General features: G+C 36.8%; 34 protein-coding genes. 18 read left to right on the forward strand and 16 right to left on the reverse strand.

The annotated features are described in order from the left end of the window. Positions 1-7: 7 nt before the first annotated feature. From NHE85_RS12325 to NHE85_RS12355, 7 genes are all read right to left on the reverse strand, one after another. Positions 8-772: a family 16 glycosylhydrolase gene (locus tag NHE85_RS12325; protein ID WP_252812339.1), complete on the reverse strand. Its 765-nt coding sequence runs from the start codon at positions 770-772 to the stop codon at positions 8-10. Between the two features lie 7 nt (positions 773-779). Next, entirely contained in the window at positions 780-3,077 is a 2,298-nt protein-coding gene (bglX, locus tag NHE85_RS12330) for a beta-glucosidase BglX (protein WP_252812340.1), read from the reverse strand. Between the two features lie 96 nt (positions 3,078-3,173). Beyond that, positions 3,174-4,814, reverse strand: coding sequence for a family 16 glycosylhydrolase (locus NHE85_RS12335; protein WP_252812341.1), 1,641 nt, complete (start codon positions 4,812-4,814; stop codon positions 3,174-3,176). A 2-nt stretch (positions 4,815-4,816) separates the two neighbouring features. Beyond that, positions 4,817-6,373: a hypothetical protein gene (locus tag NHE85_RS12340; RefSeq protein ID WP_252812342.1), complete on the reverse strand. Its 1,557-nt coding sequence runs from the start codon at positions 6,371-6,373 to the stop codon at positions 4,817-4,819. Positions 6,374-6,385: 12 nt separating this feature from the next. Then, positions 6,386-7,885 carry a RagB/SusD family nutrient uptake outer membrane protein gene (locus tag NHE85_RS12345; protein ID WP_252812343.1) on the reverse strand — a complete coding sequence of 500 codons (1,500 nt, stop codon included), beginning with the start codon at positions 7,883-7,885 and terminating at the stop codon, positions 6,386-6,388. Between the two features lie 4 nt (positions 7,886-7,889). Further along, positions 7,890-10,955, reverse strand: a complete 3,066-nt coding sequence (locus NHE85_RS12350) for a TonB-dependent receptor (RefSeq protein ID WP_252812344.1) — start codon at positions 10,953-10,955, stop codon at positions 7,890-7,892. A gap of 242 nt (positions 10,956-11,197) precedes the next feature. Next, positions 11,198-14,002, reverse strand: a complete 2,805-nt coding sequence (locus NHE85_RS12355) for a triple tyrosine motif-containing protein (RefSeq protein ID WP_308219358.1) — start codon at positions 14,000-14,002, stop codon at positions 11,198-11,200. Positions 14,003-14,364: 362 nt separating this feature from the next. Between NHE85_RS12355 and NHE85_RS12360 the strand changes: the two genes are divergently transcribed. Beyond that, positions 14,365-14,901, forward strand: coding sequence for a hypothetical protein (locus tag NHE85_RS12360; protein WP_252812345.1), 537 nt, complete (start codon positions 14,365-14,367; stop codon positions 14,899-14,901). Positions 14,902-14,955: 54 nt separating this feature from the next. Here the strand turns inward: NHE85_RS12360 and NHE85_RS12365 are convergent, their stop codons facing one another. From NHE85_RS12365 to NHE85_RS12375, 3 genes are all read right to left on the reverse strand, one after another. Then, positions 14,956-15,231 (reverse strand): ATP-dependent Clp protease adaptor ClpS, encoded by a 276-nt coding sequence (locus NHE85_RS12365; RefSeq protein WP_252812346.1) that lies wholly within the window; start codon positions 15,229-15,231, stop codon positions 14,956-14,958. A gap of 23 nt (positions 15,232-15,254) precedes the next feature. Continuing rightward, the gene (gene prmA / locus NHE85_RS12370) at positions 15,255-16,088 is read right to left on the reverse strand and encodes a 50S ribosomal protein L11 methyltransferase (protein WP_252812348.1); all 834 of its coding nucleotides are present in this window, start codon (positions 16,086-16,088) and stop codon (positions 15,255-15,257) included. An 81-nt stretch (positions 16,089-16,169) separates the two neighbouring features. Next, positions 16,170-17,393: a porin gene (locus NHE85_RS12375; RefSeq protein ID WP_252812349.1), complete on the reverse strand. Its 1,224-nt coding sequence runs from the start codon at positions 17,391-17,393 to the stop codon at positions 16,170-16,172. Between the two features lie 459 nt (positions 17,394-17,852). Here NHE85_RS12375 and NHE85_RS12380 point away from each other — a divergent pair, with 459 nt between their 5' ends. The 3 genes from NHE85_RS12380 to NHE85_RS12390 all read left to right on the forward strand — a co-directional run bounded on the left by NHE85_RS12380 (position 17,853) and on the right by NHE85_RS12390 (position 20,774). Next, complete coding sequence (locus NHE85_RS12380; protein WP_252812351.1) at positions 17,853-18,575, forward strand: hypothetical protein; 723 nt, start codon at positions 17,853-17,855, stop codon at positions 18,573-18,575. 33 nt (positions 18,576-18,608) lie between these two features. Further along, complete coding sequence (locus NHE85_RS12385) at positions 18,609-19,079, forward strand: hypothetical protein (protein WP_252812352.1); 471 nt, start codon at positions 18,609-18,611, stop codon at positions 19,077-19,079. 198 nt (positions 19,080-19,277) lie between these two features. After that, positions 19,278-20,774, forward strand: coding sequence for an aminotransferase class V-fold PLP-dependent enzyme (locus tag NHE85_RS12390; protein ID WP_252812354.1), 1,497 nt, complete (start codon positions 19,278-19,280; stop codon positions 20,772-20,774). Here NHE85_RS12390 and NHE85_RS12395 read toward each other — a convergent pair. Then, the gene (locus NHE85_RS12395; protein WP_252812355.1) at positions 20,764-21,654 is read right to left on the reverse strand and encodes a lysophospholipid acyltransferase family protein; all 891 of its coding nucleotides are present in this window, start codon (positions 21,652-21,654) and stop codon (positions 20,764-20,766) included. The two genes, NHE85_RS12390 and NHE85_RS12395, sit on opposite strands and share 11 nt — an antisense overlap. 96 nt (positions 21,655-21,750) lie before the next feature. Here NHE85_RS12395 and NHE85_RS12400 point away from each other — a divergent pair, with 96 nt between their 5' ends. The 5 genes from NHE85_RS12400 to NHE85_RS12420 all read left to right on the forward strand — a co-directional run bounded on the left by NHE85_RS12400 (position 21,751) and on the right by NHE85_RS12420 (position 25,723). Beyond that, a complete protein-coding gene (locus tag NHE85_RS12400) occupies positions 21,751-22,374 on the forward strand; it encodes a rhomboid family intramembrane serine protease (RefSeq protein ID WP_252813309.1) in 624 nt (207 codons plus the stop codon). Positions 22,375-22,431: 57 nt separating this feature from the next. Beyond that, positions 22,432-23,127, forward strand: a complete 696-nt coding sequence (locus tag NHE85_RS12405; RefSeq protein WP_252812356.1) for an SIMPL domain-containing protein — start codon at positions 22,432-22,434, stop codon at positions 23,125-23,127. Positions 23,128-23,243: 116 nt separating this feature from the next. Then, a complete protein-coding gene (locus tag NHE85_RS12410; protein ID WP_252812357.1) occupies positions 23,244-23,585 on the forward strand; it encodes a helix-turn-helix domain-containing protein in 342 nt (113 codons plus the stop codon). A gap of 91 nt (positions 23,586-23,676) precedes the next feature. Beyond that, on the forward strand, positions 23,677-24,693 hold the full coding sequence (locus NHE85_RS12415; protein WP_252812358.1) for an LLM class flavin-dependent oxidoreductase: 1,017 nt from the start codon (positions 23,677-23,679) through the stop codon (positions 24,691-24,693). A 7-nt stretch (positions 24,694-24,700) separates the two neighbouring features. Further along, positions 24,701-25,723 (forward strand): LLM class flavin-dependent oxidoreductase, encoded by a 1,023-nt coding sequence (locus tag NHE85_RS12420; RefSeq protein WP_252812359.1) that lies wholly within the window; start codon positions 24,701-24,703, stop codon positions 25,721-25,723. A 1,583-nt stretch (positions 25,724-27,306) separates the two neighbouring features. Here the strand turns inward: NHE85_RS12420 and NHE85_RS12425 are convergent. Continuing rightward, complete coding sequence (locus tag NHE85_RS12425; RefSeq protein WP_252812360.1) at positions 27,307-28,887, reverse strand: phage tail sheath C-terminal domain-containing protein; 1,581 nt, start codon at positions 28,885-28,887, stop codon at positions 27,307-27,309. A gap of 489 nt (positions 28,888-29,376) precedes the next feature. Here NHE85_RS12425 and NHE85_RS12430 point away from each other — a divergent pair, with 489 nt between their 5' ends. Next, a complete protein-coding gene (locus NHE85_RS12430; RefSeq protein WP_252812361.1) occupies positions 29,377-29,718 on the forward strand; it encodes a hypothetical protein in 342 nt (113 codons plus the stop codon). A 141-nt stretch (positions 29,719-29,859) separates the two neighbouring features. Here the strand turns inward: NHE85_RS12430 and NHE85_RS12435 are convergent, their stop codons facing one another. Further along, on the reverse strand, positions 29,860-30,981 hold the full coding sequence (locus tag NHE85_RS12435) for an AI-2E family transporter (RefSeq protein ID WP_252812362.1): 1,122 nt from the start codon (positions 30,979-30,981) through the stop codon (positions 29,860-29,862). Between the two features lie 511 nt (positions 30,982-31,492). Between NHE85_RS12435 and NHE85_RS12440 the strand changes: the two genes are divergently transcribed. From NHE85_RS12440 to NHE85_RS12450, 3 genes are all read left to right on the forward strand, one after another. Continuing rightward, the gene (locus NHE85_RS12440) at positions 31,493-31,900 is read left to right on the forward strand and encodes a hypothetical protein (RefSeq protein ID WP_252812363.1); all 408 of its coding nucleotides are present in this window, start codon (positions 31,493-31,495) and stop codon (positions 31,898-31,900) included. Between the two features lie 151 nt (positions 31,901-32,051). Further along, positions 32,052-32,498 (forward strand): response regulator, encoded by a 447-nt coding sequence (locus tag NHE85_RS12445; RefSeq protein WP_252812365.1) that lies wholly within the window; start codon positions 32,052-32,054, stop codon positions 32,496-32,498. Between the two features lie 54 nt (positions 32,499-32,552). Then, positions 32,553-34,004: a PAS domain-containing sensor histidine kinase gene (locus NHE85_RS12450; RefSeq protein ID WP_252812366.1), complete on the forward strand. Its 1,452-nt coding sequence runs from the start codon at positions 32,553-32,555 to the stop codon at positions 34,002-34,004. Positions 34,005-34,389: 385 nt separating this feature from the next. Here the strand turns inward: NHE85_RS12450 and NHE85_RS12455 are convergent, their stop codons facing one another. Beyond that, on the reverse strand, positions 34,390-34,686 hold the full coding sequence (locus tag NHE85_RS12455) for a hypothetical protein (RefSeq protein ID WP_252812368.1): 297 nt from the start codon (positions 34,684-34,686) through the stop codon (positions 34,390-34,392). 337 nt (positions 34,687-35,023) lie between these two features. Beyond that, on the reverse strand, positions 35,024-36,295 hold the full coding sequence (locus tag NHE85_RS12460; RefSeq protein ID WP_252812370.1) for a mechanosensitive ion channel family protein: 1,272 nt from the start codon (positions 36,293-36,295) through the stop codon (positions 35,024-35,026). A 232-nt stretch (positions 36,296-36,527) separates the two neighbouring features. Between NHE85_RS12460 and NHE85_RS12465 the strand changes: the two genes are divergently transcribed. The 5 genes from NHE85_RS12465 (at position 36,528) to NHE85_RS12485 (ending at position 40,648) form a co-directional block, all read left to right on the forward strand. Beyond that, positions 36,528-36,875, forward strand: coding sequence for a hypothetical protein (locus NHE85_RS12465; protein ID WP_252812371.1), 348 nt, complete (start codon positions 36,528-36,530; stop codon positions 36,873-36,875). Between the two features lie 80 nt (positions 36,876-36,955). After that, a complete protein-coding gene (locus NHE85_RS12470; RefSeq protein WP_252812373.1) occupies positions 36,956-37,411 on the forward strand; it encodes a hypothetical protein in 456 nt (151 codons plus the stop codon). 234 nt (positions 37,412-37,645) lie between these two features. Beyond that, positions 37,646-38,236: a hypothetical protein gene (locus NHE85_RS12475; RefSeq protein WP_252812374.1), complete on the forward strand. Its 591-nt coding sequence runs from the start codon at positions 37,646-37,648 to the stop codon at positions 38,234-38,236. Positions 38,237-38,239: 3 nt separating this feature from the next. Next, positions 38,240-40,360 (forward strand): cation:proton antiporter, encoded by a 2,121-nt coding sequence (locus NHE85_RS12480; protein ID WP_252812376.1) that lies wholly within the window; start codon positions 38,240-38,242, stop codon positions 40,358-40,360. A gap of 123 nt (positions 40,361-40,483) precedes the next feature. Then, on the forward strand, positions 40,484-40,648 hold the full coding sequence (locus NHE85_RS12485; protein WP_252812378.1) for a twin-arginine translocase TatA/TatE family subunit: 165 nt from the start codon (positions 40,484-40,486) through the stop codon (positions 40,646-40,648). A 202-nt stretch (positions 40,649-40,850) separates the two neighbouring features. Here the strand turns inward: NHE85_RS12485 and NHE85_RS12490 are convergent. Further along, the coding region (locus tag NHE85_RS12490; protein WP_252812379.1) for a peptidase domain-containing ABC transporter at positions 40,851-42,508 on the reverse strand (1,658 nt) is incomplete at its 5' end.

Genomic DNA, 42,508 nt, shown 5'->3' on the forward strand with positions numbered 1-42,508 from the left:
AGCAATTCTAATTAGAATATACTTTAACATAATCAACAATAAATTCCTGAGGGAATATACTGTCATCTACTTTTGGTCCACCAAAATTGCCTCCTACAGCTGTATTTATTATAAAGTAAAACGGCTGGTTAAAAGGCCATATTTCTTCTGTTTTATTTTCAGGCATAAATTTGTAAACTGATTTGCCATCTACATAAAATTCAATAAAATCAGCGGTCCAGTTAGCACCATAAGTATGATAGCCTTCTTCTATATCAGTGAATTCAGTTTTCTTAGAACTCGCATGATCGCCATGATTAGCTTTGGTATGCAGCGTTGTATAAACCATATCAGGTTCTTTACCAACATATTCCAGTATGTCTATTTCACCTGCTAAAGGCCAGCCAGCCTGTATGATATTTGAACCCAGCATCCAGAAAGCAGGCCATATTCCATAACCTACAGGCAGTTTTGCTCTGGCTTCCATGTAACCATATTTAAACTCTTTTTTTCCTGCCGTAGTAATACGGGTAGATGTATATTTATCATCCTCTTTTTTTATGGTAATTATTAGCTTACCATCTTCCAGCCTGTGATTTTTAGTGGTATATATCTGACGTTCATTATTACCCCAGCCACAAACATTGGGGCAGCCATCGCCCAATTCATAATTCCAAACAGATTCGTTGAGGGTTTTACTGTCAAAGTTTTCCTCCCATAATAATTTTCCCTTTTTTACTTGTGCTGAACAAACTGTAGCGGCAAGCAATAGTACTACATATATTTTTTTCATTGTATTTTTATTTTGTATAGCTAAAAGGGGCTTCAAGTTTTGTAATAGAACTTCCGCCTACAAATACTTTAAAATCACCAGCTTCTGTTTCCCATTTTTTATTGGCGGTATAAAATTCAATAGTTTTTTCATCAATAGTAAAAGTTACAGTTTTAACCTCTCCGGCTTTTATTTCTGTAAGCTCAAAACCTTTAAGTTCTTTTACCGGCCTGGTTACAGAACCTATAAGGTCTCTTATATATAGCTGTACCACTTCTTTACCATCAATTTTACTTGTATTTTTTACATCTACGCTAACTCTTATTTGACCATTCTGTGCAAATGTATTGGTGCTAAGTTTTAGGTTTGAATATTCAAACGTCGAGTAGCTCAATCCATATCCAAAAGGATAAACAGGATTATTGTCAATATCTGTATAATGTGACCAAAACACACTTTCGGTGGGTGATTCTCCACCCGGCCTTCCGGTACTTTTATGGTTATAATATAAGGGAAGCTGGCCAATCGCTTTTGGAAAACACATTGGTAATTTACCACTTGGGTTATAATCGCCATATAAAACCTGCGCAATAGCGTTTCCGCTTTCTGTGCCTAAATGCCATGCTTCTACAATTGCCGGTATATTTTGCGCTGCCCATGGTATAATAAGCGGCCTTCCGTTGGTAAGAACAAGTACAATATTAGGATTAGCCTTATAAACTGTTTCAAGTAATTCCTGCTGAACTCCAGGTAAACCTAATTCAGCACGGCTACGGCCTTCGCCGGTTTGTAAACCATGCTCCCCTAAAACCATAATTACCACATCAGCATTTTTTGCTGTGTTTACGGCTTCTGTAAAACCGCTTTTATCGGTCATGTTTATTTTGGTTTCAACAGTAAATGTTGGTTCGCCAATAACTACATCAGCACCTTTGGCATAAGTTATCTGGTTTCCTTTGTACGCATTAAGCCCTTCTAAAACAGATACGGCTGTATTATCATCAGCACCAATTCTCCAGCTTCCTAACGGACTTGTTTTGTCGTTCGCCAAAGCACCAATTACAGCTATTCTTTGGCCTTCTTTTTTTAATGGAAGAAGATTGTTATTGTTTTTAAGTAGTACGATTGACTTTTTTGCAACATCAAGTACTCCCTCATGAAATTCTTTTTTTCCAACTGTAGCAGCTTCTCTTGCCTCGTCACAGTATTTATAAGGATTGTCAAATAATCCTAATTCAAATTTGACTCTTAAAATACGGCGAACAGCATCGTTTATTTTATCTTCAGACACTTTCCCCTCGCGCACCAAAGCTGCAAGATGCTCCACATATCCCGACGATTCCATATCCATGTCACTGCCTGCATTAGCAGCCTGCTCTGCGGCCTGCTTTAAATCTTTTGAATAGCCATGAGCTACCATTTCACCCATTGATCCCCAGTCGGAAACTACAAAACCCTGAAAATTCCAGTCTTTTTTAAGTATATCCCTTTGAAGATAGGCATTACCGGTTGCAGGAATACCGTCAAGCTCATTAAAGGAGTTCATAAAGGTTAATGCTCCTGCCTCTGCTGCTGCTTTAAACGGAGGAAGAATAATGTTATGTAATGTATTGTGGCTTACATCAACAGTATTATAGTCTTTACCTGCTTCGGCAAAAGAATAACCTGCAAAATGCTTAACACAGGCTGCAAGGTTAAATTCGCCTAAATTGCCCTGAAAACCTTTTACTCTTGCTGCAGCAATTACGCTGTTAAGATAAGGGTCTTCTCCGGCACCTTCCATAACACGGCCCCATCGTGCATCTCTTGATACATCTACCATGGGTGCAAAAGTCCAGTTTAGTCCGGATGCTGCCGATTCTGCTGCTGCAATTTCTGCTGATTTTTTTATAGCTTCCAAATCCCAGCTTGCGGCTTCCGCAAGGGGTATAGGGCTGATAGTTTTATAACCGTGAATAACATCATAGCCAAAAATTACCGGAATACCTAGTCTTGTTTCCTCCACTGCAATTTTTTGCAGTGCTTTTACATCTTTTACACCTTTTACATTAAGCATGGAGCCTACCCATCCTTTTTTAAGATGTTCATATTTTTTTGCGGCTGAACCATCTTTTGGTACAGGGCCGGTTACATTCCAGAAACCGTTGTACTGATTCATCTGACCCACTTTTTCTTCAAGGGTCATGAGGCTTAATAATGAATCTACTTTACAATCTATGGACGAAATGTTTTTTGTTGATGATGTTATATCCTGTTTAGCAGTACTACAGCTAATTGCAAGCACAATTAGTGCAGGCAGGATATATTTTGGTAAATTATATTTCATTATAATTTTTTGAAGATCTAATAGGAGAGAGCCCTGCTATTGCAGGACTCTGATCCATTAGAGAATAGTGAATTTATATAGAATAGATGTAAAATATTATTGGTAAACCTTTACATAATCTACTTCCATTGTAGAAGATACAAAGCCGGGAGCAATTGTTCCTCCAAGATTGCCACCCATGGCAACGTTTAATATTAGGAAGAAGTTAGCATTAAAAGGTGTAGAAGCTGTGTTATCGAATGTATGGAATTTTGTACCATCTACATAGAAATTAATCTTTGTATCACTCCATATTACACTATAAACATGGAAATCTTCTGATGCACCTTCAACTGTAGTTGAGCCGCTTATACCATTTCCGCCAAAGTTTCCCGGAAGGTGCAATGTTCCCATTACATGGTCCTGATTATTTCCAATATGCTCCATAATATCTATTTCACCACATGCTGGCCACGGATTAGTTGAATAATTAGCTCCCAACATCCAAAGTGCAGGCCATGTACCACTGCCGGTTGGCAGTTTGGCTCTTATTTCTACTTTTCCATATTTAAAGTCATATAAACCTTCAGTTTTTAAGCGTGCAGAAGTATATTCTTTACCACCAAAAGTTTCTGCTTTTGCAGTAATTTTAAGCGAACCGCCTTCTACAACTGCATTTTCTGCTCTGTAATATTGTTGTTCATTATTACCCCAGCCATTATCTCCAATACCTAAGTCATAAGTCCATTTAGAGGCATCCGGAGCTCCGTTAACATTAAAGTCATCAGACCATACAAGATTAGTAAAATCAGGATCGGAAGGAGCAGAGGCGTTAGGGTCTGTAGTTGTAAAGATGTGATACCATGCTAAAGCAGGGTTACCACCCATTACAGCTCTTACCTGCATTTCAGTATCTGTAATTTTTAATATTTCGTAGGTTGAAGTACCTATATAATAACCCATAAAACCGCCATCACTAAAATTCATTTCTGTACCTCTTTTTTTGTCGGCAGGTACAACTGAACCTGATGGCCCAAGTGTTACGGTTTTTATTCCTGAAGTATCATAAGGCAGACATTGATCATCAGGGGCAGTACTTCCGCCCACACTATTGAATGAAGCATTAAAGAAAACACTTCCGTCTGTATCAAGTTTATACCTTATAGCTTCACCATCTAATGTGAAAACAAGTTTTTCTTTATAAAAACAACTTGCAGCACCACTAGATTTTTCAAAAGGTGCAGCAGCATAGTATTGTGGCACATAACCATTATCTGAAGCATCATTAGGACCTACTCCAAGGTGGCCTTGTTTAGCCGCTGCCCAATACCATGTTTTTGTAGAACCTCCTGTTAAAAACTGTACTGCTTCCGGATCAGAAAAATCACTAAATACAGTTACTTCAATGGAAGCTGTTGTAGAATTTCCGCCTGTACCATATGCAACAGCAGTTACAGTATAGGTATTAATGCCGTTTTTTGTGAACTGTTTGGTATATTCACCACTAGGTGCATTTGCTTCTGTTTCATCACTAAAGAAAAACTTATAACTTGTCGCATTATCTGCTGTAGCTTTAAGTATAACTTTTCCTGAACCGTCGCCATCCGGATGCTCGGCATCAACACCTACAATTGTATAAGAAATGTCAAGATTTGTAGGAGTAACTAAGCCACCAAATGTTTTATCATCTTCCTGGCAGCTGCTTACAAGTATAAGCAGCATCAGGAATTTTGCTATATTTTTTAAATTCTTTTTCATAATTAATCAGCTTGTGTTATATCGTCAAAGTAATAAGTTGTACCAGTACCTGAAACGTTAAAGTCGCAGAATAAAACTACATTTTGATAGTTAATTGTAGTACTAATGTCACTAAAATCAAACGTAAGTTCTTCCCAGGCGTTAGCTACTGTTGTGAGCGCACTCTTTTCTATTGAAGTTCCATCTACATTAGGAATACTCTCAAATTTTAAAAGAATTGTTTTTCCAACAGCAGGAGACCATACTTTAATTTTTATTTTCTTTTGTACGGTAAAGTCTATTACGTCATCAAGAGGCATAGCTACGCCTGCATAAATACCTGCTCCATTAGTTTTGATAAATTCAACTACATTTCCACTGGTATTAATTCCTTCCGGGTGCGGATTGGCTATCTTCTGAACTGCTGAGCCTTCAAAAGTATTAAATGTGTAATCTAAAGAAGATGTCTCAAAAGTCAGGGGAAGTACAATTGCATTTTCACCTGCTGATTGAGAAATATCATCAAAATAATAAGTATCTCCGGTACCCGGGCTACCTGCATTAAAGAAAAATACAAGTTTAGAATATTCCTGATCCATATTAGCTCCTGAAAAATCATATACTAATTCTTCCCACTGGTTGCTTACAGATGTTACTCTGTCAACCTCATAACTCTGATTACCATCGTTCAGATTTTCAACTTTCAGTTTAACAATAATTCCGGCTTGTGGCGACCATACTTTTACTTTTATATTAGTTAAAGAAGAAAGATCAAGCGGGCTATCAAGTGTTAAAAGACCTCCTGTCCATGTACCTCCGGCAGCAGGAGTCATAAAAGCAACTTTATCGCTTGTATTTATGCCAGATGCATCAGGATTATCAATTACACCTGCGGTTGCCCCATTAAAGTTTGTGAATTCATAATTTAATGTTGGGTTTTCAAAATTTATTGGAAGCAATAGCGGATTTGTTATTGTAACATTCTGAGTGTATTCAGTTGTTGCAGCTCCGCCACTGTAAGCTACCACTTTTACTTCATAAGTACCTATTGCTGCATAAGTATGCATAATAGTTTCACCTTCATTAAACTGTACAGGTTCTTCATCTTCGCTTTCTCCAAACCATACTTCAAAAAAGGCTTCAAGATCTGCCTTGGCACTTACGTTTATAGATAAAGGATCACCTACTACAGGAGCTATAGTTACCTGAAGATTTTCCGGTGCTACAAATGATACTGCTAAATCGTGAATATATTCTGCGGTTTTACCATTGACAGATTTACCAACAATTTTCACAGAGTAATTACCTTCAGCATAAGTATGGCTTATGGTTTTACCTGCAAGAACAATTCCTGGTTCTTCGGTAGTATCGCCATAATATACCTCATAACTGCCTACGCCTTCGCCTCGTGGGGCAATAGTTACTAACCCTGTATTATCCTGAGTTATGGTAAATAATGCAGAAATATTAGAAGGAGCAGGGCCATTAGCCACATCATCAAGGCTGTCATTTTCATCTACAGTACAACTAAACATTACTGTAGCAAGAACAAACGTGATTAATATTTTAAAATTTCTCATATTTTTAATTAATTAATAGTTAGGATTTTGTTCCCAGTTTCCGTTTGAAAATTTAATTTCTTCAATAGGAATAGGGAAAAGGTTATTTTTGCCTTCAACATATCCCGGAATTTTACCTTCTGCCTGTTTTGTTCTCACAAGATCAAAGAATCGGTGACCTTCACCCAGTAACTCTCTTCTTCTTTCATCCAGAATATCCTGCGTTAACTGAGGACCTGTAGAAGTAATATCGTGGTTTTCATCTCCAAAAGCCCTTCTTCTTACCTCATTTACATATTCCTGTGCTTTAGTAGGGTTGTTAGTATGGCTAAATGCTTCCGCAGCCATTAGCAACACATCTGCATATCGTATAGCACGATAGTTATTAGGATTGGTAAGATTAAGGTCACCTGCTGCCTGAGCGCTTCTTTTTCTAGGGATATATTTTCTGTTAAAAAGTTTAGTATCCTTATAGCCAGGTGTATATGTGGCTCCTGTTTGCGCACCCCATTCGGTCATATTAAGAATGGTAATATCTTTACGTATATCACCATCTTCATAAATTGTAAGTGACTCCTGAGTAGGAACATTAAAACTAAAACCTGAAGTAAACAAAGGTCCGTCATAACTTCTTGGTCCGCTAAAACCTACAGCTACATTTCCTTCACTACATTGAAGGCAGCCAAATCCAGCTCCTTCAACATCAGTATATTGAACTTCAAATACAGATTCAATGCCATTTTCGCCAATTTCTTCAAAAAGATTACTGTACTGATCTTTTGATTCTGTATTAGAATCTTTAGTCAAACGATACATACCACTATTAATCACATTGTCAAGCATAGGGCCTGCAAGATCAAATTTTTCCTGATACAGGTAAACTTTTCCTAACAATGCCTGTGCGGCACCTTTTGTTACTCTTCCTATCTGCGGTGCAGTAGGAGAAAGGTCTTCAATAGCCAGTTTTAAATCATTTTCTATAGCAGCATATACATCCTCTTTTTTAGATCTTGGTATTGTAAGTTCATCACCTAATTCAAATCTGGCATCACCTTTCATTGGTATTCCACCAAACCATTTTACTAACTCAAATTGATAATAAGCACGAAGAAAACGTGCTTCTGCAATAATTTGTGCTTTACCTTCAAATTCTGTTTTATCTTTAAATTCAAGAATATAACTGGCTCTGTTTACACCGGCAAACATCCATCCCCAAACATCATTAAGATTTGAGTTTACAGGGGTATGTATCATTTCATCAATTTGCTGCCAGCCGATAACGTCATTAGCATCTCCGCCACCGGATAAAGTATTATCAGAAGCAATCTCACCAAGTATAACATTTACGTAGGTAGATTGTAAAATGTCATAAGCAGCTACAAGAGCTTTATAATATTCTTCTTCAGAATTAAAATAATTGTCTGACCCTATAGCATATACAACATCTCTTTCTACAAAATCATCACTACACGATACAGATATTGTTGCTATTATACTGAAAGCCATTATGGCTGTTATTATTTTTCTTTTCATTTTTTTAGAAATTAAGATTTAAACCTAACATATATGTTCTTGGAACCGGATAGAAACCAAAATCGATTCCGGAAGATAGGGGAGCATTGTTAGTTGCACCCGGGTCAAATCCTCTGTATTTGGTAAAAGTGTACAGGTTATTAACTCCTGCATATAATCTTACTTTTGTTATGCCTACTTTTTTAAGAAGATCTTCATTCAATGAATATCCTAACTGTACATTTTGTATTCTTAAATAAGAAGCATCTTCTACAAAGTAATCAGAGAAAATATTATTAGCTGTAGCTCCTGTAGTTACTCTTGGAACAGTATTGCTTGTACCTTCACCATGCCATCTGTCTAATGTATAATTAGATCTGTTAGCGTCAGTTACAGTTCTTTCATAATTTCTTACCATATCATTCCCTATAGATGCAAATGTGTAAGCTGCAAAATCCCAGCCTTTATAATTTAACTGTAAATTAAAGCCCATTGTTGCATCAGGTATAGCATCACCTATATTGGTTCTGTCGGCAGCAGTTATCTGTCCATCGCCATTAACATCTTTATATCTTATGTCACCCGGTTGTGCAACAGCTCCTAAAGCCTGTTGTGAAGGATGGGCATCAACTTCAGCCTGATTCTGAAATATACCATCTGTTTTATAACCATAAAAATATCCAAGCGGCTGACCTTCTTCCATTCTGGTTATAGCCGGTTGCCCAACTCCAAAACTTCCACCTTCGTAATATCCTGTACCATTATTAACCTCTGTTACTTCATTTTTAAGGAATGTAACATTGTAACTTGCACTAATACTAAAGTTTTCGGTAATTCTGTCTTTATAAGTAAGCGCAAGTTCAAGTCCTGAATTACGTACTGTACCGGCATTAATAGTAGGGTTTTGCCCTCCTGGGCCATAAGTACCGATAATTCTAGAGATAGGAATACCCGGTATTAAAAGATTTGCTCTTGTATCAATAAAATAATCTGCGTTAAGTTCAAGTTTGTCATTAATAAATCTTAAATCTGTACCAACGTCAAATTTTCTCGCTTCTTCCCATTTAACATTAGGGTTTGCAAGTGTTCCAGTAGCAGACCCTATAACTATTTGGTTATCGAAAACATACGTACCTTCACCATTCATTAAGCCTACATATTGATTTGAACTAATATTATCACTTCCTAAAACACCATAACTGGCTCTAAGTTTAGCAAATGTTACTGCTTTAGACTGTCCATAAAAAGGCTCGTCTGATATTAACCATCCACCTGTTACTGATGGAAAGTAAGCTACACGGTTAGCAGGCCCAAATTTTGTAGAAGAATCTCTTCTTATCATTCCTGAAAGCAAATATCTTCCTTTATAATCGTATTGCAGACGTGCAAAATAAGAAAGCCTTCTTTCATCATAACCATATGAGCCTACAGATTTGGATGCTGAAAGCCCATTTGCAAGGTTAATATCGGCAAATTCCCAAGAATTGTTTGGTACATCAAATCCGGTTGCATATAGCCCTTCACCCCATGTTTTAAAGCTGGTCATACCAACAGTAAATGTAAAGTTATGAGCTTCATTAAGTGACTTTTTGTAAGTAGCATACATGTCATATGTATAGCTGTTATCCTGAAAAGAGTTCTGGTTTACACTGCTTCTTACATTATCAAACACTTTACCGCCATAAGAAATTTGTTTATTAAAAATTCTTTCTCTGGCATTTTGTGTACTAAAACCAATGCGGCTAGTTACAACAAGATCTTTAATTAGTTCATAGTCAAGTCCAAAAGTACCATTGAGCTTTTTGAAATTGTACTCGTTAAAAGTATTAGAGATTTGAGCAAGCGGATTAATTATTTCATTACCAAGGTTACTTCCCGGGTTAGCGTTACCTATAGGTAAAACCGTATAATCTCCGTTAGCATCACGTGGTGTATAAATTGCAGGTGTATTAATCGCATTAAATAGTACTGAACCTAAAACATTCTCATTAAAAGATCTTCTGTTGAAAGTTGTATAAATAACGTTTGTATTAAGTTTTAATTTATCTGTAAGATCGCTGTTAAGGGCTATTCTGGCAGTATTTCTTAAAAAATTAGATTTATAACCTCCAATAATACCTCCCTGATCCACATGAGAGCCACTAACACTATATGTTGTTTTCTCACCACCTCCGGATATACTTGCATCATGGCTTATAATAGGCACTCCTTTATCAAATACCTCATTCTGCCAGTTTGTGCCTTTGCCTAATCCTGAAACATCAGGGAAGGGAATGTTTTTACCACCATTAGCGTAACTTTCATTCAGCATTAATGCATATTCTGTAGCATTAAGCAGGTTCATTTTTTTAGATGTCTCCTGAAATCCTGTATAAGTATTATAAGAGAAAGTGGTTTTACTGTTTTTTCTACCTTTTTTGGTTGTTACTAAAATAACGCCATTGGCACCAATAGTACCATAAATGGCTGCCTGTGCATCTTTAAGTACGGTAATACTTTCAATATCATTAGGATTCATAAGTCCTAAATCTGCAGTATTGTTTAAAACGTTACCATCTACTATAACGGTAGGATCCGGATTACCATTTGTACCGATACCCCTTATACGTATTGTAAGATTTGCACCAGGAGCTCCCGACTGAGTAGTGACATTTACACCGGACACAGTACCCTGTAAAGCCTGTTCTACTTTAACGGGTTTTAATTGTTCTAATGTTTTACTGTCTACAGTGCTCACAGCACCAGTAACCTCTTTTTTCTTCTGGCTGCCATAGCCAATAACCACAACCTCGTCAAGGGTTTTGGCATCTTCCTGAAGGCTGGCGTTTACATTTGGGCCTGTAACGCTTAATTCAAGAGGTTTAAATCCAATAAAGGTAAAAACAAGTGTAGCACCCTTAGGAGCTAAAATGGTATAATTACCATCCATGTCTGTTACTGTTCCTACCGTTGAATTTTTTACAGTGACATTAACACCGGGCATAGGTAATCCGGTTGCCACTTCGTTTACTTTTCCGCTAACTTCTATATTTTGGGCAAACCCAAAAGTTGAAATCAACAAAAAGGCAATCAAGAATAGTTTTGACTTCATATAAAATTGTTTTTTGTGATTATATAAAATTAAATCACAATTATTTAAACAGAATAAAATTAACCTCTACAAAATATATACATTTCGAAATTATTTCTGTTTTTATACAATTTTTTTGAATAAAACCACTGTTAGCAGCAATTTAGATTTTTAGAAGTGTTAATAAGATAGTTACGAAAACCTTGTAAATCCGTAGTTTGTTGTGGTAATGTATAGGTAAAAATTAACTTTGATGTAGTTTGCTAAATAGAAAGAATATACTCAACAAGTCCTAATTCATGGGATAGCTCCATTTTTTTTCGCAAACGATATCGTTTTATCTCTACACTCCTGACTGATATATTTAATAAAGGAGCTATTTCCTTAGAAGAAAGGTTAAGGCGTAAATAGGCACATAACCTTAAATCGTTTGGTGTGAGTAACGGATGTTCTTTTTTTACTTTTTTAAGAAAGTCTTTATCAGCATTATTAAATGCTTCTTTAAACATATCCCAGGTGTCATCCTCATTAATATTTTTATTTATAGTTGTAATGACAGATTTTACGCTTCTTTCATTGCCTTCAGATGTTTTCTTGAGATCTTCCTTGATCATAGACAGTAATTCATTTTTCTTGATAAGATTCATTGTAGAAACTGCCAGTTCACGATTTTTGCTTTCAAAATCCTGTTCAAGTTGCTGATTTCTTATTTTCATAAGCTCCTGCTCATTTTCCAGTTCTTTTATTTCTAATAACCGGTTATTTTCTTCTATAAGCTTTTCTTTTTGCCTGTGGTAATAATTTTTATAGGTGCGGTTTATAAGATATGCTGCAATAATAGCCAGTATGAAATAAATTAAAAGAGCTGCATTAGTAAAATACCATGGTTTAAGAATAGTAAACTGATATTCTGCTGTATTTGAAGATATTGAATTTCCGGTTTTTGCACGCACCTTAAATACATAATTGCCCGGAGGTAAATTTTTAAAACTGGCCAAAGATTTTGTGTTCCATTCGCTCCATTCATCCTGCATGCCCTGTAGCAGGTATTGAAACTCAGCATTTACATATTTGCTGTATTCGGGTACCGTGAAACTAAAATTTAGATTGTTTTCTTTATATTTAAATTCGCCTTCCTTACTAATGGCTCTGGGTATCATATTCTCATTGAGCCTGTTTGTTGTAATATTAGTTATAATAACATTATATATATTAAAATTTAATTCATTAAGGTTTATTGTGTAATAGCCATCGGTAGTACCAACCAAATAAGTATTAGTAGATATTTGGGTAATGTTTTCAAATCCCAGCATTGAGTTTGTAAGCGAGGAAGGGATAGGGATAATATTATGCTTCAGCTCTGTATTTAATTTTCCAGATGAAAAATAATTAATATAGTCTTTTGTAAAAAACCATAATCTGTCAGAGCTATCAGCGGTAAGTTTGCCCGATGTATATTCATCCTTTACAAATACTTTTGAAAGCTCCGTCTGTTTTATAAATTCTTTGGTTTTTTTGTTTACTTTAAAAAAGCCGTCTTTAGAAGCGTAATAAATATCATTATTAAATTTGCTTAAACTCGCATTTTTTCCTTTTAAAGGTGACTTATAAGTAATAGATTTAACTGCTTTTGTAAAATCTTTATCTACTACAATTCTAAAAACTCCTTTGTATTCATGGCTTATATAAATATCATTATTACCTAAGGTTTCAAAATAGCGGCTGGAATAATCAAAACCTTTTATCCAGTTCCTGAACTTCCATCCGACAGCTGTTTTTTCCAGTACAGAGATGCCATGATAATTTCCCTGTAAAAGCAGATTAGGGTTATAAGGATGTTTCTCAAATTTCCAGGTTCCTGAAGCCGAGAATATCTGGTTTGCCGAAGTACCGTTAATGATATAAGTACCTGAGTCATGCCCGCAAAATAGAGTGCCATTATTATTGTATAATGACCAAACCTGCCCCTTTGTACCAGCTATAAATTTGAACTCATCATTTCCTATGTATTTTTTATAAAACAACCCCTGATTTGTACCAATGTACAATAAACCATTGTAAAGAATTGAGGTATATACAGTACCTAAAAAACCTGTATCATCTACAAAACTTCTTACAGCTGATTGCAGATTGATACAGTTTATTCCATTATCAAGGGCTACCCATAAATTTTTATCTTTATCTTCATATAATGATAAGGCTGTGTTATTGCTTAAACCTTTATTTTGGGTAATATGATATTTTATTTTACCGTCTTTATTAAGTATAAATATCCCATTTGACACAGATCCAAGTGCCAGGCTTCCGTCCTTAAGCATTTGTCCGCTATAAATACTACTATTTACAAGTTCTGCATCCGCATCAGTATTCCATTTCGAAATGAGTCCGTCTTTATATTCATAAATACCGTTAAACTGGGTTTGCAATAATAAATTCTCATTCCTGTCGTATATGTTTACAATTTTATTGTTTTTTATTACTGCATCATCTGAAACCAGTTTGCTTCCGCCATTTTCAATCTCAAAAAGTCCTGTACCAAAAGTTTGGTAAAGTATTTTATTATTTACCATAAAAACCTTATTTACACCGGTTTCTGGTTTTAAAATATTATATTCTTTAGATTTTGTATCATATATAAATATCTGACTTAACGACTGGAATATTATCCAGTGATCATATTGAACAATATTCCAAAACTGTTCATCATCAAGTATTTTGTTTTTTATTGATTTGCTAAGGGAATAATATTTCAATATTCCGTTTTCCTGCCTTTCCCAGTAACCAAACTCCATGTAGCATCCTGTGTATATCCTTTTATTAATAACCTTAACCGATCTTAGAATGGTTTCATTTGGAGATGGATATAGTTTCCATTCGGTCCCATTATATTCAAGCAGGCCTTCATTGTTGGCAAAATACATATATCTGTTGCTATCCTGAGATATCATCCAGCTCTGGTTGCCACCATTATAATTGCCGGCATTAAATTTTAAAATAGGAGGGAGTTCCTGAGCATTAATAAGCAATGTTGCTAATGCTATATATAGGCAGAATAGTTTTTTTATCAAGGTACTTTGAATTTTGATTAGAATGCTGTTACGAATATACAATTAGTACAAAAAACACTAAAATATGTTTATAAAAACTACTGTTATACTTATGCTCTTCAGAAAGTATTTTTTTCTTATTTAATGCATTTAATTCAATATTGTGTTCAATGTAGTTAAATTACATGTTAAATTAAAGGCTTATTTTATCATACACTAAAAATTATACAAATCCGCAATTATTCTTGAATTGCAGGTAATTACATAGATTTATTTTTATATGTACGTTAAAATAAAATTAAATGATTGTTTTTAAAAAAACATTAAGAATCCTCATTGTTAGATTTGCGGTACTAACATTCACTTAATTAAATTTTAAAAACATGAAAAAGATCAAATTTAACGTATTACTATGTTCGCTGGCAATTGCAGGATTAACTTTTACATCGTGTAGCGATGATGATAGTAACGGCACAAGCGATGATACGCGTATAGAGGGAACATACAATCTGGAAGAAGTAAATACTGCAGCTTCTACTGATTTTGACGAAGATGGAGATGCTCATATTAATCAGATGGAAGAGTCAAGCTGTTATAACAGCGGAAAAATAATATTAAATTCTGACAATACTTTTGAATATACTGTTGTTGGAATTTTGATAGATAACGGTGAAGCCGGTTGTGCTGAAAGTTATACTGTAAACGGTGTTTATACTGCAGAGCCTGCTTCAAATCCTAGCAATGCACTTATTACGCTTACTTATAGCAGAAATGGTGAGACCATAACACGCCAGTTTACTAAAATAGGAGATGAGCTTTCTTGGAATGATGATACAATACTTTCTGCTTATCCAGACAGAGATAGCGAAGGAACAGCAATAATGACTCCCGGAAGTGTTGAATATGTTTATGAGAGATAAGAAATAACGGGACTTATTAACCAAAAAGGATGCCATTGGCATCCTTTTTATTATTTATATTATTTCAGCACTTAAACCTGCTTCCAGCAATTGTATACACTGGGGCTTAAGATCTTTATATTCTCCCGTTTTAACGGTACACTTTCCATTATAATGAACAATAAGTGAACATTGTTCTGCCTGTTCTGCCGTGTGTCGGCAAACTCTTATTAGTGTATCTATAACATGGTCAAAAGTATTTACTTCATCATTATATAACACTATCTCATTGTTAGCTGTAATAACTTCTTCTAACAATAATTCTTCTAATACTTTTTCTTTGGTACTCATATTCAAATGCTTAATCTAAAATGCTAATTTACATATTTTAGCGAAACCCAATTATTCCTGCTTAATTTTTTTGCAAATGTAAGGCCTTTTTCAGTACACGATTTATTGATAGCTTCAATATCTTCTTCATAAAAACCGCTTAAAAGTAAAATACCTTCTTTGTTTAGACACTCTACATACTGCTGCATATCATTTAAAAGTATATTGCGGTTTATGTTAGCAATTATTACATCATATTTTTTATTTTTTAATAATTCGGCATCACCTTCATAAACAGTTATATTGCTACAGTTATTACGTTCTGCATTTTCTATAGAGTTTAGGTAGCACCAATTATCAATGTCAATAGCATCAATAGGCTTGGCGCCTCTCATTTCAGCAAGAATAGCTAAAATTGCAGTTCCGCAACCCATATCAAGAGTTTTTTTATTTTCCACATCAGTTTCCAATAGATGCTGGATCATCATAAAAGTGGTTTCATGATGTCCGGTGCCAAAACTCATTTTAGGCTCTATAACTATATCATATTTTACATCGGTCTTTTCATGAAAAGGAGCGCGCACTCTACAGGTGTTATCAACATCAATAGGCTCGAAATTTTTCTCCCATTCTTCATTCCAGTTTACCTGTTCGATCTCTTCAAAAGTATATTGAATATTAAATTCCGGAGATTCAAGTATTTGAATGTCTTTTAAAATGTCTTCTGCCCAGTATTGTTTCTGTATATAAGCAGAAATACCGTTTTCAGTTTCAATAAAACTTTCAAATGGGGTTTCGCCCAGTTCGGCAATAAGTATTTCAGATCCTAATTCTTTTGGATCAACTGTAAAATGATACCCTATATATATGTTTGACATTTTTTAATTTTTTGCAAAGGTAGTTATTAGCAGATAAAAAAACCGGGATTTAATTTCCCGGTTTAATCGTTTTTTCTTTTTTTAAAAGTTTACCTGAGCCTGAACTCTAAGGTTATTTCCTGTTTGGTGATTTTTTTGAAGCGCAAAATCTTCATATCTTCTGTTAGCAAAAACATATTCGGCTGTAAATTCAAAATGTTTATTCATTTGCCATTCTATCCCAAAATCAACCTGGTGAACGGTGTAGCTTCTTGCATCTGTTTCAAATTTCTTACCTCCTGAATAATATTGATACCTGGCATAAGGAAAGAAATATTGATTTTTAAAAGGAAGCCTGTAGTTTACTAAGGCATAACCTCCCTGTAAGCTTTGTACTCTTATAGATTGAGTAGCTTTATCAAATTCAGGGCCTTCACCTATGTTATACTCCACCTGAAAACCCAAAGGTTTAGGATATAAAATGAATGATGCACCTGCACGTCTGTCAGTATAATTTTTATCTGCATTTGTAATTACACCCGGTGTTAACTGGCTATCATACATAACATATTTACCTGTATAAGCCTGAATTCCCGGTTCTATGATCTGGCTACCTATTTTTATAGGATAAGAAGCCCTTGCAAAAATGTGCTGTTTCTTATTCATTTCCGGCCTATTGGCTGTTTGGCCGTTAACAATACCTATTCCTATTACACCATAATCTCCGGAACCTTTATAAATTGGATTTGATAACTCTCTGTATAGCTGGCGTATTTCTTTTGGAGCCCAATAAAACATAGCACCCAGGTCACGTTCAGTTAAAGAGGCACTGTTTATAGCGTCGCTACGATCAAGATTACCTCTTGTCTGGCTGGATTGTAGTATTTCAAAACCATAAGGTACTTTGCTTTGCCCTATTCTTACCCAAAATTCGTTGTCTTCATCTAAGCCTATATCAAAATAGGCATCACGAACCTGCGCGAAGTTTTGACTTGCAGGGCCGGCAGGACTAATTCCTGTAGCAACATCAGTTTCAAACTTAAAAAATACATTTTTGTATACCTGACCCGAAAGAACTATACGTGCTCTTTTTAAAGATACACCACCGTTACCTCCCCATCCATTATCACATTGTGCACAACCTAATTTTTCATTACTCATCACAATATTATTGTGCCTAACCTGCATGTAACCTCTTAGGTTTATGGTTTCATACCATTTTTTTACGGGTGTGGTAGTTTCGGTAGCAGTCTCAGTTTTTTCCTGAGCATAAGTTGTATAGCCAATCGCTAAAAATATGCTCAGCACAATCGTTCGTACGTTCATTATTTTTTTTCGGCAAAAATATTATGTTACCTCTGTCAGTGTGTTAACTTATGGTTAACAAGTTGTGTTCTTAACATTAAATCAAACATTTATAAATGTTTGAGTAACTTTTTAATAACATTGAATAATGTTTTTAAATTTAATGTATTGTATTTTAGATACTTAATTTTTAATGAATATAGTTTTTTATGAGTTAATAAATATATTATAATGTTTACTATCTTTACAAAAGATAGTATAACAAGGAATGAGAAAACCCTGCATAAGTGTAGGGTTTTTCATTTTATAAGGTATGTTTGGAGAGAGGTATGATTTAATAAATTGGAATTTTACTTATCTTGATGATTTTAGTAATTAAACATATGAAAAATGTTATAACGCTTTAATGGATATAATAGACGATGCAAAACAAGCAATTATTAATAATCCAAATGTTCATTTAATAATTTAATTTTTGATATGAGATTTTACAGAATACGACATAGCCTCAATACTAAAGTTACAGGGAAATATCCTCAAATTAAAGATGTTATTTATTCTGGAAATGTTTATAATAACCCTAAATTTATTAATGCATTACGTTTTAAAAAAATTGAGTTTGAACCAGAAGTACCTAAACCAATCTTAGATAATAAAGCTAAAAAAACAGATTTAATTGAAGCGCTTCCAACTGCTCCTTTTAATTTTCTTATTTCAGGTAAATTAAAAACAATATTGCAGGCTAATCGTAAAGAAGGCTTACAATTTTTTAAGAGTAGTGTTTATAAGGGAATTGAAGACACGGATTATTGGTTTTTGAATTTATATATTTTTAGTAATGAATATATTGATTACAAAAAATGTGTACTTATGTATAAAAAAAAGAAAAAGGAAAAATATGGAACAATTCCAATATCAATGAATTTTGAAAATAAAACTTTTTTTATTCTTGAGAAAGAAAAGGCAAAGATTAATATGGAGGCATTTTTTATTGAAAAATTGGCTTTACAAAATGTAGAAGAAAATTTTTTTGGAATTAATGATGTTGAAGGAGGAGTCGGTTTTTATGTATCCGAAAAACTTAAAAATGAAATTGAAGAAGCAGGATGTACAGGAATTGAGTTTCAACCATCAGAGTTATCATATAATGATTGGGTTGCTCGTGGAGGAGAAAGAGAAATAGTTTATGGTAGGTCATGGTAGTAAAATTGCCTAAAAATTTTTATATTTTATTATATGGGAGAAGATTTTTTAAAAGACTGGGTAGAGAGTGATCCTCAGCTTAATAATATTCTTATTGATATTGAAAATACTGATCTTTCCGCTGAGGAACAGGCAGAAACTATGTTTTTAAGAGTATCTGACCTTTATAATTTACCTAAAATGCCTGAAGATATAAACTATGATAATGAACTTGCTGTAGATGATGACTATGAATTAAATAGTGTTTTTATGGAATTAGGTTTGTTGAAAATTCTTTATCAAGGAGAAGATATAAGAACTTTGGTTTTATTAGCATTGTACTATGTAAGAAATAGAATTAATGTTAATACAGATGAAGTATTTAAGGTTATAAATAGTAATAGGCTAAAGGATGTTGGTATTGGTTTTAAAGGTTCAAATAGTTATGTTCAAACATTGATTATTTCACGAGGGAGTAAGAGCTGGACTGAGTTAGGGTGCATTGCTTTTATAAAACAAGCTTAACTTACATAAAAAATAACCCTGCATTAATGCAGGGTTATTTTTTATGTAAAATTGAAGGATATGTATTATTAGTGAATTTATTTTACTCAGCTTAAATAGTTTTATTCTAATAAAAGCACACAAAAATGTTATACAACAAAGAAGATGCACCTATATCGTTTTAATTTTAATAAATTTGCAGTGTTTAATAATTAAGTTATGTTGCAAACAGCAGATATTACTGTTACAGGAGAATTAGAACAATATTTTCAAAAATTCAGGAAAAACATTGTAGGTATAGATCAGGAATTTGTTTCACCTTTTGGCCTGCAAAAAATTATTTATACTGACTGGACTGCAAGTGGCAGGCTTTACAGGCCTATTGAAGATAAACTATTGAATGATTTTGGCCCTTTTGTAGCTAATACTCATACTGAAACTACTGTTTCAGGTACTGCCATGACTAATGCTTATCATGAAGCAAGGCATATTATTAAACACCATGTTAATGCCAGTGCAGATGACATTTTGATAACCGATGGTTCTGGTATGACAGGGGTTATAAATAAATTCCAGAGAATTCTTGGGCTTAAAGTGCCCGAAAATCTTAAAGCTTTTACTACTATTCCCGAAGAAAAAAAACCTGTGGTTTTTGTTTCTCATATGGAACATCATTCTAACCAGACATCATGGCTCGAAACTATTGCAAAAGTGGTTTTGATACCGGCATGTCCTGAAGGACTTATCTGTCTGGATAGTTTTGAAAAATTACTGGAAGAACATAAAGATTACACTTTAAAAATAGCCTCTGTTACGGCATGCTCTAATGTTACGGGTATTAAAACTCCTTATTATGAAATAGCAAAGCTAATTCATCAGTACAATGGTGTTTGTTTTGTTGATTTTGCCTGTTCTGCACCGTATGTAAAAATAGATATGCACCCGGAAGATACTGAGGCGTATCTGGATGCTATTTTCTTTTCACCGCATAAATTCCTTGGCGGCCCCGGTACATCAGGAGTTTTAGTGTTCAATAAAAAACTATATAAAAATATGGTACCCGATCATCCTGGTGGAGGAACAGTAAGCTGGACAAACCCGTGGGGTGAACATAAGTACCTTGATAATATTGAAGAACGTGAAGACGGAGGTACTCCGGGCTTCCTTCAGGTTATAAAAACAGCTCTTTCTGTTAAGCTTAAAGAGCAAATGGGTATTGATAATATTCTGCAAAGAGAAAAAGAAATTGTAGATTATGTTTTTGACTATCTTGGAGCCATTCCTAATCTGAATATTCTTGCTCCGCAGCATCAGGAAAGATTAGGGGTAATATCTTTTTATATAGATAATATGCATTTTAACCTCGGGGTTAAATTACTTAATGACAGGTTTGGTATACAAACACGTGGAGGATGCAGCTGTGCCGGAACTTATGGACATTATTTATTGCATGTAGACCAGGAACAGTCTAACTACCTGACAGATAAAATTACTTCAGGAGATCTTATTCAAAAACCGGGATGGATAAGAATGTCTATTCATCCGACTACCACAAATGCAGAAATTCAATATGTTTGTGAAAGCATAAAAGCTTTAGCTGAGAATTTTGGTGAATGGTCTCATGATTATAATTATAACAGGTCAAGCAACGAGTTTACTCATATAAACGCTTCTAATGAAGAACAGGAAAGAGTAAAAAAATGGTTTACGCTTTAGGAGGATCGTTTTTACGGTGTTTGAAGCGTTTGTGTGTCCAGAGATAGTATTCAGGAGCTTCAAGTATTTGTTCTTCAAGCATTTTCATGAAGTTATCGCTTATTTCAAAGTTAGGCACTTCTTTAATGTTTTCATCTACACCTACAAAAGTGCAGTTATAATAGCCACGGCTTGTTTTGCTTACCTTGGCGTACATCATGTTCATGCCTATTTTTTTAGCCAGCATTTCGCCGCCAACATGAATGGGTACTTCCATATCAAAAAAGTTACACCAGTGTATAGCACTGCTTAATTTAGGCGACTGATCGGTTATAAAGCCATAAAAGCCTAAAACCCCATTGCGTTCATTTTGACGCATGGTAGGTATAGTTTGTCTTGCACCTATAAGTTCCGCATTAAATTTACCCCGAATTCTTTTAACAAGCTGGTCAAAATACTTATTTCTTATTACTTTATAAATACCAAAGCCTTTGTGTGTTGTAAGCTGCCTGTTCATATATAGCAGCCATTCATAACTGGCATAGTGTCCAATAAGCAATACTACACTTTTTCCTTTGGCTTCGTATTCATGAACTAAATTTATATTATTAAATACAAAACGCTTTCTAAGTTCTTTATCGCTAATTGTCATGCTTTTGGCCATTTCAAAAAAACTATCGGTAAAATGATGGTAGAATTTTTTCTCAATAATTCTGCGCTCACCTTCATTAAGATGCCTTAATGTAAGGAAAAGATTTTGACGGACTGTTTTTTTACGGTAGCCAACTATATAATATATAATTACATAGCTAATATCTGAAAAAAAATAGAGTACCCTGAACGGTAAAATAGATATAAACCAGATTATGGGGTAGGCTAAGATATAAGCTAAAAGCTGCATTCTATTTTTTTATGCAAATATACAATTTATGTTTGTTAAGGTGTTTCTTATAGAATTCAGATTGACTAAATTTACAATAAAATATAATATATGAATATGCCCTTGGTTCTTTTGGTTTTAATGCTGATTAATGCATTAGTTAGTTATAAAGGTTTAAATGATATGTCTTTTTTCAGGAAATATGAATTTCATATTGGCAGTATAAGGGTAGGAGAGCAGTACCGTATGTTTACCTCGGCTTTTCTTCATGCAGACTACATGCATTTAGGCTTTAATATGCTCACGCTTTACTTTTTTGCTCCTGTGGTAATTTATAATTTTGGTGCACTGGGCTTTCTGCTGGTTTATTTTATTAGTATGGCATTTGGCAGCCTGTTAACGCTGTACTTCCATAAAAATGAGTATTCTTACCGGGCAATTGGCGCATCGGGGGCAGTAACGGGAATTTTATTTTCATCAATTTTAATTTATCCTGATATGGAAATAAATTTTATACCGGGTTACATATTTGGTGTTTTATATTTATTGTTTACCATTTACGGAATGAAAACAAGGGCGGGCAACATTGGCCACACTGCACACTTTGGCGGTGCTATTGGCGGATTTATATTTACGCTTATAAAAATGCCTCATATTATATATGATAATACTTTGATAGTTATATTTTTAGCTGTACCAATAATAATTTTATTTGGAATGGCAAAAGCCGGAAAACTTTAGGTAAGTAAAAACTGGCACGTAATTTGGAATTCTTGTAAAAAAATAAAATCAATTATTATGAAAAAAATTGCATTACTAGTATTTGTGTTTGTAACTACGCTGGCATCTGCACAGGCAACCCAGCAAAATCAGCAGCCACAGATAAACGTTTCGGGAGAAGGAAAAATTATGGTAACACCGGACAGGGCAGATATAACAATAGGTGTGGAAAATACAGGAGCCGATGCTGCCGATGTAAAAAAGAAAAATGATGCCGCCATAGATGCCGTTATAAAATATTTAAAAAGCATTAAGCTGCCATCGGAAGATTATCAGACTCAAAGAGTGAATCTTAACAGGAATTACGATTATAACAAGAAAAAATATAGCTATGTAGCTTCACAAACTATTGTTATCCATCTAAAAGATATTTCTAAATATGATGCGATGATGATGGGGCTTGTAGATGCCGGAGTAAATAACATTGAGGGAGTGCAGTTTAAAACTTCTAAACAAGCTCAATATGAGTCTGAAGCTCGTATTAAAGCTGTAGAACAGGCAAAGCAAAAAGCAAATGATTATGCCGGTGCTTTAGGACAGAAAATTGGCAAACCAATTACAGTTACAGATAATACACAGTCTTATTACCCTCCTGTAATGATGCGGGCTATGAAATTTGAAGACGCAAGTGCAGCTGATATGCCAAAAGAAACATTAGCAATAGGTGAAATAACAATTACGGCTAATGTAAATATTAGTTTTGAATTAAATTAATTACCATATTATTTAAGGTCCCGGACAATGTCCGGGATTTTTTTTTAATTTTGTTTACTTTTATTTATTTATGTAACTTTGTAACTAAAAGTAACAAGATAGTAACTTAATAAGTTATGGGAGAAAATATTTGCCATAAGAAAGAAATTTCGGCTATTCATGATACAATGGATGTGCTGGGAGGTAAATGGAAGATATCTATTATATCTACTATGTGTTATTACAATAAAAGAAGATTTTCTGATATTCTTAATGATCTTGATGGTATTTCTAACAAGCAATTAAGTAAGGAGTTGAAGGAATTGGAGCAGAATAAGCTCGTAAAACGGACTGTAATGGATACCCAGCCCATATCAGTGCACTACAACCTGACTGAGTATGGATGGTCTTTACAAAACCTTATTTATGACCTTGCTGCATGGGGAGTAAAACACAGAAGCAGAATGGCAAATAAATAACATTTGTTCATAACATAGTCATGATGCAATACTTTGCAATTACATCTCTTTATAATTACAAATTAGTTACTATAGATTTTTCAATATAAACATGCAAACAGCAAAAAATAAAATTGCTTATTCAATACTCGATCTTGCAATTATTGCCAGGGGGGTATCTATACAGCAAACATTTAAAAACAGTGTAGATCTGGCCCAAAAAGCAGAAGCAATGGGCTACAAGAGGTTTTGGCTGGCGGAACACCATAATATGCCGCATGTTGCAAGTGTTGCCACTTCGGTACTTATAGGCCATGTAGCAGGTAATACCAACACTATTCATGTAGGTTCGGGTGGTATCATGCTTCCTAATCATTCACCGCTTATAGTAGCAGAACAGTTCGGCACCTTGGGCACTTTATATCCCGGCCGTATAGATTTGGGGTTGGGCAGAGCACCGGGTACAGACCAGCTGACAGCACATGCTATAAGAAGTGACAGGATGCAGGCGGTAAATAACTTTCCAGGTGAAATTGAGCAGATACAGGCATATTTTTCAAAAGAGAATGAATGGGAGTCCGTAAGGGCAGTAGTAGCTGAAGGGGTTAATGTTCCTATCTATATTTTAGGCTCCAGCCTGGACAGTGCACACCTTGCAGCAAAAATGGGACTGCCATATGCTTTTGCGAGTCATTTTGCAACTGGGCTGCTGCAGGAGGCTTTGCATATTTACAGAAAAGAGTTTCAGCCTTCAATATATCTTGATAAGCCTTACACAATAGCAGGTGTTAATGTTATTGCTGCTGAGACAGATGACGAGGCAGAAAGAAATTTCACATCGGTTATCAGAATGTTTTTAGGAATACTTACAGGAAAAAGAGAACCTCTTCAGCCTCCAATGGAAATGACAGATGAACTTATGATGATACAGCACAATCCTTCTGTGAGAGAAATGCTTAAATATTCTTTTGTAGGGAGGAAACAAGCTGTGGCTAAACAAATTGATAGGTTTTTAAATGAAACCGGTGTAGATGAACTTATGGTAGTATCTAACATGCATGCCCATAATGACAGGATTAATTCATACAGGATTTTATCTGAGGTTATAAAAGAGCGAAACAATAAATAAGAAGGTTATGAAAAAAATAGGATTTTTATCGTTCGGTCATTGGGCCAACCATCCTTCATATCAAACCCGTACAGCGGCTGATACATTGCTTCAGTCGATTGACCTGGCTGTTGCGGCAGAAGAAATCGGTCTGGATGGCGCTTATTTCCGGGTACATCATTTTGCACGTCAGCTGGCATCACCTTTTCCATTACTTTCAGCTATTGGTGCTAAAACACAAAAAATAGAAATAGGCACCGGGGTAATTGATATGCGATATGAAAACCCACTGTATATGGTAGAAGATGCTGGTGCGGCTGACCTAATATCGGAAGGGCGTTTGCAATTAGGAATAAGTAGAGGTTCACCGGAGCAGGTGATAGAAGGCTGGCGCTATTTTGGCTATCAGCCGGAAGAAGGTGATACAGATGCTGACATGGGGCGGAAAAAAGCTTTGCAGTTTTTAGAGAGATTAAACGGAAAAGGCTTTGCACAGCCAAATCCTCAGCCTATGTTTCCTAACCCGCCGGGATTATTGCCGTTAGAACCATATTCTGAAGGATTAAGGGAACGTATCTGGTGGGGTGCTGCATCAAATGCTACTGCTGAATGGGCGGCCGAGAATGGCATGAACCTTCAAAGCTCTACCTTAAAGTTTGACGAAAACGGTAAGCCTTTCCATATTCAGCAGGCAGAACAGATCAGGTTATATAAAGAAGCCTGGAAAAAAGCCGGACATAAGAGGGAACCAAGAGTTTCGGTAAGCCGTTCAATTTTTGCAATCGTCAATGACCAGGACAGGTATTATTTTGGGCAACAGGGAAAAGAATCGGACAGTTTTGGATATATTGAAAGTGATAAACGTGCAGTATTTGGCAGAAGCTATGCCGCTGAACCGGACAAGCTTATTAAGGAGCTCTCACAGGACGAAGCGATTAAGGAAGCTGATACGCTGCTGTTGACTATACCTAATACATTAGGAGTCGACTATAATGTACATGTGCTTTCCGCTATTTTAGAACATGTTGCACCTGAATTAGGTTGGCGTTAAGCTTTTTATTCGAAATATAAATATCTTAAATCCCGAAATCCCTTGATTTTGGGATTTTAAATATATAGATGTGTTATATCAGGGTTCGAATATGTTTAAGAACATCGCATTTTTGCACAGGTAAAAGTATGTTCTTTATGCAATAACGATAGAGAAGAAAGCATTGCTCTTAGAGAGGAAAAAATGAATTAAAATAAAAAACCTGCAAATCATTTGAAGTGCAGGTTACTTTTTCAGGATTATTGAGAAAATAAAAATCTTCCCTTATTTATCCTTTTGGTGGGGAGAGCAGGATTTGAACTTAGTCGCTCAAACCCGCGTCATTCCTGCAAATGCAAATCCGGGAAATAAAATTGCCACGATTTTGCCACAGATTATATAATGATAGCAAAAGCTAATTATCCGACTATTCAAGAACACTAATTCTATATATGCAAATGTATAAAATTATTCCTTCTAAGGAGCTGTATAAAATGTTTAAAAGATAACATTATGTTTGAAAACTTCGTTTAATTTCCCGATACAGAAATTAGCAAGCTTTTACACTGCTGAATTTCAGGGTGGTGAGGTACAATAGGGATACAAATTTTATCCAAATATCTACAAACATCACAAACAAATCATTTGTTTGATTTTCAAAGACATATTAGCGAAAGGATGCTGGTTAGGTCGCAAATATAAAATATTTCTTGAATGAAAAAGGGCAAATTTGCTAATTTTTGAGGTGCTGAAAAACCGATAACATAATGAGGTACAAATTCATTGTTAAGATATTAAAATGATTTACATATTCCAGTATACCGGTGTGCCCCTAAGCCTTTTGTTTTTACCTTTTCTAATATCCAGTCCAAAACCATACGGTATATCTTTTCCCGCGCTTGTTTGCGTGATTTCAGTCATTTCTCTGAATTCTTTTTGTGTTAACAATGCATTGTTTTATCATGATAGTATAGAAGACAGGACTATCATTATACTCGAAAATTTCCACCAGAGTACTAATGCAGTTATAATGTTTTTGAAATACTCGACGGGCGTCCACTTACAAGGGAGTATGAAAAGTAGATAGTATTGAAAGAGTCCATTTTTATGAAATTCACAGGTACATATACAGATGATGCCGGAAATCAACACATTATCTCCTATAAAGATATGCACCTAATCTACAACACTGATAAGATCCAGTGGGACATGAGGTTTTTTCCATATTCAGATAGCGCATTTTTTGCCATAAGGCAGGGTGGCAGAAATGGTGTATTACAATTTAAATAGCTTGATAATGGTGATATGCAGCTTGAAATGCTGGAGTCCGGAAATGTTATTGGGCAGGGCATAAGAAAGATTAAATTATGATATTTATCTTGTGGGAGTTTCATGTGTTATTGCTTAATTTCAGTGTCTAGAGGTACATAGGGATACAAATTCTATTCAAATATCACAAATATCCTATTGTTTAATGTCAAGATGTGCCTGCAAAATGGTTCTCAAAAAAAATGAGATAGATTACAAACTTATTTAAAATTGCAAAAAAATGGTAATGCCAAATGATAATATTTAGTTTTAAATGTTAATAAGATCTGGTTTTATTAACTGGATACTGCCATTTGCTGCTGAAAGGTAAATACTATAAATTCAGCCGGCCTTACCACTGCTACTTTTACTGTAACATTCATAAGCCCATTGAGGATATCATCAGATGTCATTGTACTGCCAAGCCCGCATTCCACCGAAAAAGCATCTGATGCCGACGCGCCCTGAAGTCCGCCTTCTTTCCATATAGAGGTAAGAAAACCGCTAATCATTGCCTTTACGGCTTCCCATGTGTTTTTTACGTTAGGCTGAAGCGCATAGGGCTCTACTGCCAGTTTGCAGGATTGTTCCAAAAATGTCATGGTCCTCCGTACGGAAAGGTACCTCCAGTCCTGGCTATTGCCATCGAGTGTACGGGCACCCCAAACCAAAATACCAACACCGTTAAAGAAACGGATTGCATTTATTGACTTACCAGAAGTAGCATCCATATTAAGGTTAGCCTGCTGACTATCCGATAATCTTATAGGTAATGATACTGCACCCACTATTGATGTGTTTGCAGGTGCCTGCCATACACCCTCCTGGCTATCTATAGTTGCCATAACACCTGCCATACCCCCACTTGGAGGGAGAATGTTCATATCAGCTAATATATGTTTTATGATCTGGCTATACGTTTTACTGGCGTTAAGCAAAGCATTGTTATATTGAGTGACCGTTTGCGGGTTTGCGCCAGGGTTCTCAATCATTTCCAATATAGTAATTACAGCTGTATTGGGATTGTTATCAGGGCAGAGCAGCGGTGATAGCTGTTTTATATCGCCACCGAAGAGGTTGGTGTAATCAACATCCTGGTTTTGCATTATGGTTGTGCCGATGAAAGGGTAGTAGGCAGTACCATAATTAAGACCCTGTGAGCCTATATTGTTACGGAAATTTGTAATATCATCTGTGTACATAACAGGATCTGGATTTCTCCCACCGATTATATCAAATATTGCTATTGCAGTTTGCATTTCTTTACACTGCAACAGCATGTGCTGCATAAGTGCACCATTATCTGCTACAGGAAGAAGTGTGGCTTCGGGGCATATATACATGGTAGGCTCCTGCTCATTTAAAAGCAGTGCCAGGCCATTGGTAAGGTCGTTCAGATGCACATTAAAGTTTATAATTTGTGTACCGGGCGTAATTGGCTTGCCTGATGGTGCACCGTAGCTCCCGACGGAAACAATATAAGCATCTCCACCGCCATTTTGATAAAACAGCTTCACACTATTATATAGGTAGTAAATTGTATTAGGGTCAGGTAACAACGCATAGTACTTATCATCAATTATCATATAATCTTCATTATTTGGCTTGCTTTTTTGCTGTACAAGATAATATTGCGGGCTATATTGTTTAGAAGGACTTGCAGGGGGTGGCTGGTCTGGTATGCAGTATATAGCCTGAAATTCGGCAAATGAGGTAATTTTTTGCACTACGTTTGTATATGATTTACCCTCAAAATGTGCCTGAGGTGTGTAGCCGATAAAGGCCGGAACTGCAGTAGCTACCGGAACTATCGAGTTGGCAAAAGCATTTATTTCATTGATATAAACACCTGGAGATTGAATGTTCGATATGGGCATGGTATTTGTTTAAAATTACTGATTTTGTACTATAATTAATTGTATATGATATGTTTGTGTTTAAATTATTTACGCCAGACAGCCCTAGTGAGCCGGCTGCTGTCTGTAGAATTTCAAGCAGCCTAGGTTAAAAATATAAATATAAATTGTCTGCCTGGTCACCCTTTAAAGGCTATTATACAAGGCTTAGGCGATATTTAGCACTTAGAAAGTACAAGGTATTAAATCCTGTTGGTAAAAATCCAGGTATTTTTACGTGATTTAATTTTCCACACATCATTTTATTTTAAAATAGAAAACCAGCCCTAGTATTAAATATGAAATATAATTGAGCTGATGTTTACATCTGTAAAGCTGTGGTTTTTTTACATATAGCCTCAATGGATAAATTATACGATACAAAGCTTCTTTTTTGCAATTTTAGGACTACATTTTACAATTTCTGTTTTGGTGTTGTTTACTAACTTTGGTAATTTCTTACTAAAAGTTATGGAGAGATATCCTCTAACATATGCGGGATGGAGCGCATTACAACATAAGCTTTTCCAGTGTGATGATGAACAGCTTGTAACAGAAGCTTCTGCAATTGCAGAAGACTGCCGCGCCTACATTGCCCAAAAATTTGAAATTGATGTTTTCACATTCGACCTTTACAGGTCGCTGGACATTAGGTCAGCAAAGACAATCGGTTGGTTGCTGGCAGCTGCAATAATCAACAGGCAGCCGTTTGCCATAAAAGGTTCACAGTTCACTGTCAGTATCCGATTGGAGAGTAACCTGCAGGAATTACTAATCGGGCTCGATTGCCATATTATATTCAAAGGCTTATGAGAAAATATGAACTCGAAGGAGCTTTTCCAAACTTATTGTAAATTGTTTTAGCAAAAAAAAGACATTCTGGCTCATTTGAAAATCCCCCAACTTTTGGATGCTTTTAAGGTAAGAGTAGCTGCAACATCATCTGAAGCTTATTTAGTATTCATCCGTATCGTTTTTTTCCTTACTGCTGTCTAAATGTTTCCAGTCAAATGCTTTCGGAATATCGTCACCCAAAAGATAACCCCAGGGTTCTAATGATTGGACCCGGTCAAATATAACCTTGAGAATCGCCATTACCGGTATTGCAAGGAACATTCCAGAAATGCCCGCAATTGCGCCACATATGATTATACCTGCAATTGATGCGATTGAATTTATCTCCACCTTTGAACTGACAACAATTGGAACCAGTATATTATTGTCAATAAACTGAACCACAATATTTACTACCAAAATACCCAATATAACCGTTAAGTCGCTCGTCCCGGAAAGGGATGCGATAATGGTCAGTACACCGGCTATTAAAATCCCGATGTAGGGGATCAGATTTAATAAACCGGTTATCACACCCAGTAGTACAGCGTACTTTACACCGATAAGCATGAGTCCAAATGTGGTAAGCAGGGAGACTATAATAAATTCAAAAAGCAGGCCCAGGATATAACTTTGAACTGATGTTTTAATCGTCTTTAGGATGTCTTCCAGTTTGGGATGGTGATGTACGGCAAATAATCTGCAAAGGAATTTTAAGAAATGTGTTCTGTATAGCAATATCAGGAACATGTAAATAGGGATGAGCACCAGATTCATTAGGGAATCCGTCAGTGACAACAAAGTGCTGCCCATTATCGATTTGCCAGTATCTGCTGATCCCGATGTAGCTTTCGAGACCATTTGTTCCTGTTCCCTTTTACTTAGCTGAAAGGTATCCTGGACATACCCCTGAAAGCTGTGCCAGTGGCTTAGCAGGTTGGTTTGTATTTTGTCCCAGTCTTCTGCCATACCCGCAATCTGATAGGTTATGAAGGTAAAAAGTATGGCGAAGAAAATAACAAATAATAAGACGGCAATCAGTGAAGCGGCAAGATTAGGCATTTTAAGGCGCTTTTGCAAAAAGGCAGCCACAGGGCGCATCATTATAGCAAACAGGAGCGCCAGTAAAAGTGGCGACAGAATACCTTGGCCCAGGTAACACAGGGTTATAAGTGCAGTTATTATAAAAAGGATATAGGCAAAACGTTTGTAGAACGGCAGATTTTTAGCGGATGATCTCATACTTTATCTATTTAGCTTAAAGCCGGCGGTTGGTGAAGCCATCATAATATACATAATTTGAAAGCGAAAATACTATATCGCCATTTACATATAACACAATTAATTCTTAAAATATAAATTATAATTTATATATTTAATTAAAACATTCTATTTAATAAATTTTGAGATTAATAGATAATTAGTAGCTGTATATAATTGTACCACAATGGACGCCTGTCCGCGCACTAGCCTCTACCAGGATTTCCTTGACAGGAATTCCTGAACACTGGGAAATCACCCGAGATTGCGTATGGTTTATAACATGTTGGATACAATTTAGCACTAGGAGAGTGAGGCAAAAATGTGGCGGGCAGCTTTCTGCCTTGAAATATAGAAAATCTGAAACATAGACTATTACAAAGTTAAGTTAATACGTTTTTATCGTGAAAAGGAAAACTGTAGCTTTATAAAGGTTTTTATAATACCTCTTACTGCGTTTTAGTAAAATTTATAAACAACATTAACCAAGCTAATGAACATTAATGGACCAATTGTACTGATCGAAGATGATGCAGATGAAGCGTTCATCCTCTGCGAGTTAATAAATGAAATAAGCCCTGCTAATAAAGTAATAGTGATCGCGGACAGTAGGAAAGCCGTACAGGTGTTGTCCTCTTGTGAAAAACCCTTTATTATCTTTAGCAGCATCAACCTGGCAGCATTAAACGGATTCCAGCTCCGTGAGCAGATACTCGTCAATACGGCCCTGGCGCGTAAGTGCTCCCCGTATATTTTTTACGCAGCAAGCAGTAATGATGAGATGCTCAGGCGTGTTTACGATGTGAAGGCCAGCGGTTATTTCCACGATATTGCCGATTACAATCAACTGGGTCAAACCCTGTCCGGTATAATTGATTACTGGGTAAAGTGTGCAGTTTAATATTCCTCAAAGCACGAAAAATGAGGTATGGCTTGTATAATTTATGTTATCGGTCAAGAATGTTGTAAAGTACTGCAATAACACGTTAATAGCTAATTTACTGTTGCAAATTGGAGTATATTTACCAGTTAATTAAAAATAATTGTGATCTATGAGCAAACTATATAAACACGTGCTGTTGGCGGATGATGACCATGATGACTGTGATATCTTTTCAGAAGTGTTCGCAGCATGCTTTCCCAACACTAAATTATCAATATCCAATGATGGTGGAAAACTGATGGACCACCTCAATCGGCCTCCAGAGCCCTTGGCCGATATTATATTCCTCGATCTGAACATGCCGATACTTACAGGCCCTGAATGCCTCCAGCAAATAAGGGATTCCAAACGGCTGAGTAATCATATTGTTATAATCTATACTACCAGCAGCAGTCCTGATGATGTTGAACGCATGTATGCTTTGGGAGCAAATTTCTTTATTACCAAGCCCACTGATTTTATGAAAATGGGAAAGCTGATTTCAAAAGCGATGGCCATGGCCAGTGCCACGGGCAGCAAACAGCCCGGTTACGATGACTTTTATATCACAGCTTAACATCTAATTCTGACTCTAATGACTATCCCAAACTCAATACACAAAGCGGTTTTAATGGAAGTAGTTAATACTGCACCCTTTCCTATCGGTGTGTATACCGGGTATGAGATGAAGATTGTGCTGGCTAATAAATCCATGATCAAAACTTACGGCAAGGGTGAGGACGTACTGGGCAAAAATTATACAGAGCTACTCCCTGAACTCGAAAACCAGGCCATTTTTCAACAATTGAGGACTGTCTTGTCTACCGGTGTTCCTTTCGAAGCTAAGAATGCGCGCGTCGACATCCTGGTTGACGGGATCTTAAAACCGCATTACTTTAACTATGATTTTACCCCTATTTTTGACCAAGACGGCCACGTGTATGGGGTGATGAATACCGCAGCGGAGGTAACAGCGCTGAACATTTCGCGCCTGCAGACCGTTGAGGCAGAGAAAAAACTCCGTATGGCAGTAGAGTCAAGCCAGCTTGGCACTTTCGAACTCGATCTGTCCACTGGGGCAGTTACAGCATCGGTACGTTTTTTCTCTTTATTTATATACAAAGGTGACTTTTTTAACCTGGCAAAGCTGACCCAAAATATTCTGGAAGACGATATACCCCGGTGGAATTCGGCGCTGGCCTCAATTACGGTTAAAGGACAAATGACCTGCGAGGTACGTCTAAAAATTAAGGATGGTCTGCGGTGGGTCCGCTTTTCCGGCGCGCTATCGGAAATTCCCGGCAGGGATGATACTCTAACTGGTATTGCACAGGACATTACCGAGGAAAAAAAACATTCGGCAGCACTCTCCAAATTAGTTGAGGACCGTACCAGGGATCTTCGCAGGTCCAACGACGACCTACGACAGTTCGGACATGTATTGAGTCATGACCTGAAGGAACCCGTACGAAAAATAGCAATGTTTGCCAACAGACTGAGGGAAGCAATCAATACGGGCGATATAAGCAGGCAGGTACAATACACTGAGAAAATCCAGCGGTGCTCACACCGGACTACTGATATGGTTGATGCCATATTGTTGTATTCCTCCAGCGACCGGGAGGCGATTTTTGAGCCTGTTGACCTTCATCTGGTAATGATAGCTGTACTAGAGGACCTTGAGCTTACCATACAGGAGAAAAAAGCTAAAGTTACCTATGAGGACCTTCCGGTTTTCAGAGGGTCTGAAATCCTGCTGTACCAGTTATTCTACAACCTGATCAGCAATGCATTAAAGTTTACGCGCTCCGGAACCGCTCCGGAGGTAAGAATATATACAAGGGAGGATAAAAATTGCTTGCGGCTCTACGTTGAAGATAACGGTATTGGTATCGACGAACAATACTTCCAGAAAATTTTTAATACTTTCGAGCGGCTACACTCAAAAGATATGTATGAAGGAACCGGTCTGGGGCTGGCACTTTGCAAGAAAATCGTCGAAAGGCACAATGGTGAAATAAAAGCTGTGAACAAACAAAGTAGTGGGGCTCTTTTTGAAATACTCATGCCTTTGACGGCATAATGATATAGAGTATACAAGTGGCCTAATTCTGATAGGGAAGCAGGAAAAGGAAGTGAAGGCCACAATGGCTCAATATTTATTATGTTGACATACTTACTCCTGCAGCGCCAGCTTACAATTATCGTATATTGTTTTCACAAATAACACCTACAGCCTTACTTAAAAACGAAACCAGGAGCGTACAATTATGCAGCCACCGGGTTTTATCTGCAACACATCACAACCTTTCTGAATGTGAACCAAAAACCTTCGCTAAATTCAAATCTATAATAGCAAAAATTTACCTGAGCTTTATTTTTAGCTACTGTTTTGTACTGAACCAGCTCTTTCACCATCCCCAAGGACGTCCCTTTCAGGATGAATTAATATTCATTCAACAAGGCTTTTAACGCTCCACCCACAGTTTATTCATGCGTTTAGGGCCCTTAGGCACAGTAAAGAGTTTAAGGTATATTATAATACTTGTGATTACCAGACCCAATCCCGCAAAATTAGAGATCGTAGTAAAGAGGCCGGCAAAAAGCAATACCATTCCAAAGATAAGGGTCCGCTCAAAATAATATAAAAGTTTAACTGGTGAAAGGCTGTGCAGTCCGATAGAATGTTTAAAAATTTCCTTGTCTATATCCAGCTGCGCTATAATAATCCAGACCAATGCCAAACCCATAATCAGTAATCCCATTATATTGACAAAAGGTTTGTCAAGCTGTGCTATCGGAATAAAAATGTAAATAAACCGGGGGAAAATGCTGTATGTTAAAGCCATAATGCCAAAACAAAGATAGAGTAGGGTATACCAGAATCCTGCTCTTTTAAGTTTTTTGTACTCCTTTAACTCCTGTTCCGTTGTAATATGAATTTTTATCTTTCTTTGCCGCAGTTGCTTCCATAAAATAATCAACCACACAGAAACCAATATAACGGCAAGTAGGTGCTCCTGTAATGTATAGTAATAGATCTGATTCATATGGCTGTCTCCCTAAAGTTCAATTTATTGATAAAATTTAATAACTGGGCTTTCATACAAGAGCGCTAAAGGCTGTTGTGAAATTTTTTCCCGTTGGCTCCTGGAAGATATCTATACCAAAGAAAGGCGCGGTTGAGTACAGATGATCAAATATGTCCGCCTGTACCACTTCATATTCTTTCCAGTCCACAGTATCGGTAAAGCAATAGACCTCAAGTGGTATACCGCGGCTTTCATTGGGAAGCTGCCGGACCATGACGGTCATGTCCTGTTTTATCCTGGGGTGGCTCTCCAGATAATTTTCAATGTATCTTCTAAAAACCCCAATGTTTGTCATCCGGCGGCCATTGATTAGTACGGAGGTATCAATATTGTGCTTGATATTGTATTCTTCAATTTCCCCTTGGCGGTCCTCAATATAATCTTTGACAAGATGGTACTTTTTATAATCTTCCTGCATTGCAGCATCAACCAATTTTACGGAATGGACATCGGCAAATAGCGCTCTTTTGATTCTTCTTCCGCCGCTTTGCTGCATGCCCCTCCAGTTCTTAAAACTATCGGTAATAAAATAATAGGTAGGTATGGTAGTAATTGTCTTATCCCAATTCTGAACTTTTACCGTATTCAAATTAATGTCCAAGACATCACCATCAGCGTTAAATTTAGGCATTTCCACCCAGTCCCCCACACGTACCATATCATTTGATGACATTTGTACGCTGGCTACCAGACCTAAAATAGTATCTTTAAAGACCAATAACAATATAGCGGTCATTGCGCCAAAGGCGCTTAAAAAATATATTGGTGATTTATCCAACAGTATAGAGAGTACCAATATGAGCGTGACAATATACAGCAGTATCCGCACAAGCTGAAAGTAGCTGGTCAGCGGCTTATCTTTGAAAGCAGGATGCCTCGAGAGCCCATGTTCGATAACTTTCAGCAATGCAAAGAATATGGTCATGCTTACCACTATGAGATAAGTGTCAGTCAGCCTTATTACTGTGGGTAATATTCCGGTGTAATCAGCGAAGATTCGTGGTGCAACTATACGTACAACGATTGCCGGTGTAATATGGGCGAGATTGTCAAATACCCTGGTATCAGCGAGCCAGTCATCCCATGTAAAAGAAGTTTTTTTAAATGTTCTGTATAAAAAATGGACAATTAGCCACCGTGTTATTAAAAAGACAATTGAAGAGAAGAGCAGTAAGACAATTAAAAAAAGCAATAGCCTGGCAAAGCTGACCCATTGTTGTGAAATCCCTATATTTATTAATACTAATTCTGTTTGGTGCTCAAGGTTATCGATCCAACTCATAATTTGCAATTATGTAAAATTTCAGGCAAAGTTAGCCAAAATGATATGCCTGACCCAATGATCCGTATTCTTTTTGACAGGCTTAGTAGCTAAGCATTGCCCTGGTGCTTTTAAAAATTTGATCAAATACAGAGCTGTTTTCTGCAGCAAATGCCGGCGAATATAGCTCTTGTCACTGACTGGCCGAATAGAAATACGTGACATTATAAAAAAAATTTTATCTTTGAAAAATATGAAGAGGCTCCAATATGTACTACTAACTGTATTTATCTGCTTTGCTGTCCACTGCTACAGCAGGTCAGACAACAATGTTCACTACAGTTATACGGCGCAAAAGGAGCATATTTTCAGTTTTGACCATACCGCCTCCCAGGCAGTACAGGTTACTTTTTATACCGGCTTGAAAGATATACAAAATGGTAAGGACAACCCTGTACATGCTGTCTTTACAACTATTTTTTCCAATGGTGGTAATGCCGGTACTTTACAGCGGATTGTTATTTCTTTAATGGGTAAAGTACCTGATAATATTAAAGAAAAACTTTTAACACTACTGTATCCCTTTCACAATTTCTGGTAGTTGGTATTTCCCTGCAGGATATGCGTCGCTGTATCCTGCCGAAGAATTAAATACATTACTAACTATCTAAGAAAATTACATTGGATTCATCATCTCTTTTTATAGGGCTCATTATAGTCCTGGTATGTCTGTTGCCTTTATTGTTCGTTATACGTTCAAAAAGGAAAAACAATTTAAAAATCAATACAATCTTCAATAGCATCGGAACGCCTTTCAGGCCGACGATTAAAGAGCTTCATGTTAATAAGCTATTTGCCCTGGACAGGGAAAATAAAATCTTCCTTTTTGCCAATATTGACCGCGGCCGGGATGTGCATATTGTCCGCCTTGACACTGTCGGAAAGGCTGCTTTGGAAGAAATTACTATCGGTGTCGAAAAAAAGATATTTTTCGTATTCAATATACCCGGTGGTACTGACCAGAGAATCACTATATATGACACTTCAGTAGACGCTTTACATGCTACGTACTGGCATGAAAATAAAGTTATGGCCCAAAGGTGGTTAAAGCTGCTGGAAGAACATATTGCTTACTAGGCCTTCCTTTATCCCGGGTCAGGAGGAGAAAACACTTTCAATATACTATTTAGTTGTGCCGGCATCCTCAAGCGGTACAGCCCGCTTGAGGATGCCGGCACAACGGGCGGTAAAATAGAACTTCGTCTTAAAACAAGGCATAAAAGTATCTGTTGCTGGCTCTGATGGCCTGCCGGCCCTGGTGCTTTGGGCAGTTATTGCAATATTACCCGATTAAATTTAAAAGAAATCATTATGAAAAAATTTCTAATACTACTAATACTACCTGCGTTCTTACTAGTTATTGGCTCCTGCGACCACAGGAGGGAGAGCGACTTGCTGCAAAGAGAAGAAGCCGTTAAAGCCAGGGAACTTGAATTTGAAGAAAAAGAAGCGGATTACAAATCCCTTTTGAAAATGCGCGACAGCCTTTTGACTGCAAAAGTCAGAGCCAAAACCAATGATATGGTTACCGATGCACCCATCTTACCCGATAGTTTGGCCCAGAGCTGGAACAGTAAAATGGTCTGCAGGGAATCGAATTGCGGGACTTATGTAATCGGCGACCAGCGCACAGAAATCTGGAAATTTACCTCTGATTCTGCGGGCAGCTATGCAAATGTTATCAGTAATAATAAGCTACTACGCAGGTATACAATTAACTATAGCAGTGATAAAATATTCCTTGAATCCACAGGTGACAGCATTTCAGAAAGAAAGGCAAGGGTCGATATCGTACTTGATGATATTAGGAAAGACATAATGAAAGGTACACAGAAAATAAAAGGGGAAAAAGACTGTACAACAACATTCTCGGTAGAACTTACCCCCTCACAAAAAAAATAATTTATGCTGTTAAGTATACATCATATCAGTCTTCCGGTAGAAGACCCATTATTGAAATTTCTTATAGAACTAATTATCATCTTATGTATTCCTTTAGTACTCAATAAAATAAAAATACCGCATTTGCTGGGCCTGCTTATTGCCGGTGCTGTTGTTGGCCCTAACGGATTAAATATCCTTTCCAGAGATTCAAGTGTAGTGGTTACCGGCACCACCGGACTATTGTATATCATGTTCCTGGCCGGACTGGAGATAGACATGGGTGATTTTAAAAAGAATAAATGGAAAAGTATTACTTTTTCGTTTTATACCTTTACAGCCCCTTTTGTGCTGGGCCTTGCCGGGGGGTATTATATCCTTAAGTTTTCACTATTGACCGCAGTCTTATTTGCCAGCCTGTTTTCCTCCCATACCCTAATTGTATATCCGATGATAAGCAAATTAGGAATAGCTAAAAACCGTGCGGTAAATATAACTGTAGGAGGCACTATGATTACTGATGTGCTCTCTCTGGTCGTTTTAGCAGTTGTTGTAGGTATGTCCCAGGGAGCTGTGGGTACAGTATTCTGGATCAGGCTTTCCATTTCGATGCTTGTATTTGCCCTTATCGTATTGTTTGTTTTTCCGATCCTCGGACGATGGTTTTTCAAAAATGTTGAAGACAAAATTTCGCAATATATTTTTGTCATTGTAATGATCTACCTCGCTGCGTTGCTGGCTGAAATTGCAGGTATTGAAGCTATCATCGGAGCATTTTTTGCCGGATTGGCCTTTAACAGGCTGATACCCCATAGCTCTTCGCTTATGAACAGGGTAGAATTTGTCGGTAATGCTATATTTATACCTTTTTTCCTTATAAGCGTTGGCATGCTGATCGATTTCAATGCATTTATCCAGAGCTGGCAGACTTTAGGCGTCGCAGCTGTGATGCTTATAGCCTCTATAGGGGGTAAGTACATTGCAGCGATTTTGACAAAAAAAACATTCAGGCTTACCAAAGATGAAGGACAGCTGATTTTTGGTATGAGTGCTGCCTCTGCTGCAGCGACCCTGGCCTCGGTAATGGTGGGCTACAATATTATCATAGGGGAAAATTCAGCAGGAGAGCCTATACGTTTACTCAATGAATTTGTTCTTAACGGGAGTATACTGTTAATATTAATTTCCTGTACGATCTCTTCCTTTGTTGCAATGTCAAGCGCCGAAAAGATAGCGGACAATGATAAGGAAGAAACTGTATCGGGTACTAATGAAAAAAAAGAAAATATTTTGTTGGCAGTAAACCATTTCGAAACGGTAGACCAGGTTGTTAATCTTGGCTTGCTGGTCAAGACAGTGTCCAATAAAGACCGTCTTTTTGCCCTTAATATTATTAATGAAGACGAAAACGAATCCTCTTCCCGAAACGCTGAAAAAATATTGGGTTCCGCTGTGACAATGGCCGCCGCCGCCGATATTGCACTCCATCCTATCACCAGGCATGATAGTGATGTTGTTACAGGTATCAACAATGTAGTGAAAGAAAAACAGATTACCGACCTGATCCTGGGGCTCGTGCAGGAAAAGGGATTTTCTTCCTCGTTTATATATAACCTTTATAATGGCTTACTGCAAAATAAAGATATAAATGTGATCGTATACCGTGCTGTACAGCCTGCAGCAACTATCAAAAAGTATGTGGTATTGATCCCTGCTAACGCGGAACGGGAATCCGGATTTTTTCTATCGTTGTTAAGGGTATGGAATATTGCAAAAAACTCCGGTGCAAAGATGGATTTTTACTCGAATGCCAAAACAATGCACATCTTAAAGCGCATAGCCAAGAAGGTCAATATTGATGCAAGGTTTTGGATAACGAAAAGCTGGCAGGAAGCGCAAAGTGCTGCCTATGGGCTGGGAGAGGACCAGGGATTGATACTGTTGATGGCAGAAAGAGGTATGCCTTCCTACTTTTCGCAAATGCGTACCGTCCCGGAACTACTGAACAAAAATCTTAATGATAACAACTATATATTGATTTATCCATCCTCAGAAAACGAAAACCTCTTTAGTGAAAAACGTGCAGTCAGCAATAATGATGATTTTGTTGAGATCGGAAAAATTATAGGAAAGATTTTCAGGTAGTACGCAGGCACGTTAAAAAGGGTTCCGGGTAAATTAAACGGGAAAGTAAATTTCATACTACAATAAAAAGGTAATTTCAGGACCTTTATTTATTAATTCATATTTTTAAACTGTATAAATGCTATGGGGAAATTAGGTGCATCGGAAATCATTCTGATAATTGTCGTGCTATTGCTGCTTTTCGGTGGCAAAAAAATACCTGAACTTATGAAAGGTTTGGGTACTGGGATCAAAGAATTTAAAAAAGCGGCAAGTGAGGCAAAGGACGAAGAAACGTCCAGCCATTAAGCAAACCAGGGGGTATTATGGCCTGTTAAAGGCAGGTCAATGATACCGCTGGCTATTACTATGAACCTTTATCGGGCCAGAAAATGGGTTATGGCTGTCAGGAATCTATTCTTTCATTACAACTTCTCAATAGCTGCAAAGGTTACGCTGAGGGATTAGGTCAAGTGATTTATAGTAGTTAAACTATTCTGAAGCATTTACTTTATGTACCTAATTCCAATTGATTTCTGATCAGGTTATAGTATATTTCTCTTCTTGCCACAAGGTTATTATGGGAATCCAACTCAACCAGACATCCGTTTTGCAGTACAGCAATTTGATCAGCTTCTTTTACGGTGCTGAGTCTGTGTGCAATAATAATAACGGTTTTTCCTCTAAAAATCCGTTGCAGGTTATCGTGTATAATTTTCTCATTTTCGGAATCAAGAGCACTTGTTGCTTCGTCCAGTATTAAGTATTCGGGATCCTTGTAAATTGCCCTGGCAATGAGGATGCGCTGTTTCTGACCACCCGAAATTCCATTTCCTGAAGCGCCTATCTTTGTTTTATACCCTAATGGCAGCGACTCAATGTAAGAATGGATATTTGCGATTTTTGCCGCAGTAAACAATTTAGCCTCATCGATATTTTCATCTCCTGTGGCAATGTTTCGTTCTATGCTATCAGAAAAAATGAACCCATCCTGCATCACAATCCCAAATTTATTTCGAAGGCTTTTTGCCGATATGTTGCCCAAGTCAGTGCCATTGTAGAGAATTTGTCCCTTGGTAGGCTCGTAAAATTTAAGCAGCAATTTAAGGAGTGTGGTTTTTCCGCTTCCGCTCGCACCCACAATCGCTGTTACCGTTCCTTTAGGAAAGGAAATGCTTATATCATTTAAAATCATATTGGATTTGGCACCTTCATACTGAAAGCTCACATTTTTAATTGCTATGCCGGCTTCTTTTTCCGCAATTGGTAAATTGTCAAGATGTATATCGTCTTCGGACTCTTCTTCCTTCAGGTCCTGCACATCAGCTATTCTGTCAAAGCTGAGCCGGGCATCCTGAAGTGATCTGAAGAAACCCACAAGCTGATTTACCGGAGAGTTCATTTGTCCGACAATATAGGAAACACTGAGCAATTCGCCCAAGGTCATTTTTCCTTCAACAACCGAAACAGCCGCGAGATAGGTGACCAGGATATTCTTTACCTGATTAACAAATTCATATCCCGAGATCTGGATCTGATTTAATTTAATAATCCTGATATTTGTCTTATACAGTTTGTACTGAATCTTCTCCCACTGATCGGTCTTGTATTTCTCCAAATTGTTTAATTTCATTTCTACGACTCCATTAAGAATTTCAAAAAGGGATTCCTGGTTCTCGCCCCTGTGCTGAAAGAGAAAATAATCCAGTGCTTTCCTTTTACGAAGCCAGTACATCGCCCAAAGCACAGCTATAAGGGTCAGGGAACTATATACAATCAATATTTTAAAGTTATACAGTGATAAAACAATAAAAAAAACAGAGAACACGATTAAAGAGAAAAAAGTAGTTATGCTTTGCGAGGTGAGAAAGTTTTGTATCCTGTCATTATCATTTATTCGTTGGTGGAGATCGCCAATCATTTTAGTGTCGAAAAAGCGGACTGGCAGGTGCAGCATCTTTCCCAGAAAGTCAGAAACAATCCTGATACTAAGATGAGTGCCTGTAACTACAGTGATCCAGTTTCTCATAAACTCCAGGCCAAGCGTACTCATGTAAACCACAATTTGTGATAACAACAGTATCTTGATCAGATTTATATTTTCTGATTCGATACCCTGGTCGATAAGAGCTTTATTAAGCGCAGGAAACAGCAATGATAAGCCGCTGC

It is taken from the genome of Flavobacterium sp. NRK1 (genome assembly GCF_024054175.1).
In the GTDB taxonomy this organism is placed as follows: domain Bacteria; phylum Bacteroidota; class Bacteroidia; order Flavobacteriales; family Flavobacteriaceae; genus Flavobacterium.

Excerpts from the sequence above, each read along its gene's own strand:
- NHE85_RS12465 (WP_252812371.1), top strand. The coding sequence starts at position 36,528 with ATGAAGAGGCTCCAATATGTACTACTAACTGTATTTATCTGCTTTGCT.
- NHE85_RS12420 (WP_252812359.1), top strand. The coding sequence starts at position 24,701 with ATGAAAAAAATAGGATTTTTATCGTTCGGTCATTGGGCCAACCATCCT.
- NHE85_RS12445 (WP_252812365.1), top strand. The coding sequence starts at position 32,052 with ATGAGCAAACTATATAAACACGTGCTGTTGGCGGATGATGACCATGAT.
- prmA (WP_252812348.1), bottom strand. The coding sequence starts at position 16,088 with ATGTCAAACATATATATAGGGTATCATTTTACAGTTGATCCAAAAGAA.
- NHE85_RS12440 (WP_252812363.1), top strand. The coding sequence starts at position 31,493 with ATGAACATTAATGGACCAATTGTACTGATCGAAGATGATGCAGATGAA.
- NHE85_RS12375 (WP_252812349.1), bottom strand. The coding sequence starts at position 17,393 with ATGAACGTACGAACGATTGTGCTGAGCATATTTTTAGCGATTGGCTAT.
- NHE85_RS12485 (WP_252812378.1), top strand. The coding sequence starts at position 40,484 with ATGGGGAAATTAGGTGCATCGGAAATCATTCTGATAATTGTCGTGCTA.
- NHE85_RS12365 (WP_252812346.1), bottom strand. The coding sequence starts at position 15,231 with ATGAGTACCAAAGAAAAAGTATTAGAAGAATTATTGTTAGAAGAAGTT.
- NHE85_RS12415 (WP_252812358.1), top strand. The coding sequence starts at position 23,677 with ATGCAAACAGCAAAAAATAAAATTGCTTATTCAATACTCGATCTTGCA.
- NHE85_RS12395 (WP_252812355.1), bottom strand. The coding sequence starts at position 21,654 with ATGCAGCTTTTAGCTTATATCTTAGCCTACCCCATAATCTGGTTTATA.
- NHE85_RS12345 (WP_252812343.1), bottom strand. The coding sequence starts at position 7,885 with ATGAAAAGAAAAATAATAACAGCCATAATGGCTTTCAGTATAATAGCA.
- NHE85_RS12390 (WP_252812354.1), top strand. The coding sequence starts at position 19,278 with ATGTTGCAAACAGCAGATATTACTGTTACAGGAGAATTAGAACAATAT.
- NHE85_RS12430 (WP_252812361.1), top strand. The coding sequence starts at position 29,377 with ATGGAGAGATATCCTCTAACATATGCGGGATGGAGCGCATTACAACAT.
- NHE85_RS12410 (WP_252812357.1), top strand. The coding sequence starts at position 23,244 with ATGGGAGAAAATATTTGCCATAAGAAAGAAATTTCGGCTATTCATGAT.
- NHE85_RS12325 (WP_252812339.1), bottom strand. The coding sequence starts at position 772 with ATGAAAAAAATATATGTAGTACTATTGCTTGCCGCTACAGTTTGTTCA.
- bglX (WP_252812340.1), bottom strand. The coding sequence starts at position 3,077 with ATGAAATATAATTTACCAAAATATATCCTGCCTGCACTAATTGTGCTT.
- NHE85_RS12340 (WP_252812342.1), bottom strand. The coding sequence starts at position 6,373 with ATGAGAAATTTTAAAATATTAATCACGTTTGTTCTTGCTACAGTAATG.
- NHE85_RS12360 (WP_252812345.1), top strand. The coding sequence starts at position 14,365 with ATGAAAAAGATCAAATTTAACGTATTACTATGTTCGCTGGCAATTGCA.
- NHE85_RS12335 (WP_252812341.1), bottom strand. The coding sequence starts at position 4,814 with ATGAAAAAGAATTTAAAAAATATAGCAAAATTCCTGATGCTGCTTATA.
- NHE85_RS12350 (WP_252812344.1), bottom strand. The coding sequence starts at position 10,955 with ATGAAGTCAAAACTATTCTTGATTGCCTTTTTGTTGATTTCAACTTTT.
- NHE85_RS12435 (WP_252812362.1), bottom strand. The coding sequence starts at position 30,981 with ATGAGATCATCCGCTAAAAATCTGCCGTTCTACAAACGTTTTGCCTAT.
- NHE85_RS12385 (WP_252812352.1), top strand. The coding sequence starts at position 18,609 with ATGGGAGAAGATTTTTTAAAAGACTGGGTAGAGAGTGATCCTCAGCTT.
- NHE85_RS12405 (WP_252812356.1), top strand. The coding sequence starts at position 22,432 with ATGAAAAAAATTGCATTACTAGTATTTGTGTTTGTAACTACGCTGGCA.
- NHE85_RS12450 (WP_252812366.1), top strand. The coding sequence starts at position 32,553 with ATGGAAGTAGTTAATACTGCACCCTTTCCTATCGGTGTGTATACCGGG.
- NHE85_RS12480 (WP_252812376.1), top strand. The coding sequence starts at position 38,240 with ATGCTGTTAAGTATACATCATATCAGTCTTCCGGTAGAAGACCCATTA.
- NHE85_RS12460 (WP_252812370.1), bottom strand. The coding sequence starts at position 36,295 with ATGAGTTGGATCGATAACCTTGAGCACCAAACAGAATTAGTATTAATA.
- NHE85_RS12455 (WP_252812368.1), bottom strand. The coding sequence starts at position 34,686 with ATGGGATTACTGATTATGGGTTTGGCATTGGTCTGGATTATTATAGCG.
- NHE85_RS12380 (WP_252812351.1), top strand. The coding sequence starts at position 17,853 with ATGAGATTTTACAGAATACGACATAGCCTCAATACTAAAGTTACAGGG.
- NHE85_RS12400 (WP_252813309.1), top strand. The coding sequence starts at position 21,751 with ATGCCCTTGGTTCTTTTGGTTTTAATGCTGATTAATGCATTAGTTAGT.
- NHE85_RS12425 (WP_252812360.1), bottom strand. The coding sequence starts at position 28,887 with ATGCCCATATCGAACATTCAATCTCCAGGTGTTTATATCAATGAAATA.
- NHE85_RS12475 (WP_252812374.1), top strand. The coding sequence starts at position 37,646 with ATGAAAAAATTTCTAATACTACTAATACTACCTGCGTTCTTACTAGTT.